Source organism: Enterobacter cloacae complex sp. 2021EL-01169, from assembly GCF_020733125.1.
In the GTDB taxonomy this organism is placed as follows: Bacteria; Pseudomonadota; Gammaproteobacteria; order Enterobacterales; family Enterobacteriaceae; genus Enterobacter; species Enterobacter roggenkampii.
The window spans coordinates 1-56,655 of record NZ_JAJFTC010000001.1 but is presented as its reverse complement, the minus strand read 5'-3'; the positions used below and the strand labels follow the sequence as shown (position 1 = coordinate 56,655).

The window sequence follows — 56,655 nt, the reverse complement described above, 5'->3', positions numbered from 1 at the left end:
TGGCAAAGGCGACATTCGTTTCTACCGCCACCATCATGCGGCTGTGCCAGAAGCTGGGGTTCAGCGGCTTTAGCGAGTTTATCTGGCACTGCAAGCAGCTGCTCTCCGACACGCCGCATATTGCCGCTCAGGCGCAGTCGCGTCCTGAACTCCCGGTGCTGTTTAACCAGTTTATCGCCAACTATCAGCACACCTTTCAGTGGGTTACCCAGGACAAACGCCAGCAGTTTTCCGACCTGCTGCGCCAGAAAGAGAGCTTCTTTCTCTACGGGGCCGGGTTTTCTTATCTGTTTGCGGAGTACCTGACCAAGAAGCTACAGGTAATGGGCAAAACGGCGTTTATCTCCGGACCGGGCGACAGCCGGAACATTTTTCTCAGCAATGCCGCCCGCTATCAGGTGTTTATTGCCGTCTCGCGCAGCGGCGAAACGGAGCAGGTGCTGGATAAAGCGCGGATAGCCAAAAACGTCGGCATGACGATCGTCGCGTTTACCCGCGCCTCGGCCAACACGCTGGCGGAGATGGCCGACGTGCACTTTGCCCTCTATGACGAAGCGGTGCACTTTGCCGCCGAAGCCGCAGGGGTGACGTCGTTTGAGTCGAATCTGGTGCTGCTGATGGATTTACTGCTGCTGGAAGCAACGGGGTGATATTCACCCCGCTGTCATCAGATGATGCGGTTGGTCTTGAGATCGCGCAGGAAGCCGCCCCAGCGACGCTCGTAGAACGGCGTAATGTGCTCGGTAATAAAGTGGCTGATGCCCTTCTCACCGTTTTTCACCTGGCAGATATCAATTGGTTCATCGCCCGGTAGCGTGTCGGTCGCCACGCTGCCCGCTGCCTGAACGATCTCGTCGAAATCGCCATCGGCTTCAATACCGATCAACAGCACCGGCTTTTCGTCCGCGCGCTCTTTAATGGAGCAGAGAAATGCGCGCCTGACGGGCTTGAGCGTTTTGAACAGCGTCGTCAGGGAATCAATCATCTGCGCGGGCGGCTCGGCCACTTCAGAGAGCAGCAGTGTTTCGCCCCCTTCGAGCACTTCCTGCGTGCTGAGCGGGTTGCCCTCTTCGCCAATCAGGTGGCTGATTTCACGTGGCGTAAACTCTTTCCCGGTCGGCAGCTTCGCGTTCAGGAACAGCGTCTGGCCGAGCGTCATTTCAAACAGGGTACGCACCGGCATCACCACGAACGCCTGTTCATCTTCTACCGCTTTCTGCAGCGCTTCCAGCGAGGTGAAGAACGGGATCACCGACGTGCCGTCGTCTTTCTCCCAGTGCAGCAGATCCAGCGCGCTGTCTTCTACGACTTGTTCACCTTCAGCCGCAGTGCCCGGCACCCAGACGGTGGATTCCAGCAGCGTGCGGAAAAAGGCCGGACGGTGGGCGGGCTCGGTCGCCGCCTGCTCCAGCAGGGTTTCTAATTCGTTTTTGGTATCTGACATAGTTTGGCTACTTCACACTTGCCCGGCGGCGCTACGCTTGCACGGGCCTACGGGTTTTGTAGGCCGGGTAAGCGTAGCGCCACCCGGCAAAAAAGATTACTCAGCCGTCAGCAGGTTCGCCACGGTACGCACGCCCAGACCGGTCGCGCCTGCGGACCACTGCTCAACCGCCGCTTTACGGTACGTCGCGGAGCAGTCGATGTGCAGCCAGCCCTCGTGGTAGTTCTCAACGAAGTGAGACAGGAAGCCTGCCGCCGTGCTTGCACCCGCCGGGTACGCCGCGCTGGCAGTGTTGTTCAGCTCGGCAAAGTTAGACGGCAGCTGGCTACGGTGGAACTCGGCCAGCGGCAGACGCCAGAACGGTTCGTTTTCCGCCGCGGCGCTGGCCAGCAGGCGTGCGGCCAGCTTGTCGTCAAAGCTGAACAGCGCGTGGTAGTCGTTACCCAGCGCGGTTTTCGCCGCACCGGTCAGAGTCGCCATGTCGATGATCAGCTCAGGCTTCTGGGCAGATGCGTCGATCAGGCCATCGGCCAGCACCAGACGGCCTTCGGCGTCCGTGTTCATCACCTCAACGTTTTTGCCGTTACGGTAGCGAATGATGTCGCCCAGCTTGAAGGCGTTACCGCTGACCATGTTGTCCGCGCAGCACAGGTACAGCTTCACGCGCTTTTTCAGACCGCGGGTGATGGCAAAGGCCAGCGCGCCGGTGATGGTGGCCGCGCCGCCCATGTCGGACTTCATGGAGTCCATGAACGCGCTCTGCTTCAGGCTGTAGCCGCCGGTGTCGAAGGTGATGCCTTTACCGACCAGGCAGGCAAAGACAGGGGCGTCTTTATCGCCGGTTGGGTTGTAGTCCAGCGCCAGCAGCACCGGAGGACGCTCGGAGCCGCGGCCCACGGTGTGGATACCCATGTAGTTCTGCTCGCGCAGGTCTTCACCCTTGGTGATGCGGTAGGACATCTTGTCGCCCGCCACGCCGCACAGCAGGTCAACGGCGCGCTGCGCCAGCTGCTCAGGGCCTAACTCTTCCGCCGGGGCGTTGATGGTGTCGCGCACCCAGTCGATAATTTTCAGGCGGCTTTCCAGCTCTTTCTGACCGGCTTCGTCGAGGTTCGCCCACTCAATTTTGCGGGTGCCTTTCGGCCCTTTATAGCCCGCCCAGAACGCCCAGCTGCGGTCGGTGTCCCACCCTTCGCCTTCCAGCGAGACATGCTTAATGCCCAGACCGTCAATTTTACGCGCGGCGCGCTGGATCAGGCCCAAATCATCATTGCCCGTCAGGTGCAGGGTAATACCGTCGTTATTAATGCTGTAGGTGGCTTTCTCGCCCCAGCGCGCGTCGGCAGGCTGATTCGAGAGCGTAATCTTCATCGCTTCGGTCATTTTATTTTTCCTTATTAGCAACTAGCAAACGGGCCGCCTGAAGGCAGCCCGTTTTGTTATTTATTCTGCTTCATCTAACCAGACTAACAGAATCGCCTCCAGAATTTTTTCATTGGATGCGTTTGGATCGTCGTCGAAATCCTCTAAATCGCAGATCCACTGATGCATATCGGTGAATCGTACGGTCTTCGGATCGAGATCCGGATTCGCGTCGTAGAGCGCTTCGCCGATTTCACGGCTGTCTGTCCACTTCAGTCCCATATTAATGCTCGCGTGCGTGGTTGATGGTGTAGCGTGGGAACTCCACGACCAGATCTTCATCGGTCACCGCTGCCTGGCAGCTTAAGCGGCTGTCTGGCTCCAGACCCCATGCTTTATCCAGCATGTCGTCTTCGTCTTCGGTGCTCTCGGCAAGAGAGTCAAAACCTTCACGCACGATGCAGTGGCAGGTGGTGCAGGCACAGGATTTTTCACAGGCGTGTTCCACTTCGATACCTGCACGCAGGGCTACATCGAGAATTGTTTCGCCGGTCTTCGCTTCCAGAACAGCACCATCCGGACAGAGGTCCGCATGAGGCAAAATTACAATCTTTGGCATATTAAACCTCGTCCACGGACTGGCCTTTCAGCGCGACGCGGACAGATTTGTCCATGCGGCGAGCAGCGAAGTCCTGGGTTTGTTTATCAACGTTTTTAATGGCTTCTTCTATTGCGTCAGCGTCATCGCCTACTGCGACAGCGCTTAAGCGCGCGGCAGCGTCGTCAATCACCTGGCGCTCAGCGGCGCTTAACAGCGCGGCGTCGGCAGCGAGCGCGCCGTTCAGGCTCTCCAGCACGCGTGCGGCTTCCACTTTTTGTTCCGCCAGCATACGCGCCTTCACATCCTGCTCGGCGTAGCTCATTGAGTCCTGAATCATGGAGGCGATTTCGCCATCGGTCAGGCCGTAGGACGGCTTAACCTGAATAGACGACTCGACACCGGTGGATTTTTCCATCGCCGTGACGCTCAGCAGGCCGTCCGCATCCACCTGGAAGGTGACGCGAATATGCGCCCCGCCCGCCGGCAGCGCCGGGATGCCTCGCAGCGCAAAGCGCGCCAGAGAGCGGCAGTCCTGCACCAGCTCGCGCTCGCCCTGCATCACGTGGATGGACATCGCGGTCTGGCCGTCTTTAAAGGTGGTGAACTCCTGCGCGCGCGCCACCGGGATGGTGGTGTTACGCGGGATCACTTTCTCCACCAGGCCGCCCATGGTTTCTAAACCGAGAGACAGCGGGATGACATCCAGCAGCAGCATTTCACTGTCCGGCTTGTTGCCAACCAGAATATCGGCCTGAATCGCGGCGCCGACGGCAACCACTTTGTCCGGGTCGATGGAGGTCAGCGGCGTGCGGCCAAAGAATTCGCCCACGCGCTCGCGCACCAGCGGCACGCGGGTCGAACCGCCCACCATGACCACTTCCAGCACTTCGCTAGCCTCAACGCCGGCATCTTTCAATGCGCGACGGCAGGCCAGTAAGGTGTGTTTCACCAGCGGGGCAATCAGATCGTTAAACTGGTCGCGGGTGATGTCACCCTGCCAGCCCGCAACATTGACGGTGACGCTCTGCGCATCGCTCAGGGCAATTTTGGCGTCGATGGCCGCATCCAGCAGTTCACGCTGTACGCGCGCATCGCTGCGATCGCTGATGCCTGCCTGCTCGCGGATGTAGTCCGCCAGCAGATGGTCGAAGTCATCGCCGCCCAGCGCGGAATCCCCGCCGGTCGCCAGCACTTCAAATACCCCGCGGCTCAGGCGCAGGATAGAGATATCAAATGTCCCGCCGCCGAGATCGTAAACCGCGATCACCCCTTCCTGACCGGAATCGAGGCCGTAGGCAATCGCCGCCGCCGTCGGTTCGTTCAGCAGACGCAGCACGTGCAGGCCCGCCAGACGCGCGGCGTCTTTGGTGCCCTGACGCTGTGCATCATCAAAGTAGGCAGGAACGGTGATCACCACGCCGTCCAGATCGCCGCCGAGCGTGGCCGTAGCACGCTCCGCCAGCGCTTTGAGGATGTCAGCAGAAACACGAATCGGGTTCAGCAGACCGGCCGCGGTCGCAATCATCGGCAGGCCGTTTTCACTGGCCTGCAGCTGATACGGCAGATGCGGGTAGCGGGTCTGAATATCGGCCAGCGAGCGGCCCATCATGCGCTTGACGGAGCTGATGGTATTCGCCGGATCGCGCGCGGCGTTAGCGCGGGCGTCATAGCCGACCGCGTGACCCTGCTGCTGGTAGTGGACTACGGAAGGCAGCAGATGGCGGCCCTGCTCGTCAGCCAGCGTTTCCGCCTGGCCGCTGCGCACGGTCGCCACGAGGGAATTGGTGGTGCCCAGATCGATACCCACCGCCAGACGACGCTGGTGCGGTGCGGCACTTAAGCCAGGCTCACTAATTTGTAATAAGGCCATAATTGCTTCCGAAATTAAAAATCGAGCAGCTTTTCTTCGAGTTGTTCAGCACTGCTTCGCAGTTTATCGAGAAAACGGAGTTTGCGCACAGTATCTGCCGCCACGTCCCAGGTCTCGTTGTTCAGTTGCTCCACCATCTGCTGATGGCGGGTATCGAACATGCCCTTCACGCGCGTGATGAAGCTTTCCAGACGCGCTTCGTCTTTGGCCTGTTCAATCTCATCCAGCTCTTCGCGCAGCTCCAGCTGCTCCATCAGAAACGCCGTGTCGCGCACGGTGTGCTGTTCGCTCGCCAGATCAAAACCGTGGAGCGAGAGCAGATACTCAGCGCGCGCCAGCGGATGGCGCAACGTCTGCCAGGCCTGGTTGATGGTCGCGGATTGCGACACCGCAGCCAGCTGCTCTGCCTGAGTACCGCTCGCGAATTTGTCCGGATGGTACTGACGCTGCAGATCCTGAAAACGGATCGTCAGCGCCTGAAGATCGATCGGGTATTGAGCGGGTAGTCCGAAGAGAGTGAAGTAATCCATAACAATCTCAGGGGTAGCCTGTTAGAACAAACCCCACGCGTAGCGGGTAACGCCACGGTGGGGTTTCGGATGACGCGCGGTTAAACGTGGAAGCTTTCGCCGCAACCACACTCGTCTTTGACGTTCGGGTTCGTAAATTTGAACCCTTCGTTCAGGCCTTCTTTGACGAAGTCCAGCTGAGTGCCGTTGAGGAATTGCAGGCTTTTGCCATCGACCACCACCTTCACGCCCTTGTCTTCAAACACGATGTCGTCAGACGCCGGCTCGTCAACAAACTCCAATACGTAAGCCATACCAGAACAGCCGGAGGTACGTACGCCCAGTCGCAGGCCAAAGCCTTTACCACGGTTCGCCAGAAAAGAGCTTACTCGCGCGGCAGCGCTGTCGCTAAGGGTAATCGACATACTCAAACCTCAATTATTTTGCTTCACGTTTGCTTTTGTAATCCGCAATGGCGGCTTTGATCGCGTCTTCTGCCAGAATTGAGCAGTGAATTTTCACCGGTGGCAGTTCGAGTTCTTCAGCAATATCCGTGTTCTTGATTGCCTGTGCTTCGTCCAGAGACTTGCCCTTCACCCATTCGGTGACGAGGGAGCTGGACGCGATAGCAGAACCGCAGCCGTAGGTCTTGAAGCGCGCGTCTTCAATGATACCTTCATTGTTGACTTTAATCTGCAACTTCATCACGTCGCCACACGCTGGCGCACCGACCATGCCGCTACCAACAGATTCGTCGCTGTTGTCAAAAGAGCCAACGTTGCGCGGGTTTTCGTAATGATCGATGACTTTTTCGCTGTATGCCATGATTGAATTCTCCTTATGTACCGATTAGTGATGTGACCATTCAATGCTGTTCAGATCCACGCCCTGCTTGAACATTTCCCACAGTGGAGAAAGGTCGCGCAGACGGCCAATGGAGTTGCGAACCAGCTTGATGGTGTAGTCAATCTCTTCTTCGGTAGTGAAACGACCTAAAGAGAAACGGATAGAGCTGTGTGCCAGCTCGTCAGTCATACCCAGCGCGCGCAGCACGTAGGATGGCTCAAGGCTTGCAGACGTACAGGCAGAACCGGAAGAAACCGCCAGGTCTTTCAGCGCCATGATCAACGACTCGCCTTCAACATAGTTGAAGCTGACGTTGAGGATGTTCGGTGCGCCCTGCTCGAGATCGCCGTTCAGATACACTTCTTCCATATCTTTCACGCCGTCCCACAGACGGTTACGCAGCGTGCGCAGGCGTGCCATCTCGGTTTCCATCTCTTCTTTTGCAATGCGGTAGGCTTCGCCCATGCCCACGATCTGGTGAACAGGCAGCGTACCGGAACGCATGCCGCGCTCGTGACCACCGCCGTGCATCTGTGCTTCGATGCGGATACGCGGTTTACGACGAACGTACAGCGCGCCGATGCCTTTCGGGCCATAGATTTTGTGGCCGGAGAAGGACATCAGGTCAACTTTCAGCTGGCTCAGGTCGATAGGCAGTTTGCCCACGCTCTGGGTCGCGTCCACGTGGTAGATGATACCGCGCGCGCGGCACATTTCGCCGATGGTCGCGATGTCTTGTACCACGCCGATTTCGTTGTTGACGTGCATGATGGAGACCAGAATGGTGTCATCACGCATGGCCGCTTCGAGCTCTTTCAGATCGATAATGCCGTTGCTCTGTGGCGCCAGATAGGTGACTTCGTACCCTTCACGCTCCAGCTGGCGGCAGGTGTCCAGCACGGCTTTGTGTTCGGTTTTGCTGGTGATAATGTGCTTGCCTTTTTTCTGATAAAAGTTGGCTGCACCTTTGATCGCCAGGTTGTCGGATTCGGTCGCACCGGAGGTGAAAACAATCTCACGCGGGTCGGCACCCACCAGGTCAGCAATCTGATTACGGGCGATATCAACCGCCTCTTCAGCATGCCAGCCAAAACGGTGTGAACGGGAAGCTGGGTTACCAAAGTTTCCGTCCAGGGTCAGACACTGCATCATTTTCTCGGCAACACGCGGGTCCACCGGCGTGGTTGCGGAGTAATCGAGATAAATCGGTAATTTCATTGCTCTTTAAACTCCGTACATCGCTTCAATGCAAGGAATCAGGCAACCGGCTGGATGTACGACCGAGTACACGGGGCGAGTCTACGCCCCGGCCTGATTCTGAAATACTTATCGTTTTATTACGCGCGTAATTTGACGTCGATAGCGTCCTGCGCGCGGGTGCTGCGTTGGGAATCATGGCTGTGCTGACGGCCCGAAACATCCAGAACTTCCTGGTTATTCACCAGCTCACCGAGGGTGATGTTGTTCAGGAAGCCGGTCAGACGGTCGCTCAGATCGCGCCACAGCGCGTGGGTCAGGCATTTATCGCCGCCCTGGCAGCCGCCTTTACCCTGGCAACGGGTCGCGTCAACGGATTCGTCAACGGCGCTGATCACTTCGCCAACTGCAATACTGCCCGCGTCTTTACCCAGCAGATAACCGCCGCCTGGGCCACGAACGCTGGAAACCAGTCCATTTTTACGCAGTCTGGAGAACAGCTGTTCCAGATAAGAGAGGGAGATCCCTTGTCGTTCAGAAATATCAGCCAACGGAACCGGGCCCGCTTCGGAGTTGAGCGCAACGTCCAGCATCGCGGTCACGGCATAACGCCCTTTAGATGTCAGTCTCATGTCTTACTTAACCTCAAACTCGCCCCTGCCCGGGGTTTTTTATTGTAAAATGGGGTATTGCATAGCAGGGCCAAGTCTGACATTCCTGACTAAAATGGTCAACTATTTACTTGACTGTTTTAGTCAGGTATTTAACCTTCTGTGCCGTTTTTTGTCGGGTGGCGCTTCGCTTACCCGACCTGCGGTTTTGTAGGCCGGATAAGCGAAGCGCCACCCGGCGAACAGACGACACTACTCTTTATTCTTCTGCTCAATCGACGCCAGGATCCCGCGCAGGATGTTCAGCTCCTGGCTTTCCGGACGCGCGCGGGTGAACAGACGGCGCAGCTTATTCATTACCTGACCCGGGTGGCCTTCGCGGATGAAACCGGTTGAGAGCAGCGTCTGCTCCAGGTGACCGTAGAAACGCTCAAGGTCGTCCACCAGCGGGTAAGCCGTCTCTTCTTTAGGCTCAACCTCTTTTTCCTGCGTTGCCAGCCACGCCATACGCACTTCATAGGCGATAACCTGCACCGCCATCGCCAGGTTCAGCGAGCTGTACTCCGGGTTTGCCGCAATCGCCACGTGATAATGACACTTCTGCAGCTCGTCGTTGGTCAGGCCAACGCGCTCGCGGCCGAACACCAGCGCAACCGGTGCTTGTTCAGCCTCAGAGACACTTTTCAGGCCGCATTCACGCGGATCGAGCATTGGCCACGGCAGCGTGCGCGAACGGGCGCTGGTACCGACAACGAGGCTGCAGCCGGCCAGCGCTTCGTCAAGGGTATCGACGATCTGGGCGTTGCCGATCACGTCGCTGGCTCCGGCCGCCAGGGCGATGGCCTGCGAGTCTGGCTTCACCAGCGGGTTAACCAGCCACAGGTTCGTTAAGCCCATGGTTTTCATAGCGCGGGCAACGGAGCCCATGTTGCCGGTGTGCGATGTTTCGACCAGCACGATTCGAATGTTTTGCAGCATAATTTTTAATGTCTGGATTCAGTGTCTGAAGAATATTCGGGCATATTATCATAAACGGGAGACATAATCCGATCCCGCTGCTATACTCTGCGCCGATTTTCCTGTTCTTTAACATCCAGTGAGAGAGACCGATGCATCCGATGCTGACCATCGCCGTGCGCGCAGCGCGCAAGGCGGGTAATGTAATTGCCAAACACTACGAAACGCCAGACTCCGTAGAAACCAGCCAGAAAGGCAGCAATGATTTCGTGACGAACGTCGATAAAGCCGCAGAAGCGATTATTATCGAAACGATCCGCAAATCTTACCCACAGCACACCATCATCACCGAAGAAAGCGGTGAACATGAAGGTACCGATCAGGATGTTCAATGGGTTATCGATCCACTGGATGGCACCACCAACTTCGTCAAACGCCTGCCACACTTCTCTGTGTCTATCGCCGTACGCATTAAAGGCCGTACTGAAGTCGCCGTTGTGTACGATCCAATGCGTAACGAACTGTTCACCGCGACCCGCGGTCAGGGCGCACAGCTGAACGGCTACCGTCTGCGCTGCAGCAACGCACGCGATCTGGACGGCACCATCCTGGCGACCGGTTTCCCGTTCAAGGCGAAACAGCACGCGACCACCTATATGAATATCCTCGGCAAATTGTTCACCGAATGCGCGGACTTCCGTCGCACCGGTTCTGCTGCGCTGGATCTGGCCTACGTTGCCACCGGCCGCGTTGACGGTTACTTCGAACTCTCACTGAAGCCATGGGATTTTGCAGCGGGCGAGCTGATCGCGCGTGAAGCAGGCGCCATTGTGTGTGACTTCACCGGCGGCCATAACTATATGTCTACCGGCAACATTGTTGCGGGTAACCCACGCGTTGTTAAAGCCATGCTGGCCAACATGCGTGATGAACTGAGCGATGCGCTGAAGCGTTAATCCAGTTTGTTAAGCCCGGTGGCGCTACGCTTACCGGGCCTACAAAATCCCTCAGCACGCTAGAAAGGCCGCAACCCCCTTCCCACCGGTACCGCACTCATCCACATCGTCACCGCCGCCACCAGCAGAAGCACTCCCCCCGCCAGCGCAAGCGTTGTCCACCCTATCTGTCGCCACAGCACCGGCGTTTTCCTGCCGCTGAGTTTGACCGCCAGCTGACGGAAGCTGTGAACCAGCAGCGCTAAAGACGAAATGGTGAGAGAGGTTCCTGCCGCCATCGCCAGCGCCGAGAGCATTCCCCAGCCAAAGACACCTATTATCTTACTGAACAGCAGCACCATAATGGCACCCGAGCACGGGCGCATCCCCATCGAGAGAATAATCATCAGCCGGGCGCGCCAGTCGTCGCCGTTCTGCAACTGTTCCTGCGTGGGCAGATGCTGATGACCGCAGCCGCAGTGTTCATCATGAACGTGGTGCGGCGTAAAGGATTTGAACGTGGGCTTTTTCAGCAGCGCGCGCAGTTTTTTCAGCGCCCGCCAGCAGAGGATCAGCCCCAGCACGCCCACCAGCGCATAGCTGCCCTTCTCCAGCCAGAAGCTGCTCATGTGCAGCTGGCGCGCCGGAAGCTGTAACAGCGAAAGCACAACAACAACCAGCGCAATCGCCACGCCGCCCTGAAGCAGCGAAGAGGCCAGCGTCAGGCCGATGCTCGATTTCAGCTTAGACGGATGGGTGGCAAGCCAGGTGGTGATGACGATTTTGCCGTGCCCCGGCCCCAGCGCGTGCAGAACGCCATAGACAAAACTGAACGCCAGCAGCGAGCCGCCCGCTTTGGCCGGGTTCTCGGCCACCGCCTTCAGCAGTCCGCTCATCTGCTGGTTGACCTCACGCTGCCAGATAATGCTTTTCATCATCACCTGCGGCCAGGCCTGCCACAGCCACAGCGCCCCGCAAACCGCGAACAGCAAAAAGAGCGCCAGCGGCCAGAGGTGTAGCCAGCGGCGAGACTTCCGAACTGGAGAGGAGATCACTGACATTGTAACGTCACCTCCTGCGCGAACTGTTTACCCAGCTCCATGTCCTCAGGCGGGGCATCTGCTTTATCCAGCGAGATCGCAAAGTTCAGCGTCTCTTCGCTGGGTTTCGGGGTGTGTACGCCAATTTTGCAGCTTTTTTGCAGCGCGTTCGGCAGCCGTACGTCGCTGTCTTTGTCATAGCGCATGTCGACATAGTAGGTAGGGTCAAAAGTGGAAAAGCGGTACGTTTGCCCGGCCAGCGGTTGAGGATGCGCCAGCGGAAGCACGAACGTCAGCACCGCCTGATGCCCGTCACGCGTCATCCCGTATTCCGTTGGACGGTTCTGAAATTTGACCTTTTGTCCGTTATGCCAGAACTCGGTGAAGTAGTGCTGGCCGAGCACGTTGGCCATTACTTCCGCCGCCAGTTTTTTCCAGATGTCGTCGCCGGGCTTCGCGTTTCCCGCATCATAGAGCAGGTCAGCCGAGGTGATTTCATCCATCGTCCAGCGCATTTTCAGGCCGCTCAGCTGCGTGCCGTCGGTGACCAGCTCGGTCTGGAGGCCAATAAAACTGTGAGGGTGGGCGCTGGCGGTGAAGGTGATAACCGCCAAAAATAACGCCATCGCACTTTGTTTAACTGTTTGCATCAATTCCTCACGTCAAAAATTCTGTGATGTTCCCCTGCAATCCTGAGTGAAAGGCCTGCCGGCGCGCTTTTCAGCGCTCATCCTTTAGCTATTCTTATCAAACATTCACACTGGATACCCGACAGATGATGACGACGCTTGAAATTCCATCTGTGCTTTCCAGTTCGCAGCGCCGCTGCCAGGTGCTTTTGATGCTTTACCTGCCCGATGCTGCCGTCACCGCACAGAGCATAATCGCTGCCAACGGCGTGGACGACGCGATGGCACGGCAAGATATAGCCGAGACGCGCGATGAAATCCAGCGCTATCACCGGCTGGATATCGTCACGCACCACGACGGCTGCTACCGGATTGAAGGCACAGCCCTGAATCAGCGTTTATGCCTGCTACACTGGCTGCGTCGGGCGCTGCGGCTCTGCCCGCAGTTTGTCTCGCACCAGTTTACCCCCGCATTAAAAACCGCGCTTAAACAACTCGGCATCGCGCGCCCGCTTTATGACGATGCGAACCTGCGGGCGCTGATCGGCTTCTGCTCACGCAAGCTGCAGCGCCAGTTTGAATGCCGCGATGTGCAGTTTTTACAGCTCTATCTGCAATATTGTCTTATTCAGCACCAGCTCGGGAATACGCCGCAGTTTTCGCATGCCCAGCGCAGCTGGACCCAGTCGCGGGGAGAGTATTTTACGGCGCAGGAGATTGTCCGCCACTGGAAGCGGCGCGTGCCACAGGGCGCGCACGTGGATGAACAGCTTTTTCTGGCGCTGCTGTTTATGATGCTCCGCACGCCCGATCCGGTGCTCGATAAGCACCAGCAGGATCAGCGTCTACGCCGGGCCATCGTGCGCATGGTGGCCCGTTTTCGCTCGCAGACCGGAATGAACTTCAGCGATGAGCAGGGGCTGACCGATCAGCTGTATATCCATCTGGCTCAGGCGCTGGACCGTTCGCTGTTTGAGATCGGCATCGACAACAGCCTGCCGGAGGAGATCCATCGCCTTTATCCCCGGCTGTTACGCACCACGAAAGAGGCGCTGTTTGAGCTGGAGGCGGAATTCGGGCTGCGTTTTTCCGACGAAGAGATGAGCCTGGTGGCGGTAATTTTCGGTGCCTGGCTGATGCAGGAGACCGATCTGCATGAAAAACAGGTGATCCTGCTGACGGGAGACGATAAAGCCAGTGAGGAGCAGATCGAACAGCAGCTTCGCGAGCTGACGCTGCTGCCGCTCAACATACGCTACCTGACGCTGCAGGCTTTTCAGAAAGAGGGGGCGCCGCGCGAAGCCGCGCTGGTTATCACCCCCTACCCGACGGCCCTGCCGCTGTTCTCGCCGCCGCTGATCCATGCCGTTGAGACACTGAACGCGCAGCAGCAAGAACATATTCGCGCCATGCTGGAATCATAGCGACGCGCGGGCGGCCACTTTAGGTCGAACAACAATGGCGGGCAAGGCGACGAGCGCCATCACCCAGAAGACGCCGTGCCCCAGATGCTGATAGAGGAACCCCGCAAACACCGTCATGATCGCGATACTGCCCCCCATTGCCACTGCCGAATAGACGGCCTGCAGGCGAATCACGTCCCCGCCCTCGCGCGCTGCGATATAGCGCATGGCCGCCAGATGGCACACGGTAAAGGTGCCGCAGTGAAGAATTTGCGCCACAATCAGCCACGGCAGATCGGTCGTCCAGCCCATAATCCCCCAGCGCGCCACGCCGCACACGGCGGAAAGCAGCAGCAGGTCACGCGCGCCAAAGCGGCGGAACAGTTTTTTGCTCAGGGCAAAGATAATGACTTCGGCCACCACGCCCAGCGACCACAGATAGCCCACGGCGGAAGCGGAATATCCCGCCCCCTGCCAGTAGATGGCGCTGAAACCATAGTACGCCGCGTGTGCCCCCTGAAGGAGGCACACGCACGCCAGAAAACGCCAGCTCTGTGCGACCAGGCTCCGCCATGCGGGCCAGCCCGCGCTCTCCTGATGGCGACTTTCCCCCTGCGGCATCACCGACGGTCGCAGAAGCATGCCCAGCAGCATCGAGGCAATACCGATACTCAGCAGGGCAAGAATGGCGCGGTAATCGTAAAGACTGACCAGTTTCCCCACCAGCGCCGAGCCAATCACAAAGGCGATAGAACCCCACAGGCGCACGCGACCGTAGTCCATGGTGATCTGCTTTTGCCAGGTGTTCGCCAGGGCATCCGTCAGCGGCACCAGCGGTGAGAAGAACAGGTTAAAGCCAACCATCACCACCATCAGCCAGGCAAACTGATGGCTGACCCAGAAGCAGGCCACAAAGACCAGGGTCAGCAGAGCCAGAATGCGTACGGCCTTGATCAATAAGGAGGGATCGCTGACGCGCGGGGCGATCAGCAGGCTGCCGAGGAAACGCGCCACCAGCCCGGCCCCCAGCAGAACGCCGATGGTCTCGGGCGTCAGGCCGATACCCTTAAGCCAGACGCTCCAGAAAGGCAGAAAAATGCCGTAGCTAAAGAAATAGGTGAAATAACTGAGCGCCAGCCAGCGCGTGGAATGCAAGACCATGAATCCCTCCCGAAATCGAGGCCATAGTCTGGCGAGAATATAAAAATTAAGCAAGTAGATAGCCTGCTATAAATTAACGAAAAATTAACATCTTGTGCAGTCGTCTGGCTTATGGCAGGGAATGAGAATGTGTATTACGTTTAAATTACTCCACTTGCAGAGGTATTTCTGCCATGAACTCACTACGTTATCTCGATTTTGGTCAGTCGCGTCATCTGCTGCTGCTCATTGGCCGCATCGCGCTTGTCGTGCTGTTTATTATCTTTGGTTACCCGAAACTGACGGGGTTTAGCGGTACCGTACAGTATATGACCTCGCTGGGTACGCCGATGCCCATGCTGGCGGCCATTATTGCGGTGGTGATGGAAGTGCCTGCTGCGATCCTGATCGTACTGGGCTTTTTCACCCGCCCTCTCGCGGTACTGTTTGTGTTCTACACCCTCGGAACGGCGGTGATTGGGCATCACTACTGGGATATGACCGGTGATGCAGTCGTACCGAATATGATTAACTTCTACAAAAACGTCAGTATTGCTGGCGCCTTTATTTTGCTGGCGATTGTGGGGCCTGGCGCCATCTCCCTGGACCGGCGTTAAGCCATAAAAAAAAGGCCGCAAGCGCGGCCTTTTTTATTTCTGCAGGGCAGAGGAATTATGCGTAGACCGGGAAGCGTGCGCAGATATCCAGAACTTTACCTTTGACGCGCTCGATAACCGCTTCGTCATTGATGTTGTCCAGAACGTCACACATCCAGCCAGCCAGCTCTTTCACTTCCGCTTCTTTGAAGCCGCGGCGGGTTACGGCCGGAGAACCGATACGGATACCGGAGGTCACGAACGGGCTCTTCGGATCGTTTGGCACGCTGTTTTTGTTCACGGTAATGTTGGCGCGGCCCAGGGCTGCGTCAGCTTCTTTACCGGTCAGGTTCTTATCAACCAGATCCAGCAGGAACAGGTGGTTTTCAGTCCCGCCGGATACCACTTTGTAGCCACGGTTCAGGAACACTTCCACCATCGCTTTGGCGTTCTTAGCAACCTGCTGCTGGTAAACCTTGAACTCTGGCTCCATCGCTTCTTTCAGCGCGACCGCTTTTGCCGCGATAACGTGCATCAGCGGGCCGCCCTGCGCGCTTGGGAACACCGCGGAGTTCAGTTTTTTGTACAGCTCTTCGTCACCGCCCTTCGCCAGGATCAGGCCACCGCGTGGACCCGCCAGTGTTTTGTGGGTGGTGGTGGTCACAACATGCGCATGCGGAACCGGGTTAGGGTAAACGCCTGCGGCAATCAGACCCGCAACGTGCGCCATGTCGACGAACAGGTACGCGCCGATGCTGTCTGCGATTTCGCGCATTTTTGCCCAGTCAACGATACCGGAGTAAGCAGAGAAGCCACCGATGATCATCTTCGGCTTGTGCTCTTTAGCCTGCTTCGCCATGTCTTCGTAGTCAATTTTACCGGACTCATCAATACCGTAAGGGATGATGTTGTACAGTTTGCCGGAGAAGTTAACCGGGGAGCCGTGAGTCAGGTGGCCGCCCTGCGCCAGGTTCATACCCAGAACGGTATCGCCCGGCTGCAGCAGCGCGGTGTAGACCGCGAAGTTAGCCTGAGAGCCAGAGTGCGGCTGGACGTTTGCATAGTCAGCGCCAAAAAGTTCTTTCGCACGATCGATAGCCAGCTGCTCAACGATATCAACGTACTCGCAACCGCCGTAATAGCGTTTGCCCGGGTAACCTTCAGCGTATTTGTTGGTCAGCTGAGAACCCTGCGCCTGCATCACGCGCGGGCTGGTGTAGTTTTCGGAGGCGATCAGTTCGATGTGCTCTTCCTGACGTACTTTTTCCTGCTCCATAGCCTGCCACAGTTCGGCATCATAATCGGCAATGTTCATTTCACGCTTTAACATCCGCATCTCCTGACTCAGCTAACAAGTAAATTTTGGCCTGAAAAGGCAGTCCTGTTGGACGACGGGCAACAGTATAACTGATTAGTTCTGTGATAACAGGTCTTGACAAACGATTTTACGCAAACGTTTTCCTACCCGCCACGCAAGGGTTTGAGGAATAAAGCGCTCGCCCTTTCCAGCGGATTTCTTTTCAGGTTTGTGATGCATATTTTTCATCTTGCAAAGAACCATTTACAACGCAGGGGTATTTTTTATAAGATGTATTTAAAATACATCATTAAAGTAACATCAGAAGGACGCGCTCATGCTCGACGCTCAAACCATCGCTACCGTAAAAGCCACTATTCCCCTGCTGGTGGAAACCGGCCCTAAACTCACCGCCCATTTCTACGATCGCATGTTCACGCACAACCCGGAGCTCAAAGAGATTTTCAACATGAGCAACCAGCGTAACGGCGATCAGCGTGAAGCGCTGTTCAACGCCATCGCGGCTTACGCCAGCAATATTGAAAACCTGGCTGCGCTGCTGCCCGCGGTGGAAAAAATCGCGCAGAAACATACCAGCTTCCAGATCCAACCCGAGCAGTACAACATCGTCGGCACTCACCTGCTGGCGACGCTGGACGAAATGTTCAGCCCAGGTCAGGAGGTGCTGGACGCGTGGGGTAAAGCCTACGGGGTGCTGGCAAACGTGTTTATCAACCGTGAAGCACAGATTTACAGCGAAAACGCCAGCAAGAACGGCGGCTGGGAAGGCACCCGCGCGTTCCGCATCGTTGAGAAAACGCCGCGCAGCGCGTTAATCACCAGCTTCGAGTTTGAGCCGGTGGACAGTAAACCGGTGGCCGATTACCAGCCAGGACAGTATCTGGGCGTGTGGCTGAAGCCTGAAGGTTTCCCGCATCAGGAGATCCGCCAGTATTCTCTTACCCGCAAGCCAAACGGCAAAGCCTACCGCATTGCGGTGAAGCGTGAGGACGGCGGTCAGGTTTCCAGCTGGCTGCACAACGAAGCTAACGTGGGCGACGTGGTCCATCTGGCCGCGCCAGCGGGCGACTTCTTCATGGCCGTTGAAGCGAATACCCCGGTGACGCTGATCTCTGCGGGTGTCGGCCAGACGCCAATGCTGGCGATGCTCGATACGCTGGCAAAATCACACCACGGTGCGCAGGTTAACTGGTTCCATGCCGCCGAAAACGGCGACGTGCACGCCTTTGCGGATGAGGTGAAAACGCTCGGAGCCTCCCTGCCGCGTTTCACCGCGCATACCTGGTATCGTCTGCCGACGGAAGCAGACCGCGTAGCCGCACGGTTTGACAGCGAAGGTCTGATGAATTTAAGCCAGATGGAAGGGACGTTTAGCGCGCCGGAGATGCAGTTCTACGTCTGTGGACCGGTGGCGTTTATGCAGTATGCCGCGAAGCAACTGGTTGAGCTGGGCGTGAACAAAGACCGTATTCATTACGAATGCTTCGGGCCGCATAAGGTGCTGTAATACAAAAAGCCCCTCGTTTGAGGGGCTTTTTTTCGTCGGGTGGCGGCTGCGCCTTACCCGGCCTGGAAAATGTTTAAATCGCGGCGTCGTCTTCTTCGCCGGTACGGATACGGATCACGCGCGCCACGTCAAAGACGAAGATTTTACCATCGCCAATCTTGCCGGTCTGCGCCGTGCGGATAATGGTGTCCACACAGGTATCGACGATATCGTCGCTGACCACGATTTCAATTTTCACTTTCGGCAGAAAGTCGACCATGTACTCTGCGCCACGGTAAAGCTCGGTGTGACCTTTCTGACGACCAAAACCTTTCACTTCCGTCACGGTCATCCCGGTGATGCCGACTTCCGCCAGCGCTTCACGCACATCATCCAGTTTGAAAGGTTTAATAATCGCATCAATCTTTTTCATGGTGGGTCCTTAAACTCTTGCCTGTAAGCTGCCTCGTAATCGATTGCTCACAGTACCATATTCAGGCAAATTTTGCGGTACTACTCTTTAAAATCGTTCGCTTCCAGCTCGTGGCGCGAGAGCAGCTTGTAAAACTCGGTGCGGTTGCGCCCGGCCATGCGCGCCGCGTGGGTCACGTTGCCTTTGGTGATCTGCAATAGCTTGCGCAGATAGTTCAGCTCAAACTGGTTACGCGCTTCGGCAAACGTCGGCAGCGCCGTGTTTTCCCCTTCCAGCGCCTGCTCCACCAGCGCGTCGCTGATGACCGGTGAGGAGGTCAGCGCCACGCACTGCTCAATCACGTTGACCAGCTGACGGACGTTACCCGGCCAGCTTGCGGCCATCAGCCGCTTCATCGCATCGGTGGAAAACGCGCGCACGAACGGTTTATGGCGATCGGCCGCCTGGCGCAAAAGATGGTTCGCCAGCAGCGGGATGTCTTCCGCACGTTCGGCCAGCGCCGGGATCTTCAGGTTGACCACGTTCAGGCGATAGTAGAGATCTTCGCGGAACTCGTTGCGGGCCATCACTTTTGGCAGATCGCGGTGGGTAGCGGAGATAATTCGCACGTTAATATCGATATCGCGGTTGCTGCCCAGCGGGCGCACTTTGCGCTCCTGCAGCACGCGCAGCAGCTTGACCTGCAGCGGCGCGGGCATGTCGCCAATTTCGTCCAGGAACAGCGTGCCGCCTTCCGCCGCCTGGAATAGCCCTTCACGGCTGCTTACCGCGCCGGTGAATGCGCCGCGGGCATGACCAAACAGTTCGGATTCAAGCAGCTGCTCCGGGAGCGCGCCACAGTTAATCGCAATAAAGGCGTTCTTGCTGCGCGGGCTGGCGTTATGAATCGCCTGCGCGAGGATCTCTTTCCCGGTTCCACTTTGACCATTAATCAGCACGCTAACGTCTGACTGTGCGACCATTCGCGCCTGTTCCAGCAGGCGCAGCATCACGGGGCTGCGCGTGACGATAGATTCCCGCCAGGCTTCATCCCCCGCCGGAGCGGCATGTTCCAGCGCGCTGTCGATAGCCTTATACAGTGCGTCTTTGTCCACCGGCTTGGTCAGGAAGCTGAACACCCCCTGCTGCGTCGCGGCAACCGCATCCGGGATCGACCCGTGCGCGGTCAGGATAATCACGGGCATACCCGGCTGCTGCTTCTGGATCTCCGCGAACAGCTGCAGGCCGTCCATTTCATCCATCCGCAGGTCGCTTATCACCAGATCGATTTTCTCGCGGCTGAGAATTTTCAGCCCCTCCAGCCCGCTTTCCGCGGTCACGACGCTATAGCCTTCACTCACCAGACGCATCCCCAGCAGCTTTAACAGCCCGGGATCGTCATCCACCAGTAAGAGATGGGCTGGTTTACGGCTCGTCATGCTTCACATCCTCTTGTTTCGGCGTATCGCTGTCCGGCGCAGCGGATGAACTCCCCGGCTGATATTTACGCGACGAGAGCTGTCTTTCGATATCGGTCAGGTTCTCCAGCTTGCGCGTCGTGGTATCCAGCTGGGTACGTAAATGTTGCTGCTGTTGACGCAGCGTATCCAGCTCGCTGTCGGTTGACTGTTGCAGCTTGCTGTAGCGGGAGCGCTCTTCAGAAAGCTGAAGCTGTAGCGTCTGTCCCTCGCGCCAGAGCTGGTATACCGGGCGGATCTGTACCGGAAGATTGACGACAAAGGTGTCCAGCCGGGTCACGTTGGCGCGGCGTTCGACGGGGGTGATTTTCGCATCCGCCAGCAAAATGCCACGCTTGAACGCGTCCAGCCAGGTGTCATCATCCAGCATCGCCGCTTTCGCGCGGGCATCAACCGGCGTCAGACGCTGGGCGCAATCTATCCCGCGCAGCCAGAACAGCGGGTTAGTTTCGACGTCATGGCCTGAGAGGTTCCAGATGTCGTCGCAGCGGGTTGAGAGGAAATCGGCCAGCTGGTTATCGGGCCATTTATCTTCTTGTTTATCGCTAATCGCACTTTGCGGCACATGGGAAACACACCCTGCCAGAAATACACAGGGCAGGCTCAGGCGAAGCGTGCTGCGGGAAAACACCGCGCGTACGGCGCGGGAAAAGACGTGTGACATACTCACCAGACATAGATTCATTTTATTGATTTTTCCGGCTCAGGGGCAGTTCAATACGGAAGCAAACATCCGAACGTTCGTCCGTGGCGATGTTAAGCTCACCCTGCATGCGTCGTATGCAGTCCCGGGCGATGCTTAAGCCCAGACCACTGCCTTTCACCGCACCTTTCCGCTGATGACTCCCCTGGAAAAAGGGCTCGAAGATCATGGTTTTTTCGTCATCGGGGATCGGGGTGCCGGTGTTAGCGACGTCTATAAACACCCGGGAACCCTTCGTATAGCTTCGGATATAAATGTTACCGGATTCAGTACCATAGTGCACCGCATTGGAATAAAGATTATCCAGCACGCTCATTAGCAGCATGGGTTCAGCGAGACAGGTCGGCGCATTCAGCTCTACACCGGTATGCATCATTTTAGCTCTTGCTGGCAGGCTATGGGCGGAGATCACCATATCCACCAGCGGTTCAATGTCGACGTTTTCCAGTACGACCGCTCCGTCAGCCAGCTTGCGGTTGTAATCCAGCAGCTGCTCAATCAGCTTCTGCAGATTGCGACTGCTGTTATCCAGGATCTCGACAATTTCTTTCTGTTCGGGCGTAAGCGGCCCAGCCACTTCGTCCGCCAGCAGCTCCGTCCCTTCGCGCATGCTGGCCAGCGGCGTTTTAAGCTCATGGGAGATATGGCGCAGGAACTGATGACGCTGTGATTCAAGCCACGCCAGGCGCTCGGACAGCCAGATAATACGCTGACCGACGGAACGCAATTCGCGGGGACCTTTAAAAGCGACCGTATCCCCGAGCGATTTCCCCTCCCCCAGGCGGTTGATCATCCGCTGGATACCCTTCACCGGGCCGATGATCATGCGGGTAAAGAGCAGCACCAGCCCGAGGCTCACCAGGAACAGCACCAGCGCCTGCCAGCCGAAGAACTGGCCGCGCTCGGCAATCTCCTGCTGAAGCTGCTGGCCGCGAGAGAAAATCACCGTGCGGGTTGACTGCACCATCTCGGTATTGGCGTTGGCGAAGGCTTCCAGGCGCGCGGCGGCGGCGGCATCGGGTCCACTGTTGTGGCACTGCAGCTGCGCAAGATCGTTCAGATCCTGACGTAACGCCTGATACAGCTTGTCGTCAGGCAATACGCCGGCGTGAGCATCCAGCATTTCGCTGTAGCGCTTGCGCTGGCTCTGGTACACCTTTTCCAGCGTGCGATCGTCAAGCACGCAGTACTGACGATAGCTACGCTCCATCTCAAGCGCGGCGTTGGTCATGGCTTCACTGCGTCTTGCGTCAATAAGCGTAGTGCGGTTCGTCAGTGCCGCCTGGGCACTCAACGCGTTCAGGCTTTGCCAGGCCTGCCAAGCAAGGATCAGCAACGGCAGCAGGATCAGCAGGAAGGCCATCATCACGAGCTGTCGCAGGGAACGGGGAAAAACGGGCCAGCGTTTCAACGCATTACTCTCTTAATGGGGATATACGCAGAGCGTAACTGAGTCTGCCCTTCAGATACAACAAAGCCGGGTAAAAACCCGGCTTTGTCATGGAATGAGGCGGTGCCTAACTCGACGTTTCGCCCTGGCCTGATAAAGCATCGCTATGATCAGTAGTTGGACGGCAGGCACCTTTTTGTGCGTCATTCGAAGTTTATGTAGCACGTCCCGAAGGGGCTGACATAAGAAGGTGAATGAGCCACTGGTTAATATTATGCAACACCCATGCCAAAATGCAAAACAAAATATTAACACATTGAAATATATGATTTTTACTCGCTTAACCCGTTCATTATCGGTTGAATGATTTCCAGGCTAAGTGTCGCTGTTCAGCAACACCTTAACGGGAACCTTTTCTACAGTATATAAATCAATAGGTTAAATGTCTCCTTTTGGAGACACCCAAACCAGAGGGTTGTCGCGATTTTGCGACAGAGACAAAAAAGCCCGGTGGCGCTCGCGCCTACCGGGCCTACAGTCAGGATGCTGAAACTTAACCCAGCTGTTTACGGGCGTTGCGGAAGATGCGCATCCACGGGCTGTCCTCGCCCCAGTTTTCCGGGTGCCAGGAGTTGCTCACGGTGCGGAACACGCGTTCCGGGTGCGGCATCATGATGGTGGCACGACCGCTTTCGCTGGTCACCGCCGTAATACCGTTGACGGAACCGTTCGGGTTAGCCGGATAGGTTTCTGTCACCTTGCCGAAGTTATCGACAAAGCGCAGCGCCACCAGACCTTTGCTCTCCAGCTGAGCCAGATGCGCAGCATCACGCACCTCTACCTGACCTTCACCGTGGGAAACGGCGATTGGCATCTGTGAACCGACCATACCCTGCAGCAGCAGAGACGGGCTCTGGGTCACTTCCACCAGGCTAAAGCGCGCTTCGAAGCGGTCAGACTGGTTACGCACAAAGCGCGGCCAGGCTTCGCTGCCTGGGATCAGCTCGCGCAGGTTAGACATCATCTGGCAGCCGTTACACACGCCCAGCGCCAGCGTCTGCGGACGGTGGAAGAAGGTTTCGAACTCGTCGCGTACGCGGCTGTTGAACAGAATGGACTTCGCCCAGCCCTCGCCCGCGCCCAGCACGTCGCCGTAGGAGAAGCCGCCGCACGCCACCAGCGCCTGGAAATCTTCCAGACCGGTACGTCCGGCCAGCAGATCGCTCATGTGGACGTCGATAGCGTCAAAGCCCGCGCGGTGGAAGGCAGCCGCCATCTCAACGTGGGAGTTAACGCCCTGCTCGCGCAGCACGGCCACTTTCGGACGCGCACCGGTCGCAATGTACGGCGCAGCGATGTCTTCGTTGATGTCGAAGGAGAGCTTCACGTTCAGGCCAGGATCCTGGTCATTGGCCTTCGCGTTGTGCTCCTGATCGGCACATTCCGGGTTATCACGCAGGCGCTGCATCTGCCAGGTGGTTTCCGCCCACCACATGCGCAGCGTGGTGCGGCTTTCGCTGAACACGGCGTGACCGTCAGCTTCAATGACGAAGCGGTCGCCCTGAACGGCTTTACCCAGATAGTGTACGCAGTCAGCCAGACCATGCTGCGCCAGAATCGCTTCAACCGCATCGCGATCCGCCGCACGCACCTGAATCACGGCGCCCAGCTCTTCGTTAAACAGCGCAGCCAGACGGTCTTCGCCAAGCGTCGCAATGTTCGCTTCCACGCCACAGTGGCCGGTGAAGGCCATCTCTGCCAGGGTCACCAGCAGGCCGCCGTCGGAACGGTCGTGGTAGGCCAGCAGCTTACGCTGCGCCACCAGCGCCTGAATCGCGTCGTAGAAGCCTTTCAGCTGCGCCACGTCGCGCACGTCGGCTGGCTTATCGCCGAGCTGACGGTAAACCTGCGCCAGCGCGGTGGCGCCCAGCGCGTTGTGGCCTTTACCCAGGTCAATCAGCAGCAGGGCGTTATCTTCGGTCACCAGCTGCGGCGTAACGGTGTGGCGCACGTCTTCCACGCGGGCAAACGCGGTGATGACCAGCGACAGCGGAGAGGTCATCTCGCGCTGCTCGTTGCCTTCCTGCCAGCGGGTTTTCATCGACATGGAGTCTTTGCCCACCGGAATGGTCAGGCCGAGGGCAGGACACAGCTCCTCACCCACCGCCTTCACGGCTTCATACAGGCCCGCGTCTTCGCCTGGGTGACCGGCAGCGGCCATCCAGTTTGCGGAGAGCTTAATACGTTTGATATCGCCAATCTGCGTCGCGGCGATGTTGGTCAGCGCTTCACCGACCGCCAGACGGGCAGAGGCCGCGAAGTCCAGCAGCGCGACCGGGGTGCGTTCACCCAGCGCCATCGCTTCGCCGTAGTAGCTGTCGAGGCTCGCGGTGGTCACGGCGCAGTTCGCCACCGGGATCTGCCACGGGCCAACCATCTGATCGCGGGATACCATACCGGTCACGGTACGGTCGCCGATGGTCACCAGGAAGGTTTTCTCCGCCACAGCTGGCAGGTGCAGCACGCGGTTAACGGCTTCAGCCACGGTAATGCCCTGACGATCCAGCGCTTTGCCCGCCGCCTTACGGGTCTGCACGTCGCGGGTCATCTTCGGCGTTTTTCCGAGCAGGACGTCGAGCGGCAGATCGATCGGCTGGTTGTCGAAATGGGTGTCGCTCAGAGTCAGGTGCTGCTCTTCGGTCGCTTCACCGATGACGGCATACGGCGCTCGCTCGCGGCGGCACAGCTCGTCAAACAGCGGCAGCTGATCCGCCGCAACGGCCAGCACGTAGCGCTCCTGGGATTCGTTACACCAGATTTCCAGCGGGCTCATGCCAGGCTCATCGCTCAGGATGTCGCGCAGGTTGAAACGGCCACCGCGGCCGCCGTCGCTCACCAGCTCCGGCATGGCGTTGGACAGACCGCCCGCGCCGACGTCATGGATGAAGAGGATCGGGTTAGCATCGCCCAGCTGCCAGCAGCGGTCGATCACTTCCTGACAGCGACGCTCCATCTCAGGGTTGTCACGCTGCACGGACGCGAAGTCGAGATCCGCATCAGACTGGCCGGAGGCCATCGAAGAGGCCGCACCGCCGCCCAGACCGATGTTCATCGCCGGGCCGCCGAGCACGATCAGCTTCGCGCCGACGACGATCTCGCCTTTCTGCACGTGATCGGCACGGATGTTGCCGATCCCGCCCGCCAGCATGATCGGTTTGTGGTAGCCGCGCAGCTCTTCGCCGTTGTGGCTGTCCACTTTCTCTTCATAGGTACGGAAGTAACCGTTCAGCGCCGGACGACCAAATTCGTTGTTAAACGCCGCGCCGCCCAGCGGGCCTTCGGTCATGATATCCAGCGCGGTCACAATGCGCTCTGGCTTGCCGAAATCTTCTTCCCACGGCTGTTCAAAGCCCGGGATACGCAGGTTGGAGACGGAGAAACCGACCAGACCCGCTTTGGGTTTTGCACCACGACCGGTCGCCCCTTCGTCACGGATTTCACCGCCGGAGCCGGTCGCCGCACCCGGCCACGGGGAGATCGCCGTCGGGTGGTTGTGGGTTTCAACCTTCATCAGGATATGCGCGGGCTCCTGATGGAAGTCATAGCGCCCTGCTTCGCGATCGGCGAAGAAGCGGCCCACCTCAGAACCTTCCATCACCGCGGCGTTGTCTTTATAGGCAGACAGCACGTGGTCAGGGGTTTGCTCCATGGTATTTTTGATCATTTTGAACAGCGACTTTGGCTGCTGTTCGCCGTCAATAATCCAGTCGGCATTGAAAATCTTGTGGCGGCAGTGCTCCGAGTTCGCCTGCGCGAACATGTAGAGTTCAATGTCGTTCGGGTTACGGTTGAGCTTAACGAACGCATCCTGCAGGTAGTCGATTTCGTCTTCTGCCAGCGCCAGGCCAAGACGCAGGTTGGCGTCAATCAGTGCCTGACGGCCCTGCCCCAGCAGGTCCACGCTCTGTACCGGCGCAGGCTGATGGTGGGAGAAAAGCTTCTGCGCGTCATCAAGAGAGGCAAATACGCTCTCCATCATGCGGTCGTGCAGTTCAGCCGCAACCGCCTCCCACTGCGCGTCGCTCAGGGTAGAGGCTTCCACGTAGTACGCTACGCCGCGCTCCAGACGGTTAATCTGGCTCAGGCCACAGTTGTGGGCGATGTCGGTGGCTTTGGAAGACCAGGGGGAGATGGTGCCCGGACGCGGCGTCGCAAGGATCAGTTTGCCGGTTGGCGTATGGCTGCTGAGGCTTGGGCCATACTTGAGCAGGCGTTCCAGCTGTACGCGCTCCTCTGCATTCAGGGGGGCATTCAGGTCAGCAAAATGGACATACTCAGCGTAAATATTGCTTACCGGAAGGTCGGCCGCCTGAAAACGTGCCAGCAGTTTGGTAATACGGAAGGCAGACAGTGCAGGCGAACCACGCAGAATTTCCATCATAAGTCTCTCGTCTTCGAAGCGCCGGGGCGCTTTCAGTGTGCGCAAGGGGGGAAAACGGGCGTCATTATAGAGAATCCTGAGCGCCGACGAAACCGTTTGCGTCGAAATAAAATTGGCAAAGAGATTTAACAATAGATGTGACCTGTCTCTCTAATTGGTTGCCAAGTGGCGCAAGTTTACGCAAAATGCCGCTCATTCAATGGCAAACCTTATTGTTAACATGGCTACAGCAGACTGAGGCAACCGGCGTCGCAGAGAATTAACTAATTGAAAAAATTAAAGATTAATTATCTGCTCATCGGCATTGTAACGTTGCTGTTGGCAGTGGCCCTCTGGCCTTCCATCCCCTGGATCGGCAAAGCCGAAAACCGTATCGCCGCCATTCAGGAGCGGGGGGAATTGCGCGTCAGTACCCTCAACTCTCCGCTGATTTACAGCGACATCAACGGCAAAATCATTGGACTGGATTATGAACTGGCACAGCAGTTCGCCGATTACCTTGGCGTAAAGCTGAAAATCACCGTCCGCCAGAATATCAACCAGCTGTTTGACGACCTCGATAACGACGATGCCGATATGCTGGCCGCCGGGCTGGTGTATAACAGCGAGCGCAGCAAAAACTATCAGCCGGGCCCGACCTACTACTCCGTTTCGCAGCAGCTGGTTTATCGCGTCGGGAGCCAGCGCCCGCGCTCGCTGGCGTCGATTAACGATCGGCAGCTGACGATTGCCCCCGGCCACGTGGTGATTGACGATCTGCGCGAGCTCAAGGAGAAGAAATATCCCGACCTGAGCTGGACGGTGGATGCGAAACTCGGCACGACGGAGCTGCTGGAGCAGGTAAAAGATCAGAAAGTCCCCTACACCATCGCCGATTCGGTCGCGATCAGCCTGTTCCAGCGGGTGCATCCTGAAATCGCCGTGGCGCTGGACGTCACCGACGAGCAGCCAGTGACCTGGTTTACTCAGCTCGACGACGATCAGACCCTCTCTGCCGCGATGCTCGATTTCTTCAACACCATGAATGAAGACGGTACGCTGGCGCGCCTGGAGGAGAAGTACCTCGGGCATGGCGATGACTTTGACTACGTTGATACCCGCAGCTTCCTGCGTGCGGTAGACAGCGTCCTGCCGGACCTGCAGCCGCTGTTCGAAAAATACGCCCAGGAAATTGACTGGAAACTGCTGGCGGCTATTTCTTATCAGGAATCCCACTGGGATACCCAGGCCACGTCTCCGACTGGTGTACGTGGTTTGATGATGTTAACCAAAAATACCGCGCTGAGCCTGGGCGTCAATGACCGTACCGATGCGGAACAGAGCATCAGCGGCGGCGCGCGCTACCTGCAGGATATGATGGCCAAAGTCCCGGAAACGGTGCCGGAAGAGGAGCGGATCTGGTTCGCGCTGGCGGCCTACAATATGGGCTATGCGCATATGCTGGATGCGCGAGCGCTGACGGCCAAAACGAAAGGCAACCCGGACAGCTGGTCAGACGTAAAGCAGCGCCTGCCGCTGCTTAGCCAGAAGCCATGGTATAACAAGCTGACGTACGGCTACGCGCGCGGGCATGAAGCCTACGCCTACGTGGAAAATATCCGTAAATATCAGATCAGCCTGGTCGGTTATCTGCTGGAGAAAGAGAAAGAGGCGACAGAGGCCAAACGGCTGGCCCAAAGCTACCCTGTCGTGGCGCCGGACGAGCTTAACCGTCCGTCGGCTTCAATTCTGCCTTTTGCTGCTTTTTCTGCTGACGGCGCATTCGAAAGAAATCGCTTAATAGCCCCGAACACTCTGGTGCAAGCACCCCGCCGATAGTCTTCACCTGGTGGTTCATCCCCGGGTGACCCAGCACGTCCATCAGCGAACCGGCCGCACCGGTTTTTTCATCTCGCGCACCGAAGACCAGAGTTCCGATCCGGCTGTGTACCATCGCCCCGGAGCACATCACGCACGGCTCCAGCGTCACATACAGCGTGGTATCAAGCAGGCGATAGTTTTGCAGCACCAGACCGCCCTGACGAAGCGCCATGATTTCGGCGTGCGCCGTCGGATCGTGGCGGCCAATGGGACGGTTCCACCCTTCACCAATCACCTGGTTATTATGGACCAGCACGGCGCCCACGGGCACTTCGCCCTCGTCCCAGGCACGCTGAGCGAGCGTTAGCGCGTGGCGCATCCAGTATTCATGTGAGAATTCAGGGTTGGACAACGGTTGATACTCCAGTCGAAAAGCGGGCGGCATTATACACACCCCTTATAGATAAGACTATTCGAGTTGCTGAAGTTCACCTGATGGCGTGACGCGCCAGCGGTGCTGGCAAAAATAGAGCAGCGGGTTGTCCTGCTTGCTGTCGCTGTAGCCGCTGTACAGGCGCAGTGGCGTGCCGATACGTTTTTCCAGCTGGACCACTTTTTCATGACCCAGGCAGCGCATCGTCAGCACCCAACCGCCGTAACCGCGGGCAATTTGCGTGGCGATAAGATTCACGCGCGAAAGCCAGGGGGTATCAAAGTAGACCTGCTCCACCAGCGTCTGCGGGGAGCCGGTAATCAGCCAGATGTCGGCATCGTTCGCGTCGAGATAGCCGGTCAGGCGCGCCTGCACCACCGGGAATGCGGCAACGTGGCCGCGGAACCACTGCGCAAAATCCTGCTCGAGCTGTTTAAGCCGCGCTTCGCTGTGCCCAAACGTACATCCCCACAGCAGCAGGCTCATCGGCCATCGCGCCGCACGGCCTTTCACCAGCAGCGCGATCCCGATAACAGGTAAGAGCGGTAGCACGAGCAGCGCATTCAGAGGCTGACGCCGCAGCAGGTAACGCATAAACGTACCAAACATATCCTGCTGATGCAGCGTACCATCCAGGTCGAAAAAGACAACGCGACGCCCGTGATTTGCCAAACCTTACTCCTCTGGGTCGTTGAAACCTAACAGCCAGGTAAACAGGAACCCGGCGATCACCGCTACTAAATAGCCTAACAGATAGAGCACCACTTTTCCGGTCACGATGGTTAATGCCAGCGGTAACCCCGAGAGACCAAAGGTGATGACGGTGGCAACTTTCCAGTAGCTAATCAGCGCCCCGCCTACCGCGCCGCCCAGACAGGCCGCGAGGAACGGTTTACCCAGCGGCAGCGTAACACCGAAAATCAGCGGCTCGCCAATGCCGAGCAGTCCGACCGGGAGTGCGCCTTTAATCATTTTTTTCAGACGCGCGTTGCGGGTTTTCATCAGTACCGCAATTGCCGCACCGACCTGCCCTACACCCGCCATCGACAGGATAGGCAGCAGCGCGTTATAGCCGTGCGCCTGCACCAGCTCGACGTGGATCGGTACCAGCCCCTGATGCAGGCCGGTCAGCACCAGCGGCAGGAAAGTACCCGACAGCACCGCGCCCACTAACAGGCCGCCGCGATCAATCGCCAGCGACGCACCGTGGGCAATGGCCTCAGAGATCCACCCGCCTAACGGCTGGAGGGCCACAATCGCTACGCTACCGGTAATCAGCGTAGTCAGCAGCGGGTTGAGAATCAGCTCGATGGAGCCTGGCAGAACCGCGCGCAGCCGTTTCTCGATCCAGCACATCAGGATGACCACCAGCAGCACCGCGATCACCCCGCCGCGGCCCGGCTGGAGCGCCTCACCAAACAGCGTGATCTGCGCCAGCTGCGGGCTGGACAAGATGCCCGCCATCACCCCGCCCATCGCCAGCGATCCGCCAAACACCTTCGCGGTATTCACCCCGACCAGAATGTTCATGATGGTGAACACCGCGCTGCCGAAGATCCCGAGAATCCCCAGCAGGTTCGGATACTGCGTGGCGAAATCCCCCACAATATCCGGCCGCTTGAGGATATTGATGATCCCGGTGATCAGGCCTGAGGCAATAAACGCCGGGATCAGCGGAATAAAGACATTTGCCAGCTGTCGCAGCGCATCGCTCATCGGGGCTTTGTATTTCGCCTTTGCCTGGGCTTTGGTGCGCTCAGCATCGTCAATCGATACGCTCGCACTCACGCCCATCAGCGCGCGCATGGCATCGACAACCTGCGCCGCTTTCCCTGGGCCGACGATCAGCTGGTGCTGCTGCCCCTGCTTCACGTAGCCGCTGACGCCGGAAAGCTGCTTCAGACCCGGCACGTCAAGCTGGTCGTCGTCATGCACCTCGACGCGCACGCGCGTCATGCAGTTTTCGAGACGCTGAATATTTTGTTCCCCACCAATCCCCCGCAGGATACCGCTGGCGAGCGCTGCTGTTTTGTCCATACACGCCTCTGTTAGTGTTCTAATGCCGCCCGTAAGAAACCGTTATGCGCATCGAGTTTGGCTCTTGCGGCCGCCGCATCCAGCCCGCTTAAGATCATCAAAATGGCCGGTTTAACATCGTGATCGGTCTGTTTGAGTACCGCTTCCGCCTCTTCGCGGCCTGCGCCCGTCGCCTCCATCACCATGCGGCAGGCTCTGTCCACCAGCTTGACGTTGGTGGCCTGCATATCCACCATCAGGTTCTGATACACCTTGCCGAACTTCACCATCGCGCCGGTGGAGATCATATTGAGCACCAGCTTTTGCGCGGTCCCGGATTTCAGGCGCGTGGAGCCGGTGAGCGCTTCCGGCCCGACAACTGGCGAGATAGCAATAGCGGCCACCTGCGCAATCGGTGAGCCAGGGTTGCAGGAGATGGCGACCGTCGTGCAGCCGGTCTGGTTGGCGTATTCCAGCCCGCCAATCACGTACGGCGTACGCCCGGATGCCGCCAGCCCGACCACCAGATCCTTCGCGGTCAGATTAAGATCCTTCAGGTCATCCTCGCCCAGCTGTTTGTTGTCTTCCGCCCCTTCAACGGCTTTCAGCAGCGCACCGGGGCCACCGGCGATCAGCCCAACTACCAGACCATGCGGGACCCCAAAGGTTGGCGGACATTCTGACGCGTCCAGGACCCCTAAACGCCCGCTGGTCCCCGCCCCCATGTAAATAATGCGTCCACCGGCCTTGAGGGCTTCCGCAGCCGCATCGACCGCTTTCGCCACCTCTGGTAATGTCTCTTTTACTGCCTGCGCGACCAGCGTATCCTGTTGATTAAAGCGGTTAACCAGCTCCAGGGTGGAGAGCGCATCCAGATCCATGGTTTGCGGGTTACGTGTTTCAGAAACAAGTGAGCCAAGATTCATTTTTGTACCTCAAGAATTTTTAATTCATAATAATCACACTATAATGGAATATAAAATTCATTCAGGCGAGCAAAATCCGTATTTGCGCAGATAATCACATTTTCGCCAGGAGACCGTATGAACTGTTTAATTCGCATTCGCCAGCGCTACGCAGGCTTTGCCCAAAGCGACAAGAAGCTGGCGGATTTTCTGCTTTCTCAACCCGATCGCGCGCGCCATCTCAGCTCGCAGCAGCTGGCGAGTGAAGCCGGGGTGAGCCAGTCCAGCGTGGTGAAATTTGCGCAGAAGATTGGCTTTAAGGGATTCCCCGCCCTCAAGCTTGCGATCAGTGAAGCGCTGGTCAGTAACCCTAACCCGCAGTCCATGCCGGTGCATAATCAGATCCGCGGAGACGATCCGATGCGGCTGGTCGGCGAAAAGCTGATCAAAGAGAACGTGGCGGCCATGCATGCGACGCTCGATGTGAATACGGAAGAGAAGCTGCTGGAGAGCGTGGCGATGCTGCGCGGCGCGCGGCGGATCGTTCTGACCGGCATCGGCGCGTCCGGACTTGTGGCGCGTAACTTTGGCTGGAAGCTGACAAAAATTGGCCTTAACGCCATCGTCGAGCAGGATATGCACGCCCTGCTGGCGACCGTACAGGCGATGGATCCTGACGATCTGCTGCTGGCGATCTCCTATTCCGGCGAGCGCCGTGAGATCAACATGGCCACCGACGAAGTCCTGCGCGTCGGCGGTAAAATTCTGGCGATCACCGGTTTTACGCCGAATGCCCTACAGCAGCGGGCCACGCGCTGTTTATATACCATTGCCGAGGAACAGGCCACGCGCAGCGCGGCTATCTCGTCCACCAGCGCACAAATGATGCTGACGGACCTGCTGTTTATGGCACTGGTGCAGCAGGATCTGGAGCGTGCGCCCGAGCGCATTCGCCACAGCGAAGAACTGGTAAAGAAACTGGTTTGACGCGTATAATGCCCGCCCAGTTTGTGTTGTTTCTGAGAATTTCCTGATGGCGCTGTTAATTACCAAAAAATGCATTAATTGCGATATGTGCGAGCCCGAATGCCCGAACCAGGCCATTTCGATGGGCGACAGCATTTATGAGATTAACAGCGACCGCTGCACCGAATGCATCGGCCACTATGAGACGCCGACCTGTCAGAAAGTGTGCCCGATCCCCAATACCATCCTGAAGGATCCGGCACACGTCGAGAGCGAAGAGCAGCTGTGGGATAAGTTTGTCCTGATGCACCACGCGGACAAACTTTAACTTTCGATGATCACCGTTGCGCTAGCATAGTGACGCTCATCCGCGATCGTCACGTGGACGTGATTCACGCCCAGCTTCTCGGCCAGCTTTTGCGCCTCGCCCCATAAGCGCAGGCTTGGCTTACCCAGCTCATCGTTAAACACTTCAAACTGGTTGAACGCCAGACCGTTACGAATGCCGGTCCCCAAGGCTTTGGCGGCCGCCTCTTTTACCGCAAAACGCTTCGCCAGAAAACGCACCGGCTGCTGATGCGCTTCCCAGATGGCCCATTCGTTATCGCTCAGCACGCGCCTTGCGAGGCGATCGCCGCTGCGGGCGATCACCGCTTCAATGCGGGCTATTTCAATGATATCGGTGCCTAAGCCCAGAATGGCCATTACTGACGCGCTTCCAGCATCAGGCGTTTCATTTCTGCGACCGCCTCTTTCAGGCCGCTCATCACCGCGCGGCCAACGATCGCGTGACCGATGTTCAGCTCGTGCATTTCCGGGATGGCGGCAATGGCCTTCACGTTATGGTAGGTCAGGCCGTGACCGGCATTGACCTTCAGACCCAGGCTCGCCGCGTAGGTGGCCGCTTTAGCAATACGCTCCAGCTCTTTCGCCTGCTCGGCATCGTTTTTGGCATCGGCATAGCAGCCGGTGTGAATTTCGATATACGGCGCGCCCACGTCGGCTGCCGCTTTAATCTGGGTGAAGTCGGCGTCAATAAACAGCGAAACCAGGATACCGGCATCAGCCAGGCGCTTGCAGGCATCGCGCATTTTGTCGAGCTGGCCGACCACGTCCAGACCGCCTTCGGTCGTGACTTCCTGGCGTTTTTCCGGCACCAGGCAGCAGAAGTGCGGCTGGGTCTCACAGGCAATCGCCAGCATCTCTTCGGTGACTGCCATCTCCAGATTCATACGGGTATCCAGCGTCTGGCGCAGAATGCGAACGTCGCGGTCAGTGATGTGGCGACGGTCTTCACGCAGGTGAACGGTAATGCCGTCGGCGCCAGCCTGTTCAGCGATAAACGCCGCCTGAACCGGATCGGGATACGCCGTGCCGCGCGCATTACGCAGCGTGGCGATATGATCGATGTTGACGCCTAACAGTAATTCAGCCATGACAATCCTCGGTTTTCTTTTCGATTCTGTGGTCTAACGTTTCGGCACAAACTGCCTGAATAATTCGCGGCTCTTTAAGGGCTTGCCGCCAAGATACGGCTTGAGGGCAATCCGGGTAAAGCGTTTTGCTGCGCGCAGGGTATCCTGATCGGGAAACTCGCGCTCATAAAGCGCCCGGAGCTGACGCCCGGTAAAGGTGCTGTTGTCAATCACGACGCTGGCAATGAAGCCTTTTTCTTCGCGGTAGCGGTAGGTCATGGTGTCTTCCACTTCGTCACCGCTGCCCGCACAGTGCAGAAAATCGACCCCGTACCCAAGATGGCCCAACAGCGCCAGCTCAAAACGCCGCAGCGCAGGCTCGGGCGTACCGGTTGCGCCAGCCAGCGCCTGGATACAGTGCAGATAATCAAAGAAAAGTTCAGAGAAGCGGGTCTCATGTTCAAGAACGCGTGAGATGAGTTCATTGACATACAGACCGCTGTAGAGCGTGATGCCGGAGAGAGGAAGCGCCAGGGAGACGGCTTCGGCGCTGCGCAGGGTTTTGACTTCCCCTCGCCCACCAAAGCGGACCAGCAACGGCGTGAAAGGCTGTAAGGCACCTTTCAGGTTAGAACGTTTGGAACGTGCGCCTTTTGCAACAAGGCGCACGCGGCCCGACTCTTCCGTGAAGACGTCCAGCATCAGGCTGGTTTCGCTCCAGGGACGACTATGCAGGACAAAGGCGCGCTGCCATCCATCCATATGCTCGTCGTCGTGTGTTACTGGTCTTCGCCGTAACCGAGGCTGCGCAGAGCACGCTCATCATCGGCCCAGCCAGATTTCACTTTCACCCACAGTTCAAGGTGAACCGGCGCTTCGAACATCTCCTGCATGTCCTTTCGGGCTTCGATGCCGATGGTTTTGATCTTGGCGCCTTTATTGCCGATCACCATCTTCTTCTGCCCTTCACGCTCAACGAGGATCAGGCCGTTGATGTCGTAGCCGCCACGCTCGTTGCTCTGGAAACGCTCGATCTCCACCGTCACAGAGTACGGCAGTTCAGCGCCCAGGAAACGCATCAGCTTTTCACGGATGATTTCAGACGCCATAAAGCGCTGAGAGCGATCGGTGATGTACTCTTCCGGGAAGTGATGAATCGCTTCCGGCAGATGTTTGCGCACGATGCCCGCGATGGTATCCACGTTCAGCCCCGTCTCCGCAGACAGCGGAACGATGTCGAGGAAGTTCATCTGGCTACCGAGCCACTGCAGATGCGGCAGCAGATCGGCCTTTTCCTGCACGTTGTCAACTTTGTTGACGGCGAGGATGACCGGCGTTTTGCCGTCGCGCAGCTTGTTCAGCACCATCTCGTCGTCCGGCGTCCAGCGGGTGCCTTCCACAACGAAAATCACCAGCTCCACGTCGCCAATCGAGCTGCTCGCCGCCTTGTTCATCAGACGGTTGATGGCACGCTTCTCTTCCATGTGCAGGCCAGGGGTATCGACGTAGATCGCCTGATACGCGCCTTCAGTATGGATACCGACGATGCGGTGACGCGTGGTCTGCGCCTTACGCGAGGTGATAGAAATCTTCTGCCCAAGCAGATTATTCAACAGGGTGGATTTGCCGACGTTCGGACGTCCGACGATGGCAATAAATCCGCAATAGGTCTTTTCTTCGCTCATTCCAGCTCCAGCATTTTTAACGCCTGTTCGGCGGCAGCCTGTTCAGCCTTACGACGGCTTGAACCTGTGCCCACCACCGGTTCACTCAGGCCACTGACCTGGCAATGGATGGTAAATTCCTGATCGTGCGCTTCGCCACGAACCTGCACCACCAGATAAGATGGCAGCGGCAGATGACGGCCCTGCAAATATTCCTGCAGACGCGTTTTGGGATCTTTTTGTTTATCGCCCGGGCTGATTTCGTCCAGACGGGTCTGATACCAGTTCAGGATCAGCTTTTCGACGGTCTGGATATCGCTGTCCAGGAACACACCACCAATTAATGCTTCGACCGTATCGGCAAGAATAGATTCACGACGGAAGCCGCCGCTTTTCAGTTCACCCGGCCCAAGACGCAGACATTCGCCCAGCTCAAATTCGCGCGCGATTTCCGCAAGGGTATTACCCCGAACCAGCGTGGCACGCATGCGGCTCATATCACCTTCATCCACGCGCGGGAAACGATGATAAAGCGCATTCGCAATCACGAAACTTAAAATAGAGTCGCCTAAAAACTCGAGACGCTCATTATGTTTGCTGCTGGCACTGCGGTGGGTTAATGCCTGTTGCAACAACTCCTGATGATGAAAAGTGTAGCCCAGCTTCCGTTGAAGCCGATTAATTACGATGGGGTTCATGCGATACCAATAAATGAATGCGTCAAAAATGCAGCACACGAAACCGACCTGAGAAAACCAACGCGGTTTCGTGTGCCGTGGCACCCTTGCAGGGCCAACCTTAAACTTCGGGGGAATATTCTATACACAACGACAGGGGATGTCGTTAGTTCGAAGAGATTTATCGGTGAAATAATTCATGTAGCCGCGTTAATTCGCGGCTACACGTTCATTTAGTGAGAATTAATGGATTCCGCCAATACGATTCAGGCGTACGCCGGTCGGCCATTCACCTTCCTGCTTCTCAAAACTCATCCAGATTGCGGTCGCTTTACCGACCAGATTCGCTTCCGGCACAAAGCCCCAGTAACGGCTGTCCGCAGAATTATCGCGGTTGTCACCCATCATGAAGTAATGGCCTGGCGGTACAATCCAGCTTGCCAGCTGCTGGCCCGGCTGACGATAGTACATACCCACTTGATCCTGCGCGATTGGCACGGTGAGGATACGGTGCGTCACGTCACCCAGCGTCTCTTTGCGCTCAACCAGACGAATACCGTTATCTTTGGTTTCGCCTTTCGGTACCTGGAAGAATCCGCTACTCGCTTCGCCGCCGTTTTGACGGGCAAAGGTCTGCACAAAATCACTTGGCTCAACGTTCGAGTAAGTGATTGGCAGCGCGTTTTCACATGCGGTACCGGAGCTGCAGCCTGGCTGAACGGTGACTTCTTTCGCAACCGGATCGTAAGTCACTTTGTCACCCGGCAGACCTACCGCGCGCTTGATGTAGTCCAGGCGCGGATCTTCCGGATATTTGAACACCACGATGTCGCCACGTTTCGGATGACCGGTCTCGATCAGCGTTTTCTGGTAGATCGGATCTTTAATGCCGTAGGCAAACTTCTCTACCAGAATAAAATCACCAATCAGCAGCGTTGGCATCATTGAACCTGATGGGATCTGGAACGGTTCGTAAATAAACGAACGTACCACCAGCACAATCGCCAGCACCGGAAACACCGAGGCGCCCGTTTCCAGCCAGCCCGGTTTCGGACCGACTTTCTTCAGGGTTTTCGCGTCAATACCATCGCCAGTGGCTACCTGTGCGGCAGCCTGACGTTCACGACGTTTTGGGGCGAAGATAAACTTATCCAGACACCACAGCAGACCTGTCACCAGGGTAGCAATGACCAGGATCAGGGCAAACATGTTCGCCATGCCAACTCCTTAGGGTTATTTGCCGTCTTTACCAACATGAAGGATGGCAAGGAATGCTTCCTGCGGCAGCTCGACGTTACCGACCTGCTTCATACGCTTCTTACCTTCTTTCTGCTTCTGCAGCAGCTTTTTCTTACGGCTGACGTCACCGCCATAGCACTTCGCCAGAACGTTTTTACGCAGCTGTTTCACGGTAGAACGCGCGATAATGTGGTTGCCAATGGCCGCCTGAATCGCGATATCGAACTGCTGACGCGGGATCAGATCTTTCATCTTCTCAACCAGCTCGCGGCCACGGTATGGCGCATTGTCGTTGTGGGTGATCAGCGCCAGCGCATCCACACGCTCGCCGTTGATCAGCACGTCCACACGCACCATGTTGGAGGCCTGGAAGCGTTTGAAGTTGTAATCCAGTGACGCATAGCCACGGGAGGTGGACTTCAGACGGTCGAAGAAGTCGAGTACCACTTCCGCCATCGGGATTTCGTAGGTCAGTGCGACCTGGTTACCGTGGTAAACCATATTGGTCTGCACGCCGCGCTTCTCAATACACAGCGTAATGACGTTACCGAGGAATTCCTGCGGCAGCAGCATGTGACATTCGGCAATAGGCTCACGCAGCTCGTGAATATTGTTCAGCGGCGGCAGCTTGGACGGGCTGTCGACGTAGATCACTTCTTTCGAGGTGGTTTCAACTTCATACACTACCGTCGGCGCGGTGGTGATGAGGTCCAGATCGTATTCACGCTCCAGACGTTCCTGAATGATCTCCATGTGCAGCAGGCCGAGGAAGCCGCAGCGGAAGCCGAAGCCCAGCGCCGTTGAGCTTTCTGGCTCGTAGAACAGGGAGGCATCGTTCAGGCTCAGCTTGCCAAGCGCATCACGGAAGTTTTCGTAGTCGTCAGAGCTGACCGGGAACAGGCCCGCGTAAACCTGCGGTTTCACCTTTTTAAAGCCTGGCAGCGCTTTTTCTGCCGGGTTACGCGCACCTGTCAGGGTATCGCCCACCGGCGCACCGAGGATGTCTTTGATGGCGCACACCAGCCAGCCTACCTCGCCGCATGTCAGCTCGGTACGGTCAACCTGTTTTGGCGTGAAGATACCCAGACGGTCGGCGTTATAGACCTGTCCGGTACTCATAACCTTGATTTTGTCGCCTTTGCGCATGGTGCCGTTTTTAATACGCACCAGGGAGACAACGCCCAGATAGTTATCGAACCAGGAGTCAATAATCAGCGCCTGCAGCGGGGCATCCGGATCGCCTTCCGGGGCCGGAATATCACGTACCAGACGTTCCAGAACGTCGGTCACGCCGACGCCGGTTTTCGCAGAGCAGCGCACGGCATCGGTCGCGTCAATGCCGACAATATCTTCAATCTCTTCCGCGACGCGCTCAGGATCGGCGGCTGGCAGGTCAATCTTGTTCAGAACCGGCACAACTTCGAGATCCATTTCCATCGCGGTGTAGCAGTTTGCCAGGGTCTGGGCTTCTACGCCCTGCCCGGCATCGACTACCAGCAGCGCGCCTTCACAGGCCGCGAGCGAGCGTGAAACCTCATAGGAGAAGTCAACGTGGCCTGGGGTGTCGATAAAGTTCAGCTGATAGGTTTCGCCATCAGCCGCCTTGTAATCCAGCGTGACGCTCTGCGCCTTGATGGTGATACCGCGTTCGCGTTCCAGGTCCATGGAGTCCAGAACCTGGGCTTCCATTTCACGATCAGACAGGCCACCGCAAATCTGGATAATACGGTCAGACAGCGTCGACTTACCGTGGTCAATGTGAGCAATGATCGAAAAGTTACGTATGTTCTTCATATAGTTAAATAATTATGCCTTACGAATTCCTGGAGGCCGCTGTTCTTAGCCTGACGTTTTTCAGTGCGAAAACGCAGCATTCTACACTACATCTCCGCTACCTGGAAATGGACTTAGCGCCAGGTATAGCGTGAAGAAAGGACGTTTTCTGTTTTAAGACGTAAAAATGACAAAGCCCGATGAATCACCGGGCCTCAGAAGAGAGCGTCTCAACGCGAAGCTGGTCTGGCGCCAGCCCAACGCTGAGAATGACAGGCTGCCACTCCTCGCGCGCGGCAAGCGTCGGGGAGAGGCCTTTGGCAAGCCAGAATCCCCCCAGACCACCTAATGCGGCACCGCACATGGCGGCACCGTCGGTGCCAAACAGCATCTGGAAAACGCCGCCCATGATAAACAGCCCGAGCAGCGGAGAGAGATAGACCAGCATGGCGGAACTGAGCAGGCTGCCTTCCGCGATGCCGAGTTCAACCTTCTGCCCGGCCATCAGCGGCTGTTCGCTCGGCACAGAAATCGTGTGCGAGGTTTGCGGCCCGAGCTTATTCAGCACGCGGCTGCCGCAACCGGCTCGGGATGCGCAGCTATTGCATGAGGCTTTTACATCGCAGCTCACCAGCGCGATGCCGTTTTGCCACGAGACTACCGTCGCCCATTCTTTGATCATTGTGCGGCCCTGAATTTAATGCTGTCGGAGATGCGCTTCGCCGTTTGCGGAGGAAGTTCCCCCACAATGGTGATCTCTGCATTATCGCGTACCGTTGTGCTCACCGTACGGCGCCCGGTACGCAGAATTTGTTCAGTGCTGTTTGCCGTTGCGCGATTGATATTCACCGAGAAGCTGAACAAACCATCGGAATAGAGGCGTGATTCCACCGGCGTTTCAATCGTTGGCAGCTGGCGACGGCTGCTGGACACTTCGCTAAATCCTTGCGGGATCCAGGCAGGTACCCAGTTGAAATTAACGGAATCGCCTGCCGGAACGGAAAGCAGCGGCGGCAGGCTGGCCTTAGCCAGATTCTGCATGCTGTTGCCAACCTGGTTATTCACGCTAAAGGAGATAACGCGGAACTGTTCCAGCGTTTCACCGTCACGGTCAAGCAGGTCTACACGCATGGGGAGTTTGGTTTCCGCGTCAATCCAGACAATATAGCTGTAGCGCGTTCCATCCCGGGCGACAACGCGGATCACCTCACACAGTCTGTCCGCAATACGTGTACGCCCTACCGAAATAAAATCGTAGTAAGGGGCAAGCCGTTTGAAGTCGGTGTAAATGAGTGACGGCAGGGAATCAACGATATAGTCGCCATTGAGCGTGAAAGGCTCCAGGCCGGGTTCGAAATAGCTGATTTCGTTACCACGCTGGACAACTTCCCGACGCGGGCCATCCATCTGTAAAAGCTGGGCGAGCGGCTGATTATCAAGACGGGCATGGCGATAGCGTAACGACTCGACGCCCTGCTTATTGATGCTGATAAATGCCAACTCGTAATTGAGTGACTGGCTGGCCAGATTCATTTGCTGCAACAACGCCCCGGATGATACATCAGCCGAGGCGTTGGCAGAGAAGAACAGGCTACCCGCCATCAGAGACATGGCGAACCAAAGTTGCTTCATTACTGCGATTGCGTTCCTAAAGTTTGGTTTCCGGGCACCTGCACAGCAGCTTGCTGTGTCTGCGCCTGCTCAAACTGAAGCTGTTCAGAGTGCAGACGACGCTGCAACTCGTAATCCTGCAACATCGCATTAATGCGACGGCGCTGCTCCTGAACCTGCTGTTGCTGGCCGCCGCTGGCGGAAGCATCAGCCGGTACGCCCAGGCTTACCGGGCTGGCTTTGCCCATCATCGGCAGTGTGTTAAACACTGGCGCTTCTGGCTGCTGATTAGTTTCAGACTGAGTATTATAGTGCTGGACGCCAACGATAACTGCAAGCGATACGCATGCAGCCACACCCATTTGGGTAAGCTGGCTGGCCCACGGACGCACCTTTTGCCAGAATGGCATTTTCTGCCACTGGTGAGGTGCGGGTTGAGCTTCAGGAATCAGCGGAGTGGTCTGATGAACAGGCTCATTCTCAATCGCCGCCATGACGCGGGCTGAGATATCGAAATGGAGAACCTCGCCGGTGTCACCGCGAAGGGTGTCACGGATGAGATGGTAACTCTCCCAGGTCTCTTGCATTTCGGGAGAATGAGACAGCTCGTTGAGCAGCTCACTATCCACCGTTTCACCATCCATTAAAGCGGAAAGTTTTTCTTTCTGCATGCCTAATACCTTTTCCAGTATCCCGCTATCGTCAACGCCTGATAAGCGGTTGAACTTTATTATCAATAGCTTCTCGCGCACGGAAAATTCGTGAACGTACCGTGCCGACCGGACAATCCATGATAGCGGCTATCTCTTCATAGCTCAGACCATCCAGCTCCCGTAACGTAATTGCCATGCGTAAATCTTCCGGGAGCGACTCGATCGTGCGAAAAACGATTTGTCTCAGTTCTTCTGACAACATTAAGTTCTCAGGGTTCGAAATTTCTTTCAATGCGCCGCCACTTTCGAAGTTTTCGGCGTCGATTGCGTCCACATCACTAGAAGGCGGACGACGGCCCTGAGCGACCAGATAATTCTTTGCCGTATTGACCGCAATACGGTACAGCCAGGTATAAAAAGCACTATCTCCCCGGAACGAATCCAGCGCGCGATAGGCCTTAATAAAAGACTCTTGCACCACATCAGGCACATCACCTGACGGTACATAGCGGGAAACCAGGCTCGCCACCTTATGCTGGTAGCGCACCACCAGTAAGTTAAAGGCTTTCTGATCTCCCTTCTGGACCCGTTCAACCAGGACCTGGTCCGTTAACTGCTCGCTCATCCGAGGTAATGTCTCCCCAAACCTAAATTCCACGCGTTATCGAAACGCCACTCTAAAAATACCGCACTTTGAGCAAGCACCGAATTAGAGTGTCTGATCTTCAATAAGTTCCGTAACGCCTTTGTTTTTGTTCATCGCGCCGCAGACTGTTCATTTTCTCTCATTATAAGTCTGTTCACGATACGCACCACTTTCTGACAAGAAACATCTTTTTCCCGCCAGAAGAGTAACGCAACCCAGTCTTTATTTCATCACAAAATCTGACGCTAACGATCTGCTTCGCAAAATAATTTCACTCATTTACCCTCCGTTTACCTCCGCTTACGCGTTTAGCCATTGCAACACCCGTTAAAAAAAACGTGCGATAAATCGCATTCAGGTGCTATTCTGAGCCAACACTGTTTAGTAAATTAAACAACAATCATGAACACAACACCTGAACTCCATTGTGATGTACTGATCATCGGCAGCGGCGCTGCCGGTCTCTCTCTGGCGCTACGCCTGGCGGAGCATCAAAACGTTATCGTTCTGAGTAAAGGGCCGATAAGCGAGGGTTCCACGTTTTATGCCCAGGGCGGGATTGCCGCCGTGTTTGATGAGACAGACAGCATTGCCTCCCACGTCGACGATACGCTGATTGCCGGGGCCGGGATCGTGGATGCGCACGCCGCAGAGTTTGTCGCCAGCAATGCCCGCCATTGCGTGCAGTGGCTCATCGACCAAGGCGTCTTATTCGATACGCAGGTTCAACCCAACGGTGAAGAGAGCTATCACCTGACGCGCGAAGGCGGCCATAGCCACCGCCGCATCCTGCACGCAGCGGATGCCACCGGAAAAGAAGTGGAGACCACGCTGGTCGGCAAGGCGCTGAGCCATCCTAATATTCGGGTGCTTGAACGAAGCAATGCCGTTGATCTGATTATCTCCGACAAGATTGGCCTGCCGGGCACGCGTCGCGTGGTGGGCGCCTGGGTGTGGAACCGCAATAAAGAGAAGGTGGAAACCTGCCAGGCGAAGGCTGTGGTGCTGGCCACGGGCGGCGCCTCTAAAGTGTATCAGTACACCACGAACCCGGACATTGCCTCCGGAGACGGTATCGCGATGGCCTGGCGCGCTGGCTGCCGGGTGGCGAATCTTGAGTTCAATCAGTTTCACCCAACCGCCCTGTTCCATCCTCAGGCGCGCAACTTCCTGCTGACGGAAGCCCTGCGCGGCGAAGGCGCCTATCTGAAACGCCCTGACGGCACCCGCTTTATGCCGGACTTTGACGCCCGTGGCGAACTGGCCCCGCGCGATATCGTTGCCCGCGCCATCGACCATGAAATGAAGCGTCTTGGCGTGGACTGCATGTATCTTGATATCAGCCACAAGCCAGCAGAGTTTATTCGTCAGCACTTCCCGATGATTTACGAAAAACTGCTCAACCTTGGCATCGATTTAACCCGCGATCCGGTACCCATTGTGCCAGCCGCCCACTACACCTGCGGTGGGGTGATGGTTGACGATCATGGCCGTACCGATGTGGATGGTCTTTATGCTATTGGTGAGGTCAGCTATACCGGACTTCACGGCGCGAACCGTATGGCCTCTAACTCGCTGCTGGAGTGCCTGGTCTACGGCTGGTCTGCCGCAGAAGACATCACGAAACGCATGCCCTACGCCCGCGAAACAGAGCGCCTGCCTGCCTGGGATGAAAGCCGTGTGGAAAATCCGGACGAACTGGTCGTGATCCAGCATAACTGGCATGAGCTACGGTTGTTCATGTGGGATTACGTCGGGATTGTGCGCACCACGAAACGTCTTGAACGCGCGTTGCGCCGCATCACTATGCTGCAGCAGGAAATTGACGAGTATTATGCCAATTTTCGCGTATCGAATAATCTGCTGGAGCTGCGCAACCTGGTGCAGGTTGCCGAGCTAATCGTTCGCTGCGCGATGATGCGTAAAGAGAGCCGCGGGTTGCACTATACCCTGGACTACCCGGATCAGCTTGCTGAATCCGGCCCGTCGATCCTCGCCCCGCAGGTTTACATAAACAGATAAAACGCCTGGGTCAGGGCAGTGTAATCTTCGGAATAACGCTGGTCTGGCCCACGGATCACCATTCGATCGTTAAAGCATTCACCCTCTTTCGGCGAGAGCGCCAGCAGCACGCGGTGCGGCAGTCGGCCTTCCGTATCCGAAATGTCGGTACGCAGACGTAACGTCCAGCCGATCTCCTGCGCGATACCGATGAACGTGTTGCCCGTACTCTCAGGCAGGACCACGCAGAAAAAACCCTCTTCGGAGATAAGCTCGGCCGCGCTGGTGAGCAGCGCTTTGTGATCGAGGGAACGGGTATAACGCGCCTGTTCGCGCTCGGGTGTCCCGCACTCAACGCCGGGCTCGTAGTAGGGAGGGTTGCTGACGATCAAATCGTAACGCGCGGTTTGTTCAGGCGCCCAGGCGAGCACATCCGCACATTCCACTTTCATGCGGGCTGCCCAGGGCGATTCGGCCATATTGTCACTCGCCTGCTCTGCCGCCTGCGCGTCCAGTTCGACGGCATCAATGGTGACATGCTCGTCCGTGCGCTGCGCCAGCATCAATGCCACCAGCCCGCTGCCGGTACCGATATCAAGAATACGCTTAACCCCTGCGACAGGCGCCCACGCTCCCAGTAAAATACCGTCTGTACCGACCTTCATGGCACAGCGATCGTGAGCGACAAAAAATTGTTTAAACGTAAAACCATCGCGGCGCAGTTGCGCTTTGAGTTGAGACATGTCGGGGCAACCTTCTAAGTGAAACTGGAGTAGCATAGGGGAAAGCGAAGTGGCCGAAAAGCGATATCCATACAAACAGATGAAGATTACAGCCGTAACGTCTATAATCAGCGCCCCACACAGAGGTAGAACATGACTGTAACGACTTTTTCCGAACTTGAACTCGATGAAAGCCTGCTCAATGCACTTGAGAGCAAAGGCTTCACACGCCCGACCGCCATTCAGGCAGCGGCCATTCCGCCTGCGCTTGAGGGCCGCGATGTGCTCGGTTCTGCGCCAACCGGTACGGGGAAGACTGCAGCCTATTTGTTGCCTGTGTTGCAGCATCTGCTCGACTTCCCACGCAAAAAATCTGGCCCGCCGCGTATTTTAATCCTGACGCCGACGCGCGAACTGGCCATGCAGGTGGCCGATCACGCGCGTGAACTCGCGGCAAATACCCATCTGGATATCGCTACCATCACCGGCGGCGTTGCGTATATGAACCACGCCGAAGTGTTCAGCGAAAACCAGGACATCGTCGTTGCGACGACAGGCCGCCTGCTGCAGTACATTAAAGAAGAGAACTTCGACTGCCGCGCGGTTGAAACGCTGATCCTCGACGAAGCCGACCGTATGCTGGACATGGGCTTCGCACAGGATATCGAGCACATTGCCGGGGAAACGCGCTGGCGTAACCAGACCATGCTGTTCTCTGCCACCCTTGAAGGGGAAGCGATTAAAGACTTCGCAGAGCGTCTGCTGGAAGATCCGGTAGAAGTGTCGGCGACGCCGTCCACCCGTGAGCGTAAGAAGATCCACCAGTGGTACTACCGCGCGGATAACCTTGAGCACAAGGTCGAATTGCTGAAACACCTGCTGAAGCAGGAAGATGCGCTGCGCACAATCGTATTTGTGCGCAAGCGCGAGCGCGTGCACGAACTGGCTGAAATGCTGCGTAACGCCGGGATCAACAACTGCTATCTTGAAGGCGAGATGGCACAGATCAAGCGTACCGAAGGCATTAAGCGCCTGACCGATGGCCGCGTTAACGTGCTGGTTGCCACAGACGTTGCCGCTCGCGGGATCGACATCCCGGACGTCAGCCACGTCATTAACTTCGATATGCCGCGCAGCGGCGATACCTACCTGCACCGTATTGGCCGTACCGGCCGCGCGGGCCGCAAAGGGATTGCGATTTCACTGGTCGAAGCGCATGACTACCTGCTGCTGCAGAAAATTGGCCGCTATGTTGATGAGCCGCTGAAAGCGCGGGTTATTGATGGCTTGCGCCCAACCACACGTGCGCCGAGTGAAAAAATGACGGGTAAACCGTCCAAGAAAGCGCTTGCGAAACGTGCTGAGAGAAAAGAGAAAGAAAAAGAGAAACCGCGCGTGAAGCAGCGTCACCGCGATACCAAAAATATTGGTAAACGCCGTAAGCCAAGCTCTGCCGCATCAGAGACAAAAACGGAAGAGTAAAAAAAGCCGGGGACAATCCCCGGCTTTTTTATTCACCCCCGTAGCTGAAGCCTTACAGGCTTTCAGTAAAGGTACGCGCGATAACGTCGCGCTGCTGTTCTGGGGTCAGAGAGTTGAAGCGTACCGCATAACCAGACACGCGAATGGTCAGCTGCGGGTATTTTTCTGGGTGCTCAACCGCGTCCATCAGCGTTTCGCGGCGCAGTACGTTTACGTTCAGGTGCTGACCACCTTCCACGCGCACTTCTGGCTTCACTTCCATTGGAATTTCACGGTACTCGATTTCGCCCAGTTTGCTCACTGGCACGATTTCGTCTTCTGCAAAACCCGCTTTCGCGACGACACAGCGCGCTTCGTTTTTCTCGCTGTCCAGCAGCCAGAAAGAGTTGAGCAGATCGTCATTTGCAGCTTTAGTAATCTGGATACCTGTAATCATGTGTTGCCTCCCTTAGGCTACATTAACTGATGTCGGCCTCTCGCGGCCAATTGGTAAAACCATTGTTTCTTGTGTGTATATATATCATTCACACCCCGGTGATTTATTGATTTAAATCAACAAAAACACCAACCACATAAAGAGTGTGGTTTGAGTTTATTGCTTTAGATCAATTTTGCGACCTTACCAATTCAATTTATCCTGCACATTTTCAACATAAATTTAGCTACTTAGCGCACATTTCGGCGTAGAATTTTGCTCACCGGGCTTTAGCAGGTAAGCTAGTTAGAGATTGAGATTCGCAGGAGAGCGAGATGACGACACCTTTAACCTGGCATGACGTGCTGGCAGAAGAAAAGCAGCAGCCCTATTTTATCAATACGCTCAACACCGTTGCGGCTGAGCGTCAGTCCGGACAGACGATTTACCCGCCGCAGAAAGATGTGTTCAACGCCTTTCGCTACACCGAACTGAGCGATGTGAAAGTGGTCATTCTGGGCCAGGATCCCTATCACGGTCCGGGCCAGGCGCATGGGCTGGCGTTTTCCGTACGTCCGGGCGTGGCGATCCCCCCTTCTCTGCTCAATATGTATAAAGAGCTTGAAGGAACCGTGCCCGGGTTTACCCGACCAAACCACGGCTACCTGGAAAGCTGGGCACGTCAGGGCGTGCTGTTATTGAACACGGTACTCACCGTTCGGGCCGGCCAGGCGCATTCGCACGCCAGCCTGGGCTGGGAGACATTCACCGATAAAGTCATCAGCCTGATCAACGAACACCGTGAAGGGGTCGTGTTTTTACTCTGGGGATCGCACGCGCAGAAGAAAGGGGCGATTATTGACCGTCAGCGTCATCACGTGTTGAAAGCGCCGCACCCGTCACCGCTGTCTGCACATCGCGGTTTCTTTGGCAGTAATCATTTTGTTCTGGCGAACGAATGGCTGGAAAAACGTGGCGAAACGCCCATTGACTGGATGCCTGTGTTACCGGCAGAGAGCGAATAGTATTTGAATGTGCCGGGTCAGGCCCGGCACATGAAGAGGCTTATGCCTTATTCTGACGCCACCATTCGGCCAGCAGTACGCCGGTTGCAACGGATACGTTCAGACTTTCCACATTGCCTGTCCCATCGATTGAGACGCTCAGATCCGCACTGGAGAGCGCCGCATCAGACAGACCATCGCGTTCCTGACCCAGCACCAGCACCATCTTGCGTGGCAGCGTCGCTTTAAACAGCGGCGTACCGGCATGGCTCGAGGTGGTCACGATGGAATAACCCGCTTTACGGAACTGCTCAAGGGCATCCAGCACGCTATCGCCGGTGATCGGCTGTACGTGCTCGGCTCCGCCTTCCGCAGTACGGATCGCAGCGCCGGATTCCAGCAGCGCGGCATCCTGCAGCAGTACGCCTTTCACGCCAAAGTGCGCGCAGCTACGCATCATTGCGCCCAGGTTATGCGGGTTGCCCACATCTTCCAGCGCCAGCACGCAGTCATCGGCATCCGCCTGACTGACCCACTGCTGAACGGTGGTGCCGTTACGTTTTTTGATCAGGAAGCAGACGCCGCCGTGGTGTTCGGTACCGGATGCTTTGGTCAGCTCGGCATCATCAACCACGTGGTAGGCTTTGCGGTTTGCCGCCATCCAGCGCAGCGCTTCTTTAAAGCGCGGCGTTACGCTCTGGATGAACCAGGCGCGGACAATACATTCAGGACGGCTCTGGAACAGCGCCTGGCAGGCGTTCTCGCCATACACGCGGGTCTCTTCCGCACGCTGACGGCGCAGCACTTCCGGGTCGATAAAGCTTTTACCGCTGATACCGCCGTGATCGGACTTTTCTGGCGTTTCGTCGCCAGGGGCACGAGAAACGGTGCGCCACGGGGAGGCGTTATCACGTGAGAAGTCATCCCGCGGACGGTCATCGCGTTTGCGATCGTCACGCTTGCGGTCATCACGTTTGCGGTCATCACCGCGGTTGTTTCTGTCATCGCGGGCGGGGCGACGGCCACCGTCTGCACGAGAAGACGCCGGACGCCCGCCACCTTTTCCGGTACGCGGATTTTGGGTGCGTTTATCAGAGTCATCATCACTGCGGACATACATCACTTTGACCTTGCCGCTTTTGTTTTTCATTTCGTCGTTCATGCTTTTCTCCACCAGCGCTGCGCGAAGCGCGCAGATTACCCGATGTGCCAGCGCATAGCCATAATTTCGTACAAAAGCCTGTGACTATTGTTCTCATTGAATAAAACGCATTGTTGTTTCAAACAGGCTCATTGATAATATGTAACATATTAGAAACATTATCGGCGTCTTGCCGCTGTCCCACGGCTCTATCAGAGGTTAGTTATGAATACCGTATGTGCCAACTGTCAGGCTCTTAACCGCATTCCGGACGATCGGATTGAAGATGGTGCGAAATGCGGACGTTGTGGCCATGAATTGTTTGATGGCGATGTCATTAACGCGACGGGTGCTACGCTGGACAAACTCCTCAAGGACGATCTGCCTGTCGTAGTGGATTTCTGGGCGCCCTGGTGCGGCCCATGCCGAAGCTTCGCGCCGATCTTCGAAGACGTGGCCGAAGAACGCAGCGGGAAAATACGTTTCGTTAAGGTCAATACTGAAGCTGAACCCGAACTGAGCGCCCGTTTTCGCATTCGCAGCATCCCGACGATTATGATTTTCAAAAAGGGTGAAGTGGTCGACATGCTCAACGGTGCGGTGCCTAAAGCCCCGTTTGATAGCTGGCTTAACGAATCACTGTAACATTCACGGGGCACATCTTGTGCCCCGTTCCCGCCTCTGCGAAAATAGGGTTTTTCCTGCATTTCGCCCATGACTGATAACGCTGTTCTTCAATTACGCGCCGAACGCCTTGCGCGCGCCACCCGTCCGTTTCTCGCGCGCGGAAACCGTATTCGCCGCTGTCAGCGTTGCCTGCTGCCGCTGAAGGTTTGCCTGTGCGAGACGCTGACCCCGAGTTCGGCACAGAGCCGTTTTTGTCTGGTCATGTTTGATACCGAGCCGATGAAGCCCAGCAATACTGGTCGCCTGATTGCCGATATTCTGCCGGATACCGCGGCGTTTCAGTGGTCCCGCACGGAGCCCCCTCAGGCCCTGCTCGACTTAGTGGCAAGCCCGGACTATCAGCCGATGGTCGTTTTCCCCGCGTCATATGCAGGTGTCGATCGCCAGGTGCTTTCGACGCCGCCATCCGGTAAACCGCCGTTGTTTATTATGCTGGACGGCACCTGGACCGAAGCGCGAAAAATGTTTCGCAAAAGCCCGTATCTCGACGCACTGCCGGTGATTTCTGTCGATCTGTCCCGCGTCTCCGCCTACCGCCTGCGTGAAGCGCATGCTGACGGGCAATACTGCACCGCCGAAGTGGCCATTGCGCTTCTGGATCTGGCGGGTGATACCGCTGCGGCTGGCGCCCTGGGCAACCATTTCTCCTGTTTCCGGGAACGCTATCTGGCAGGAAAAACCGTTCATAAGGGCAGCGTCACAGCAGCCGAGACGGAAAGCGTTTAAAATCATCAGGTCGCTTGCATTCACAGGAGGCCTGCATGAGCCAGCGAGGGTTAGAAGCGCTACTTCGTCCTAAATCCATTGCCGTCATCGGCGCATCAATGAAACCGGATCGTGCTGGCTATCTGATGATGCGCAACCTGCTGGCCGGAGGATTTAATGGACCCGTCATGCCCGTCACGCCCGCGTATAAGGCAGTTCAGGGAGTGCTTGCATGGCCTGATGTACAGAGCTTGCCTTTCGTACCGGATCTGGCCGTACTGTGTACAAACGCGAAACGGAATCCGGAGCTGCTGGAATCGCTCGGCAAGAAAGGCTGTAAAACCTGCATTATTCTCTCGTCTCCGCCTGAACAGAAAGCCGAGCTTCTGGCCTGCGCCAGCCGCTATCAAATGCGCATTCTTGGACCAAACAGTCTCGGCCTGCTCGCCCCCTGGCAGGGCTTAAATGCCAGCTTCTCTCCGGTTCCGATCCGCAAAGGCAAGCTCGCGTTTATCTCGCAGTCGGCTGCGGTATCGAACACCATCCTCGACTGGGCGCAGCAGCGTGAAATGGGATTCTCCTACTTCATTGCTCTCGGCGACAGTCTGGATATCGACGTTGATGAGCTGCTGGATTTTCTGGCGCGCGACGGTAAAACCAGTGCGATTCTGCTTTATCTTGAGCACCTCAGCGACGCGCGTCGTTTTGTCTCGGCGTCGCGAAGCGCGTCGCGCAATAAGCCGATCCTGGTAATCAAAAACGGGCGCAGCCCTGCGGCTCAGCGTCTGCTGCATTCGCATTCCGGCATGGATCCCGCCTGGGACGCCGCCATCCAGCGCGCGGGGTTGCTGCGGGTGCAGGATACGCACGAGCTTTTTTCCGCCGTTGAAACGTTAAGCCATATGCGCCCGTTGCGCGGCGAGAAGTTAATGATTGTCAGTAACGGCGCCGCCCCTGCCGCACTCGCGCTGGATGAGCTGTGGCGGCGCTTCGGCAAGCTGGCCACGCTGAGTGAAGAGACGCTGCAGCGCCTGAAAGATGCGCTTCCGACCAGCGTGACGCCCGGCAATCCACTTGATTTACGCGATGACGCCAGTAGCGACCGCTATATCAGGGCCATTTCCATTTTGCTGGATAGCCAGGATTTCGACGCGCTGATGATTATCCACTCCCCCAGCGCGGTCGCGCCGGGCAGCGAAAGCGCGCGCGCGCTCATTGATGCCGTGCGCAATCATCCGCGAGGCAAATATGTCACCCTGCTCACCAACTGGTGCGGTGAGTTTTCTTCGCAGGAGGCGCGACGCCTGTTCAGCGAAGCCGGACTGCCAACCTACCGCACGCCGGAAGGCACCATAACCGCGTTTATGCATATGGTGGAATATCGCCGCAACCAGAAACAGCTCCGCGAGACCCCGGCGTTGCCCGGGAATTTGACGGCCAATACCGTTGACGTTCACCGGCTGTTGCAGCAGGCGATTGAAGAAGGCGCGACGTCGCTGGATACGCATGAGGTCCAGCCCATTCTGGGCAGCTACGGGATGCAGACCCTGCCGACCTGGATCGCCAGCGACAGCGCTGAGGCCGTGCATATTGCCGAGCAGATTGGCTATCCGGTTGCCCTGAAGCTGCGTTCGCCGGATATTCCGCATAAGTCTGACGTTCAGGGGGTGATGCTCTACCTGCGGACGGCGGCAGAGGTGCATCAGGCAGCCGATGCCATCTTCGATCGGGTCAAAATGGCCTGGCCGCAGGCAAGGATCCACGGCTTGCTGGTGCAAAGCATGGCTAACCGCGCAGGCGCTCAGGAGTTACGCGTGGTGGTCGAACACGATCCCGTTTTCGGCCCGCTCATCATGCTGGGTGAAGGCGGCGTGGAGTGGCGCCCGGAGGAGCAGGCCGTGGTGGCGTTACCGCCGCTGAACATGAACCTGGCGCGTTATCTGATCATCCAGGCGATTAAAAGCAAAAAGATCCGCGGCCGGAGCGCGCTGCGTCCGCTTGATATTGCCGGGCTAAGTCAGTTCCTGGTACAGGTCTCTAACCTGATTGTGGATTGTGCCGAGATCCAGCGGCTGGACATTCATCCGCTGCTCGCCTCCGGCAATGAGTTTACGGCGCTGGACGTGACCCTGGATATCGCGCCATTCGAAGGAGACAGCGAGAGCCGTCTGGCGATCCGCCCGTATCCCCTGCAGCTGGAGGAGTGGGTTGAGATGAAAAATGGGGAACGCGCCCTGTTCCGCCCTATTCTGCCGGAAGATGAGCCCCAGCTGCGGGCCTTTATCTCTCAGGTCACGAAAGAGGATCTTTATTATCGCTATTTTAGCGAAATCAACGAATTTACCCACGATGATTTAGCCAATATGACCCAGATCGACTACGATCGAGAAATGGCGTTTGTTGCCGTTCGTCGCGCCGATGAGGGTGATGAGATCCTCGGCGTCACGCGTGCCATTTCTGACCCGGATAACGTCGATGCGGAGTTTGCCGTGCTGGTGCGCTCCGATCTTAAAGGTCTGGGCCTGGGAAGACGACTGCTGGAAAAACTCATCAGTTATACGCGAGATCACGGATTGTTACGCCTTAATGGCATTACTATGCCTAACAATCGCGGTATGGTGACCCTGGCGCGAAAACTTGGGTTTGACGTTGATATTCAGCTGGACGAAGGTATTGTTGCCTTATCCCTCAGTCTGACATCAGCAGACAAACGCGAGTAAGCTACTGGAAATGTTACCCACTTTGGACGGGACTGGTGGTATCATTGTCCGCTTATGTTGTTTGCATAGTACAGACAACCCTTCAATGAACAGAGAAGAAACGCACTGTGATGTTGTCAAAATTTAAGCGTAATAAACATCAACAACACCTTGCTCAACTACCGAAGATTTCTCAGTCAGTTGATGATGTAGAGTTCTTTTACGCTCCCGCTCATTTTCGGGAGACGCTTCTGGAAAAGATAGCCAGCGCCACGCGACGCATTTGCATTGTGGCACTGTATCTTGAACAGGATGAAGGCGGGCGCGCGATCCTGAACGCGCTCTATGAAGCCAAACGTCAGCGTCCGGAACTGGATGTTCGCGTGCTGGTAGACTGGCATCGCGCCCAGCGTGGCCGTATTGGCGCTGCCGCATCAAACACCAATGCTGACTGGTATTGCCGCACGGCGCAGGAAAATCCTGGCGTTGACGTGCCTGTTTATGGCGTCCCGGTGAATACCCGTGAAGCGCTCGGCGTTCTTCATTTCAAGGGGTTCATCATTGATGACAGCGTGCTTTACAGCGGCGCCAGCCTCAATGATGTCTACCTTCATCAGCTCGATAAATATCGCTATGACCGCTACCATCTGATCCGTAATCCGCAGATGGCCGATATCATGTTCAACTGGGTTGATAAAAATCTGGTTCATGGCCGTGGTGTTAATCGTCTTGACGATCCCGAGCGCCCTAAAAGCCCGGAGATCAAAAACGATGTTCGCGCCTTCCGCCAGGAGCTGCGCGATGCGGTCTATCATTTCCAGGGCGATGCGAACAACGAAGAGTTATCCGTTACCCCGCTGGTAGGGCTCGGCAAATCAAGCCTGCTGAACAAAACGATTTTCCATCTGATGCCGTGCGCGGAGCAGAAACTGACTATCTGCACGCCGTATTTCAACCTTCCTGCCGTGCTGGTGCGTAATATCATTCAGCTGCTGCGCGAGGGTAAAAAAGTGGAAATCATCGTGGGTGATAAAACGGCAAATGACTTCTTCATTCCCGAAGATCAGCCGTTCAAAATCATTGGTGCGCTGCCTTATCTCTATGAGATTAACCTGCGTCGTTTCCTGAGCCGCTTACAGTATTACGTCAACACTGACCAGCTGGTTGTGCGTCTCTGGAAAGATGAAGACAATAGTTACCATCTCAAAGGCATGTGGGTCGACGATGAGTGGATGCTGCTGACAGGTAACAACCTGAACCCGCGCGCATGGCGACTGGATCTGGAAAACGCTATCCTGATTCATGACCCGCAGCATGAGTTAGCCGCCCAACGTGAGCGCGAGCTGGAGCTGATTCGCACCCATACGACCGTGGTGAATCACTACCGCGAACTGCAGAGTATTGCCGATTATCCGGTAAAAGTTCGCAAGCTTATTCGCCGCTTACGTCGTATCCGTATCGACCGACTTATCAGCCGTATTCTGTAATATCCAGGCCCTGTCACCCGCAGGGCTTTTTTATGGAGCCCGTTGATGCGTATTCCTCTGGTACTGAGTGTGCTCTTCCTGAGTGGCTGTAGCCATATGGCTAACGATAGCTGGTCCGGACAGGACAAAGCACAGCATTTCCTCGCTTCCGCGATGTTGTCCGCAGCCGGTAATGAATATGCCCAGCACCAGGGATACAGCCGGGATCGTAGCGCGGCGATCGGGTTGATGTTCTCAGTAGGTCTTGGGGCATCAAAAGAACTGTGGGATAGCCGCCCCGCAGGGAGCGGCTGGAGCTGGAAAGATTTCGCCTGGGATGTCGCCGGCGCAACGACCGGCTATGCCGTATGGCAGATGGCGCGCTATTAAAGTCGAATGCCTTTCCCTTTGCGATGCAGCATCAGGGAGACAACAAACGCCAGTGCCCCCATTCCCGTTACGTACCAGAAGAATGTCGTTTCGCTTCCCCACGATTTAAGCGACAGCGCGACGTACTCCGCCGATCCGCCAAACACCGCGTTGGCTACCGCATAAGAGAGCCCTACCCCTAACGCACGGACCTGCGCCGGGAACATCTCGGCTTTCAATATCCCACTGATGGAGGTATAGAAACTGACAATCACCATCGCCACCATCACCAGCGCAAAGGCGGCATACGGTGAAGAGACATGCTGAAGCGCTGTCAGAATGGGAACGGTACATAATGCCGATAATCCGCCAAAAATGAGCATTGAGGTACGTCGGCCAATTTTGTCCGAGAGCGCTCCGACGATCGGCTGTATGAGCATAAAGACAAACAGCGCCGCGGTCATGACCACACTGGCGACGTTTGCGTGCATGCCGGTGGTATTCACCAGGTACTTTTGCATATAGGTGGTGAACGTATAAAAACTGAGAGAGCCACCCGCAGTGAAGCCCAGCACCATCAGGAAAGCTTTGCGGTTACGCCATAACCCTTTGAATGTTCCCGCCTCCTTCAGCATCCGGACCTCTTTCTGAGAGGTTTCATCTAACTGACGGCGTAGCCAAAGTGCGACAATCGCCAGCACTGCCCCCATTGCGAAAGGAATTCGCCATCCCCAGGCATGAAGTTGTTCGTCCGTCAAAATCTGCTGCAGGATCACCACCACAAGAATGGCCAGCAGTTGACCACCAATCAGCGTGACGTACTGGAATGAGGCGTAAAAACCTTTACGGCCTTCCAGTGCAATTTCGCTCATGTAGGTCGCACTGGTACCGTATTCACCGCCCACCGATAATCCCTGAAATAAGCGGGCCAGCAAAAGCAGCGCCGGTGCCCAGGTGCCAATCGATTCATATCCCGGTAAGCAGGCGATCACCAGCGAGCCAAAGCACATCATACACACCGAGATCAGCATCGAGGCCTTACGCCCGCGACGATCCGCAATACGGCCGAACAGCCAGCCCCCGATGGGTCGCATTAAAAATCCTGCGGCAAAAACCCCAGCCGTTTGTAGCAGCTGTGTAGTGGTGTTGCCGGATGGGAAGAAAATATGTGCGAAGTAGAGTGAACAGAATGAGTAGACGTAAAAGTCGAACCATTCAACCAGATTCCCTGAAGAGGCGCTGATGATTGCCCATACCCTTCTTCGGGTATCACTGTGAGCCAGTGTCCCGTGTGATGTCATGCTTTCTGTCATTGTGATTATGCTCCTGCCATAAACTGCGGCGTATTGAGCCAGAAGGCTCAATAACCTCGTAAATGAAATGTTATAATTTTGTTATAAATAACATTGCGACAGGGATCACACATTCCATTAGCAGGATAAGGGATTAAGAGAAAGGCCAGGATGGAGATAAAAGCAAAAAACCCCGCACCTTTCGGTACGGGGTTCTTCTTGTTTGATGCCTGGCAGTTCCCTACTCTCACATGGGGAGACCCCACACTACCATCGGCGCTACGGCGTTTCACTTCTGAGTTCGGCATGGGGTCAGGTGGGACCACCGCGCTAAAGCCGCCAGGCAAATTCTGTTTAATCTGTATCAGGCTGAAAATCTGTCTCTTCGCCAAAACATCTTCGGCGTTGTAAGGTTAAGCCTCACGGTTCATTAGTATCGGTTAGCTCAACGCATCGCTGCGCTTACACACCCGACCTATCAACGTCGTCGTCTTCAACGTTCCTTC

56 protein-coding genes and 2 rRNA genes (1 of these 58 only partly in view) are annotated in these 56,655 nt (G+C 56.6%); 16 read left to right on the top strand and 42 right to left on the bottom strand.

Features of this window, described 5'->3' with window-relative positions; genetic code table 11:
- Positions 1-650: the 3' portion of a MurR/RpiR family transcriptional regulator gene (locus LLF79_RS00295; RefSeq protein ID WP_008502150.1), read on the top strand. The gene continues 121 nt to the left of window position 1, outside the view; 650 of the gene's 771 nt are visible here — the last part of the coding sequence; its start codon lies beyond the left edge, outside the window; it ends in the stop codon at positions 648-650.
- A 17-nt stretch (positions 651-667) separates the two neighbouring features.
- Here the strand turns inward: LLF79_RS00295 and sseB are convergent, their stop codons facing one another.
- The 11 genes from sseB to trmJ all read right to left on the bottom strand — a co-directional run bounded on the left by sseB (position 668) and on the right by trmJ (position 9,418).
- Entirely contained in the window at positions 668-1,444 is a 777-nt protein-coding gene (gene sseB / locus LLF79_RS00290) for an enhanced serine sensitivity protein SseB (protein WP_008502151.1), read from the bottom strand.
- 96 nt (positions 1,445-1,540) lie between these two features.
- Complete coding sequence (pepB, locus tag LLF79_RS00285; protein ID WP_021241865.1) at positions 1,541-2,827, bottom strand: aminopeptidase PepB; 1,287 nt, start codon at positions 2,825-2,827, stop codon at positions 1,541-1,543.
- 60 nt (positions 2,828-2,887) lie between these two features.
- Positions 2,888-3,088 (bottom strand): Fe-S cluster assembly protein IscX, encoded by a 201-nt coding sequence (iscX, locus tag LLF79_RS00280; RefSeq protein ID WP_003860650.1) that lies wholly within the window; start codon positions 3,086-3,088, stop codon positions 2,888-2,890.
- Position 3,089: 1 nt separating this feature from the next.
- Positions 3,090-3,425 carry an ISC system 2Fe-2S type ferredoxin gene (gene fdx, locus LLF79_RS00275; RefSeq protein ID WP_003860652.1) on the bottom strand — a complete coding sequence of 112 codons (336 nt, stop codon included), beginning with the start codon at positions 3,423-3,425 and terminating at the stop codon, positions 3,090-3,092.
- Position 3,426: 1 nt separating this feature from the next.
- Entirely contained in the window at positions 3,427-5,277 is a 1,851-nt protein-coding gene (hscA, locus tag LLF79_RS00270; RefSeq protein ID WP_227878976.1) for a Fe-S protein assembly chaperone HscA, read from the bottom strand.
- A 14-nt stretch (positions 5,278-5,291) separates the two neighbouring features.
- The gene (gene hscB / locus LLF79_RS00265; RefSeq protein ID WP_008502155.1) at positions 5,292-5,807 is read right to left on the bottom strand and encodes a co-chaperone HscB; all 516 of its coding nucleotides are present in this window, start codon (positions 5,805-5,807) and stop codon (positions 5,292-5,294) included.
- Between the two features lie 80 nt (positions 5,808-5,887).
- Positions 5,888-6,211, bottom strand: a complete 324-nt coding sequence (iscA, locus tag LLF79_RS00260) for an iron-sulfur cluster assembly protein IscA (RefSeq protein WP_008502156.1) — start codon at positions 6,209-6,211, stop codon at positions 5,888-5,890.
- Positions 6,212-6,224: 13 nt separating this feature from the next.
- A complete protein-coding gene (gene iscU / locus LLF79_RS00255) occupies positions 6,225-6,611 on the bottom strand; it encodes a Fe-S cluster assembly scaffold IscU (RefSeq protein WP_003860661.1) in 387 nt (128 codons plus the stop codon).
- 24 nt (positions 6,612-6,635) lie between these two features.
- Positions 6,636-7,850 (bottom strand): cysteine desulfurase, encoded by a 1,215-nt coding sequence (gene iscS / locus LLF79_RS00250; RefSeq protein ID WP_008502157.1) that lies wholly within the window; start codon positions 7,848-7,850, stop codon positions 6,636-6,638.
- A 119-nt stretch (positions 7,851-7,969) separates the two neighbouring features.
- Complete coding sequence (gene iscR / locus LLF79_RS00245; RefSeq protein WP_008502158.1) at positions 7,970-8,461, bottom strand: Fe-S cluster assembly transcriptional regulator IscR; 492 nt, start codon at positions 8,459-8,461, stop codon at positions 7,970-7,972.
- Positions 8,462-8,692: 231 nt separating this feature from the next.
- Positions 8,693-9,418 (bottom strand): tRNA (cytosine(32)/uridine(32)-2'-O)-methyltransferase TrmJ, encoded by a 726-nt coding sequence (trmJ, locus tag LLF79_RS00240; protein ID WP_008502159.1) that lies wholly within the window; start codon positions 9,416-9,418, stop codon positions 8,693-8,695.
- A 131-nt stretch (positions 9,419-9,549) separates the two neighbouring features.
- Between trmJ and suhB the strand changes: the two genes are divergently transcribed.
- A complete protein-coding gene (suhB, locus tag LLF79_RS00235) occupies positions 9,550-10,353 on the top strand; it encodes an inositol-1-monophosphatase (protein WP_003860668.1) in 804 nt (267 codons plus the stop codon).
- A gap of 59 nt (positions 10,354-10,412) precedes the next feature.
- On the opposite strand, the gene LLF79_RS00230 is transcribed toward suhB, so the two are convergent.
- Positions 10,413-11,393, bottom strand: coding sequence for a nickel/cobalt transporter (locus tag LLF79_RS00230; protein WP_193147956.1), 981 nt, complete (start codon positions 11,391-11,393; stop codon positions 10,413-10,415).
- Positions 11,384-12,022, bottom strand: coding sequence for a DUF1007 family protein (locus LLF79_RS00225; RefSeq protein ID WP_045416250.1), 639 nt, complete (start codon positions 12,020-12,022; stop codon positions 11,384-11,386). The genes LLF79_RS00230 and LLF79_RS00225 overlap by 10 nt, the downstream gene beginning before the upstream one ends.
- Before the next feature lie 125 nt (positions 12,023-12,147).
- On the opposite strand from LLF79_RS00225, the gene csiE reads away from it, so the two are divergent.
- The gene (gene csiE, locus LLF79_RS00220) at positions 12,148-13,425 is read left to right on the top strand and encodes a stationary phase inducible protein CsiE (RefSeq protein WP_008502162.1); all 1,278 of its coding nucleotides are present in this window, start codon (positions 12,148-12,150) and stop codon (positions 13,423-13,425) included.
- On the opposite strand, the gene LLF79_RS00215 is transcribed toward csiE, so the two are convergent.
- Positions 13,420-14,565 (bottom strand): 3-phenylpropionate MFS transporter, encoded by a 1,146-nt coding sequence (locus LLF79_RS00215; RefSeq protein WP_008502163.1) that lies wholly within the window; start codon positions 14,563-14,565, stop codon positions 13,420-13,422. The two genes, csiE and LLF79_RS00215, sit on opposite strands and share 6 nt — an antisense overlap.
- A 173-nt stretch (positions 14,566-14,738) precedes the next feature.
- On the opposite strand from LLF79_RS00215, the gene LLF79_RS00210 reads away from it, so the two are divergent.
- Positions 14,739-15,161, top strand: coding sequence for a DoxX family protein (locus LLF79_RS00210; protein ID WP_008502164.1), 423 nt, complete (start codon positions 14,739-14,741; stop codon positions 15,159-15,161).
- Between the two features lie 55 nt (positions 15,162-15,216).
- On the opposite strand, the gene glyA is transcribed toward LLF79_RS00210, so the two are convergent.
- Positions 15,217-16,470 (bottom strand): serine hydroxymethyltransferase, encoded by a 1,254-nt coding sequence (gene glyA, locus LLF79_RS00205; RefSeq protein WP_008502165.1) that lies wholly within the window; start codon positions 16,468-16,470, stop codon positions 15,217-15,219.
- A 304-nt stretch (positions 16,471-16,774) separates the two neighbouring features.
- On the opposite strand from glyA, the gene hmpA reads away from it, so the two are divergent.
- Complete coding sequence (hmpA, locus tag LLF79_RS00200; RefSeq protein WP_227878975.1) at positions 16,775-17,965, top strand: NO-inducible flavohemoprotein; 1,191 nt, start codon at positions 16,775-16,777, stop codon at positions 17,963-17,965.
- 73 nt (positions 17,966-18,038) lie between these two features.
- On the opposite strand, the gene glnB is transcribed toward hmpA, so the two are convergent.
- The 5 genes from glnB to purL form a co-directional block, all read right to left on the bottom strand.
- Positions 18,039-18,377, bottom strand: coding sequence for a nitrogen regulatory protein P-II (glnB, locus tag LLF79_RS00195; protein ID WP_003860685.1), 339 nt, complete (start codon positions 18,375-18,377; stop codon positions 18,039-18,041).
- 80 nt (positions 18,378-18,457) lie between these two features.
- On the bottom strand, positions 18,458-19,795 hold the full coding sequence (glrR, locus tag LLF79_RS00190) for a two-component system response regulator GlrR (protein ID WP_021241871.1): 1,338 nt from the start codon (positions 19,793-19,795) through the stop codon (positions 18,458-18,460).
- Positions 19,782-20,519, bottom strand: a complete 738-nt coding sequence (qseG, locus tag LLF79_RS00185; protein WP_227878974.1) for a two-component system QseEF-associated lipoprotein QseG — start codon at positions 20,517-20,519, stop codon at positions 19,782-19,784. Before qseG ends, glrR begins: the two co-directional genes overlap by 14 nt.
- A 1-nt stretch (position 20,520) precedes the next feature.
- The gene (qseE, locus tag LLF79_RS00180) at positions 20,521-21,948 is read right to left on the bottom strand and encodes a two component system sensor histidine kinase QseE/GlrK (protein WP_021241873.1); all 1,428 of its coding nucleotides are present in this window, start codon (positions 21,946-21,948) and stop codon (positions 20,521-20,523) included.
- 532 nt (positions 21,949-22,480) lie between these two features.
- Positions 22,481-26,368, bottom strand: coding sequence for a phosphoribosylformylglycinamidine synthase (gene purL / locus LLF79_RS00175; RefSeq protein ID WP_023344698.1), 3,888 nt, complete (start codon positions 26,366-26,368; stop codon positions 22,481-22,483).
- 267 nt (positions 26,369-26,635) lie between these two features.
- Between purL and mltF the strand changes: the two genes are divergently transcribed.
- A complete protein-coding gene (gene mltF, locus LLF79_RS00170; RefSeq protein WP_045416264.1) occupies positions 26,636-28,186 on the top strand; it encodes a membrane-bound lytic murein transglycosylase MltF in 1,551 nt (516 codons plus the stop codon).
- On the opposite strand, the gene tadA is transcribed toward mltF, so the two are convergent.
- The 4 genes from tadA to murQ are packed head-to-tail and all read right to left on the bottom strand — an operon-like array spanning position 28,074 to position 31,543.
- On the bottom strand, positions 28,074-28,613 hold the full coding sequence (gene tadA, locus LLF79_RS00165; protein WP_008502172.1) for a tRNA adenosine(34) deaminase TadA: 540 nt from the start codon (positions 28,611-28,613) through the stop codon (positions 28,074-28,076). The genes mltF and tadA overlap by 113 nt on opposite strands.
- Positions 28,614-28,637: 24 nt before the next feature.
- Positions 28,638-29,273, bottom strand: coding sequence for a phosphatidylglycerophosphatase C (yfhb, locus tag LLF79_RS00160; RefSeq protein ID WP_063436209.1), 636 nt, complete (start codon positions 29,271-29,273; stop codon positions 28,638-28,640).
- 3 nt (positions 29,274-29,276) lie between these two features.
- A complete protein-coding gene (locus LLF79_RS00155; RefSeq protein WP_227878973.1) occupies positions 29,277-30,638 on the bottom strand; it encodes a PTS transporter subunit EIIC in 1,362 nt (453 codons plus the stop codon).
- 11 nt (positions 30,639-30,649) lie between these two features.
- Entirely contained in the window at positions 30,650-31,543 is an 894-nt protein-coding gene (gene murQ / locus LLF79_RS00150; RefSeq protein ID WP_021241879.1) for an N-acetylmuramic acid 6-phosphate etherase, read from the bottom strand.
- Between the two features lie 117 nt (positions 31,544-31,660).
- Between murQ and LLF79_RS00145 the strand changes: the two genes are divergently transcribed.
- Together LLF79_RS00145 and LLF79_RS00140 are read left to right on the top strand one after the other, a co-directional pair.
- Complete coding sequence (locus tag LLF79_RS00145; protein ID WP_008502176.1) at positions 31,661-32,509, top strand: MurR/RpiR family transcriptional regulator; 849 nt, start codon at positions 31,661-31,663, stop codon at positions 32,507-32,509.
- A gap of 46 nt (positions 32,510-32,555) precedes the next feature.
- On the top strand, positions 32,556-32,816 hold the full coding sequence (locus LLF79_RS00140; protein WP_008502177.1) for a YfhL family 4Fe-4S dicluster ferredoxin: 261 nt from the start codon (positions 32,556-32,558) through the stop codon (positions 32,814-32,816).
- On the opposite strand, the gene acpS is transcribed toward LLF79_RS00140, so the two are convergent.
- The 12 genes from acpS to rseD all read right to left on the bottom strand — a co-directional run bounded on the left by acpS (position 32,813) and on the right by rseD (position 42,225).
- Positions 32,813-33,193 (bottom strand): holo-ACP synthase, encoded by a 381-nt coding sequence (gene acpS / locus LLF79_RS00135; RefSeq protein ID WP_227878972.1) that lies wholly within the window; start codon positions 33,191-33,193, stop codon positions 32,813-32,815. The two genes, LLF79_RS00140 and acpS, sit on opposite strands and share 4 nt — an antisense overlap.
- Complete coding sequence (pdxJ, locus tag LLF79_RS00130; RefSeq protein WP_045416273.1) at positions 33,193-33,924, bottom strand: pyridoxine 5'-phosphate synthase; 732 nt, start codon at positions 33,922-33,924, stop codon at positions 33,193-33,195. The genes acpS and pdxJ overlap by 1 nt, the downstream gene beginning before the upstream one ends.
- A 33-nt stretch (positions 33,925-33,957) precedes the next feature.
- Positions 33,958-34,665 carry a DNA repair protein RecO gene (recO, locus tag LLF79_RS00125; protein ID WP_008502180.1) on the bottom strand — a complete coding sequence of 236 codons (708 nt, stop codon included), beginning with the start codon at positions 34,663-34,665 and terminating at the stop codon, positions 33,958-33,960.
- A gap of 17 nt (positions 34,666-34,682) precedes the next feature.
- Complete coding sequence (gene era, locus LLF79_RS00120; RefSeq protein ID WP_008502181.1) at positions 34,683-35,588, bottom strand: GTPase Era; 906 nt, start codon at positions 35,586-35,588, stop codon at positions 34,683-34,685.
- On the bottom strand, positions 35,585-36,265 hold the full coding sequence (gene rnc / locus LLF79_RS00115) for a ribonuclease III (RefSeq protein WP_003860711.1): 681 nt from the start codon (positions 36,263-36,265) through the stop codon (positions 35,585-35,587). The genes era and rnc overlap by 4 nt, the downstream gene beginning before the upstream one ends.
- Before the next feature lie 222 nt (positions 36,266-36,487).
- Positions 36,488-37,462, bottom strand: a complete 975-nt coding sequence (gene lepB / locus LLF79_RS00110; protein WP_044597786.1) for a signal peptidase I — start codon at positions 37,460-37,462, stop codon at positions 36,488-36,490.
- Positions 37,463-37,477: 15 nt separating this feature from the next.
- Positions 37,478-39,277 (bottom strand): translation elongation factor 4, encoded by a 1,800-nt coding sequence (lepA, locus tag LLF79_RS00105; protein ID WP_008502183.1) that lies wholly within the window; start codon positions 39,275-39,277, stop codon positions 37,478-37,480.
- A 184-nt stretch (positions 39,278-39,461) separates the two neighbouring features.
- A complete protein-coding gene (gene rseC, locus LLF79_RS00100) occupies positions 39,462-39,938 on the bottom strand; it encodes a SoxR-reducing system protein RseC (RefSeq protein ID WP_008502184.1) in 477 nt (158 codons plus the stop codon).
- Positions 39,935-40,888 carry a sigma-E factor regulatory protein RseB gene (gene rseB, locus LLF79_RS00095; protein WP_008502185.1) on the bottom strand — a complete coding sequence of 318 codons (954 nt, stop codon included), beginning with the start codon at positions 40,886-40,888 and terminating at the stop codon, positions 39,935-39,937. Before rseB ends, rseC begins: the two co-directional genes overlap by 4 nt.
- Positions 40,888-41,538 carry an anti-sigma-E factor RseA gene (gene rseA / locus LLF79_RS00090; protein ID WP_008502186.1) on the bottom strand — a complete coding sequence of 217 codons (651 nt, stop codon included), beginning with the start codon at positions 41,536-41,538 and terminating at the stop codon, positions 40,888-40,890. Before rseA ends, rseB begins: the two co-directional genes overlap by 1 nt.
- A 31-nt stretch (positions 41,539-41,569) precedes the next feature.
- On the bottom strand, positions 41,570-42,145 hold the full coding sequence (rpoE, locus tag LLF79_RS00085; protein WP_006176728.1) for an RNA polymerase sigma factor RpoE: 576 nt from the start codon (positions 42,143-42,145) through the stop codon (positions 41,570-41,572).
- Positions 42,142-42,225, bottom strand: coding sequence for a rpoE leader peptide RseD (rseD, locus tag LLF79_RS27015; protein WP_223605340.1), 84 nt, complete (start codon positions 42,223-42,225; stop codon positions 42,142-42,144). The genes rpoE and rseD overlap by 4 nt, the downstream gene beginning before the upstream one ends.
- 343 nt (positions 42,226-42,568) lie before the next feature.
- Between rseD and nadB the strand changes: the two genes are divergently transcribed.
- Positions 42,569-44,188: an L-aspartate oxidase gene (gene nadB / locus LLF79_RS00075; RefSeq protein ID WP_025912839.1), complete on the top strand. Its 1,620-nt coding sequence runs from the start codon at positions 42,569-42,571 to the stop codon at positions 44,186-44,188.
- Here nadB and LLF79_RS00070 read toward each other — a convergent pair.
- Positions 44,173-44,910, bottom strand: a complete 738-nt coding sequence (locus LLF79_RS00070; protein ID WP_021241883.1) for a tRNA1(Val) (adenine(37)-N6)-methyltransferase — start codon at positions 44,908-44,910, stop codon at positions 44,173-44,175. The two genes, nadB and LLF79_RS00070, sit on opposite strands and share 16 nt — an antisense overlap.
- Positions 44,911-45,042: 132 nt before the next feature.
- Here LLF79_RS00070 and srmB point away from each other — a divergent pair, with 132 nt between their 5' ends.
- Positions 45,043-46,371, top strand: coding sequence for an ATP-dependent RNA helicase SrmB (srmB, locus tag LLF79_RS00065; protein WP_008502189.1), 1,329 nt, complete (start codon positions 45,043-45,045; stop codon positions 46,369-46,371).
- 52 nt (positions 46,372-46,423) lie between these two features.
- On the opposite strand, the gene grcA is transcribed toward srmB, so the two are convergent.
- The gene (gene grcA / locus LLF79_RS00060; RefSeq protein WP_008502190.1) at positions 46,424-46,807 is read right to left on the bottom strand and encodes an autonomous glycyl radical cofactor GrcA; all 384 of its coding nucleotides are present in this window, start codon (positions 46,805-46,807) and stop codon (positions 46,424-46,426) included.
- Between the two features lie 314 nt (positions 46,808-47,121).
- On the opposite strand from grcA, the gene ung reads away from it, so the two are divergent.
- Entirely contained in the window at positions 47,122-47,811 is a 690-nt protein-coding gene (gene ung / locus LLF79_RS00055) for a uracil-DNA glycosylase (protein ID WP_023294333.1), read from the top strand.
- Between the two features lie 40 nt (positions 47,812-47,851).
- Here the strand turns inward: ung and LLF79_RS00050 are convergent, their stop codons facing one another.
- Positions 47,852-48,952 carry a tRNA/rRNA methyltransferase gene (locus tag LLF79_RS00050; protein ID WP_206804477.1) on the bottom strand — a complete coding sequence of 367 codons (1,101 nt, stop codon included), beginning with the start codon at positions 48,950-48,952 and terminating at the stop codon, positions 47,852-47,854.
- A gap of 204 nt (positions 48,953-49,156) precedes the next feature.
- On the opposite strand from LLF79_RS00050, the gene trxC reads away from it, so the two are divergent.
- From trxC to LLF79_RS00020, 5 genes are all read left to right on the top strand, one after another.
- On the top strand, positions 49,157-49,576 hold the full coding sequence (gene trxC, locus LLF79_RS00045) for a thioredoxin TrxC (RefSeq protein ID WP_021241886.1): 420 nt from the start codon (positions 49,157-49,159) through the stop codon (positions 49,574-49,576).
- Between the two features lie 69 nt (positions 49,577-49,645).
- The gene (gene tapT, locus LLF79_RS00040) at positions 49,646-50,344 is read left to right on the top strand and encodes a tRNA-uridine aminocarboxypropyltransferase (RefSeq protein ID WP_008502194.1); all 699 of its coding nucleotides are present in this window, start codon (positions 49,646-49,648) and stop codon (positions 50,342-50,344) included.
- A gap of 35 nt (positions 50,345-50,379) precedes the next feature.
- Positions 50,380-53,043, top strand: a complete 2,664-nt coding sequence (gene pat / locus LLF79_RS00035) for a protein lysine acetyltransferase (protein WP_227878971.1) — start codon at positions 50,380-50,382, stop codon at positions 53,041-53,043.
- A 110-nt stretch (positions 53,044-53,153) separates the two neighbouring features.
- Positions 53,154-54,509 (top strand): CDP-diacylglycerol--serine O-phosphatidyltransferase, encoded by a 1,356-nt coding sequence (gene pssA / locus LLF79_RS00025; protein ID WP_023294337.1) that lies wholly within the window; start codon positions 53,154-53,156, stop codon positions 54,507-54,509.
- Positions 54,510-54,554: 45 nt separating this feature from the next.
- Positions 54,555-54,878, top strand: a complete 324-nt coding sequence (locus LLF79_RS00020; RefSeq protein WP_008502197.1) for a YfiM family lipoprotein — start codon at positions 54,555-54,557, stop codon at positions 54,876-54,878.
- Here LLF79_RS00020 and LLF79_RS00015 read toward each other — a convergent pair.
- The 3 genes from LLF79_RS00015 to LLF79_RS00005 all read right to left on the bottom strand — a co-directional run.
- On the bottom strand, positions 54,875-56,170 hold the full coding sequence (locus tag LLF79_RS00015; protein WP_008502198.1) for an MFS transporter: 1,296 nt from the start codon (positions 56,168-56,170) through the stop codon (positions 54,875-54,877). The genes LLF79_RS00020 and LLF79_RS00015 overlap by 4 nt on opposite strands.
- A 207-nt stretch (positions 56,171-56,377) precedes the next feature.
- A 5S ribosomal RNA gene (gene rrf, locus LLF79_RS00010) occupies positions 56,378-56,493 on the bottom strand.
- 65 nt (positions 56,494-56,558) lie between these two features.
- Positions 56,559-56,655, bottom strand: a 23S ribosomal RNA gene (locus LLF79_RS00005); the annotation flags it as partial.

Bases quoted from the DNA above. Each gene is read 5' to 3' on its own strand.
- sseB (WP_008502151.1), bottom strand. From the start codon at position 1,444: ATGTCAGATACCAAAAACGAATTAGAAACCCTGCTGGAGCAGGCGGCG.
- pepB (WP_021241865.1), bottom strand. From the start codon at position 2,827: ATGACCGAAGCGATGAAGATTACGCTCTCGAATCAGCCTGCCGACGCG.
- iscX (WP_003860650.1), bottom strand. From the start codon at position 3,088: ATGGGACTGAAGTGGACAGACAGCCGTGAAATCGGCGAAGCGCTCTAC.
- fdx (WP_003860652.1), bottom strand. From the start codon at position 3,425: ATGCCAAAGATTGTAATTTTGCCTCATGCGGACCTCTGTCCGGATGGT.
- hscA (WP_227878976.1), bottom strand. From the start codon at position 5,277: ATGGCCTTATTACAAATTAGTGAGCCTGGCTTAAGTGCCGCACCGCAC.
- hscB (WP_008502155.1), bottom strand. From the start codon at position 5,807: ATGGATTACTTCACTCTCTTCGGACTACCCGCTCAATACCCGATCGAT.
- iscA (WP_008502156.1), bottom strand. From the start codon at position 6,211: ATGTCGATTACCCTTAGCGACAGCGCTGCCGCGCGAGTAAGCTCTTTT.
- iscU (WP_003860661.1), bottom strand. From the start codon at position 6,611: ATGGCATACAGCGAAAAAGTCATCGATCATTACGAAAACCCGCGCAAC.
- iscS (WP_008502157.1), bottom strand. From the start codon at position 7,850: ATGAAATTACCGATTTATCTCGATTACTCCGCAACCACGCCGGTGGAC.
- iscR (WP_008502158.1), bottom strand. From the start codon at position 8,461: ATGAGACTGACATCTAAAGGGCGTTATGCCGTGACCGCGATGCTGGAC.
- trmJ (WP_008502159.1), bottom strand. From the start codon at position 9,418: ATGCTGCAAAACATTCGAATCGTGCTGGTCGAAACATCGCACACCGGC.
- suhB (WP_003860668.1), top strand. From the start codon at position 9,550: ATGCATCCGATGCTGACCATCGCCGTGCGCGCAGCGCGCAAGGCGGGT.
- LLF79_RS00230 (WP_193147956.1), bottom strand. From the start codon at position 11,393: ATGTCAGTGATCTCCTCTCCAGTTCGGAAGTCTCGCCGCTGGCTACAC.
- LLF79_RS00225 (WP_045416250.1), bottom strand. From the start codon at position 12,022: ATGCAAACAGTTAAACAAAGTGCGATGGCGTTATTTTTGGCGGTTATC.
- csiE (WP_008502162.1), top strand. From the start codon at position 12,148: ATGATGACGACGCTTGAAATTCCATCTGTGCTTTCCAGTTCGCAGCGC.
- LLF79_RS00215 (WP_008502163.1), bottom strand. From the start codon at position 14,565: ATGGTCTTGCATTCCACGCGCTGGCTGGCGCTCAGTTATTTCACCTAT.
- LLF79_RS00210 (WP_008502164.1), top strand. From the start codon at position 14,739: ATGAACTCACTACGTTATCTCGATTTTGGTCAGTCGCGTCATCTGCTG.
- glyA (WP_008502165.1), bottom strand. From the start codon at position 16,470: ATGTTAAAGCGTGAAATGAACATTGCCGATTATGATGCCGAACTGTGG.
- hmpA (WP_227878975.1), top strand. From the start codon at position 16,775: ATGCTCGACGCTCAAACCATCGCTACCGTAAAAGCCACTATTCCCCTG.
- glnB (WP_003860685.1), bottom strand. From the start codon at position 18,377: ATGAAAAAGATTGATGCGATTATTAAACCTTTCAAACTGGATGATGTG.
- glrR (WP_021241871.1), bottom strand. From the start codon at position 19,795: ATGACGAGCCGTAAACCAGCCCATCTCTTACTGGTGGATGACGATCCC.
- qseG (WP_227878974.1), bottom strand. From the start codon at position 20,519: ATGAATCTATGTCTGGTGAGTATGTCACACGTCTTTTCCCGCGCCGTA.
- purL (WP_023344698.1), bottom strand. From the start codon at position 26,368: ATGATGGAAATTCTGCGTGGTTCGCCTGCACTGTCTGCCTTCCGTATT.
- tadA (WP_008502172.1), bottom strand. From the start codon at position 28,613: ATGCCGCCCGCTTTTCGACTGGAGTATCAACCGTTGTCCAACCCTGAA.
- LLF79_RS00155 (WP_227878973.1), bottom strand. From the start codon at position 30,638: ATGGACAAAACAGCAGCGCTCGCCAGCGGTATCCTGCGGGGGATTGGT.
- murQ (WP_021241879.1), bottom strand. From the start codon at position 31,543: ATGAATCTTGGCTCACTTGTTTCTGAAACACGTAACCCGCAAACCATG.
- LLF79_RS00145 (WP_008502176.1), top strand. From the start codon at position 31,661: ATGAACTGTTTAATTCGCATTCGCCAGCGCTACGCAGGCTTTGCCCAA.
- LLF79_RS00140 (WP_008502177.1), top strand. From the start codon at position 32,556: ATGGCGCTGTTAATTACCAAAAAATGCATTAATTGCGATATGTGCGAG.
- acpS (WP_227878972.1), bottom strand. From the start codon at position 33,193: ATGGCCATTCTGGGCTTAGGCACCGATATCATTGAAATAGCCCGCATT.
- pdxJ (WP_045416273.1), bottom strand. From the start codon at position 33,924: ATGGCTGAATTACTGTTAGGCGTCAACATCGATCATATCGCCACGCTG.
- recO (WP_008502180.1), bottom strand. From the start codon at position 34,665: ATGGATGGATGGCAGCGCGCCTTTGTCCTGCATAGTCGTCCCTGGAGC.
- era (WP_008502181.1), bottom strand. From the start codon at position 35,588: ATGAGCGAAGAAAAGACCTATTGCGGATTTATTGCCATCGTCGGACGT.
- rnc (WP_003860711.1), bottom strand. From the start codon at position 36,265: ATGAACCCCATCGTAATTAATCGGCTTCAACGGAAGCTGGGCTACACT.
- lepB (WP_044597786.1), bottom strand. From the start codon at position 37,462: ATGGCGAACATGTTTGCCCTGATCCTGGTCATTGCTACCCTGGTGACA.
- lepA (WP_008502183.1), bottom strand. From the start codon at position 39,277: ATGAAGAACATACGTAACTTTTCGATCATTGCTCACATTGACCACGGT.
- rseC (WP_008502184.1), bottom strand. From the start codon at position 39,938: ATGATCAAAGAATGGGCGACGGTAGTCTCGTGGCAAAACGGCATCGCG.
- rseB (WP_008502185.1), bottom strand. From the start codon at position 40,888: ATGAAGCAACTTTGGTTCGCCATGTCTCTGATGGCGGGTAGCCTGTTC.
- rseA (WP_008502186.1), bottom strand. From the start codon at position 41,538: ATGCAGAAAGAAAAACTTTCCGCTTTAATGGATGGTGAAACGGTGGAT.
- rpoE (WP_006176728.1), bottom strand. From the start codon at position 42,145: ATGAGCGAGCAGTTAACGGACCAGGTCCTGGTTGAACGGGTCCAGAAG.
- nadB (WP_025912839.1), top strand. From the start codon at position 42,569: ATGAACACAACACCTGAACTCCATTGTGATGTACTGATCATCGGCAGC.
- LLF79_RS00070 (WP_021241883.1), bottom strand. From the start codon at position 44,910: ATGTCTCAACTCAAAGCGCAACTGCGCCGCGATGGTTTTACGTTTAAA.
- srmB (WP_008502189.1), top strand. From the start codon at position 45,043: ATGACTGTAACGACTTTTTCCGAACTTGAACTCGATGAAAGCCTGCTC.
- grcA (WP_008502190.1), bottom strand. From the start codon at position 46,807: ATGATTACAGGTATCCAGATTACTAAAGCTGCAAATGACGATCTGCTC.
- ung (WP_023294333.1), top strand. From the start codon at position 47,122: ATGACGACACCTTTAACCTGGCATGACGTGCTGGCAGAAGAAAAGCAG.
- LLF79_RS00050 (WP_206804477.1), bottom strand. From the start codon at position 48,952: ATGAACGACGAAATGAAAAACAAAAGCGGCAAGGTCAAAGTGATGTAT.
- trxC (WP_021241886.1), top strand. From the start codon at position 49,157: ATGAATACCGTATGTGCCAACTGTCAGGCTCTTAACCGCATTCCGGAC.
- tapT (WP_008502194.1), top strand. From the start codon at position 49,646: ATGACTGATAACGCTGTTCTTCAATTACGCGCCGAACGCCTTGCGCGC.
- pat (WP_227878971.1), top strand. From the start codon at position 50,380: ATGAGCCAGCGAGGGTTAGAAGCGCTACTTCGTCCTAAATCCATTGCC.
- pssA (WP_023294337.1), top strand. From the start codon at position 53,154: ATGTTGTCAAAATTTAAGCGTAATAAACATCAACAACACCTTGCTCAA.
- LLF79_RS00020 (WP_008502197.1), top strand. From the start codon at position 54,555: ATGCGTATTCCTCTGGTACTGAGTGTGCTCTTCCTGAGTGGCTGTAGC.
- LLF79_RS00015 (WP_008502198.1), bottom strand. From the start codon at position 56,170: ATGACAGAAAGCATGACATCACACGGGACACTGGCTCACAGTGATACC.